Raw genomic sequence first — 57671 nt, 5'->3', positions numbered from 1 at the left:
TTTACTTTCTTTAGTAAGCCCCCATGCATGGTCTACTTTTACGGGGCCAATGGGTGTTAAATAACGAAAGCCAAAGCCTGCGCCCACTTCAAAGTCGTCCGAAAAATCATTTGTGGCGGTACCGCCATCAACAAATAAAGCGGCGCGCCAATTTTGTGCAAATTGGTAATTGTATTCAATAGTACTGGTTAGTAAGTATTTACCACCAATTAAATCACCGTCTTCATCTTCAGGTGAAATAGACTGATAAGCAAAGCCACGTACACTTTGGTCACCACCGGCATAAAAGCGCAGCGAGTAAGGGACGTTTTCAATATTATCGACCAGCATGGCGCCCACGTTTGCTTTTAAAAAAACTAAGTGTTTATCTAAATAGGTTCGCAGCCACGCATGCTGCAGCTGCACCCGCACTAAGTTTGTGGTTGAAAGTACATCATCTAAACCAAACTCGGCCGAAATTAGCCACTGCTCACCCCAATAAGGCGTTGTGCCTCCTTTTGACTTTTTGCGGGCATAGCTAATACCGGGCATAAGCATTTCGGTGCTTTCTTCTGGTTCATCACCAATGCGGTATGTTTCTTGGTCACGACGTAAAAAGGCCGTGCGTACCCATTTATCTTCAGTTAACCATTGGCGTTGCAGTTGACCGGTCAGTATTTCACTGTATATGTCATCGGCAAGTTCATCTTCTAACTTGTAACCCACTGATAAACGCCATAAATCGTCGTTAGGGTCATCTACCGGAATGGTGTATGCCATAGAAATATCTTGCTGTTTCTCAGCTACATTTAAATTGCTTTCCAGATAATGCCCATCTTCTGTGATCCAGGGTTTACTCCATTTAAAACGCACTTTCGGGCCCAGCTCGGTATTAAAGCCACCGCCTACTTCGTAGCTATTAGCAGGTTTGTGTAGCACATCAATATTTATAGGCACTTGTCCGTTGGCTCTGGCTGGTATATCGGCATAAATACGCACGCTTGCAAAATACGGTGTGCTTGAGAGCTCAAGGTTATAATCGGCAATTTGTGTGGCTTTATAAGCTTGCCCTTGGGTAAAAGGTGCAAGTGAACGAATGTATTTTTCTGCGGGGGTTTCGCTGGCAATGATTATATTGCCATACGTGTAGCGCACGCCGGTATCTATATTAAATGTAATAACGGCACTGTTTTTTTGCACTGATACCGCAAGCTTTCGGGCTGGCCATTTAGCATCAAAATAGCCTAGCTCTAATAGCATTGACTCTATTTTTTTATGAGCTGAGTCGTACCTGCCATGATTAAGAATATCGCCCTGGGTTAAATTTAAGTTTTTAATAACGTTTTGTAATTGCGAGTCGTTTTTACCCTCACCATTAAGCGTTATATTGATAGCTTCTATGCGCGTTGCAGGGCCGCGCTCTACTTTAACGATAAGCTCTTTGTCGTCTTTATCAAACTCAATGTCTACCGTTGGGTTGTAATACCCCAGCGCTTTAATACTGCTTTGCACTTGCTTTTTAGCATAGCGGCGCAAGGTTCTGGTGGGTTTTTCGCCAACCAGTTGTTTTAAATATAGCTCAACGTTACTTTCTAACTCGCCACTAATCCCTTTAATTTCGTAATCTTCAATTACCCTTTGCTCAGCGCTGGCTTGAGTGCTTATAAAAAAAGCTAAAAAAAACACAAAACGTAATAACTGTTTGAACAAGTAAATATCCTTACTTTTTATTCTTTAAAATTTAACCACCAATGAGTTACATACTACCATAGCCATAATGAGCAACACATTAACTTAATGGTAATCTTGCACCAAATTTCACTCCCCTTTAATGCCTATAAAGTCAAAATTAATACGCTTTAAAGCAATATTTTGGTTACAATAGTGGCTACGAATACAAAATTAATTTTAAATGAGTTTTTAATGCAATTCCCTGATGATGATAACGGCCAACTTTTAGCCGAAATAGCCGCTGCTGGCGTTGATTTAAGCAAAATGCACCAAATCGATTTTTTCATTTTATTTGAACAACAAGCTGATGCTGAAAAATTTGCCAAAGAAATAATCTCTGATGCATTAGTACAAAGCGCAAACGTTGAAAAATGTAAAGACACTGGCGTGTGGGAAGTGATTACTCATGTACAAATGGTGCCAGAGCACACATTGCTTGGCCAAGCAGAGCAATACCTTGAAAGTATTGCTAACAGTTACAATGGCTATGGCGATGGCTGGGGTTTAATGGACGAAGACGCCGCTTAACAAAAATCAGTTAAGCTTAACCGCTTAACTGATTAGCTTTTCTAAAGTTGCCAGTGTAATCAAATAATTTATCAGATACCTTCCAGCCATACTTTTTACTTTTACGCGCGATAACAAAATCGGGGTGCACTAAATCGAACTGTGCCTTAATTACCTGCTCAGCACTTTTAAATTCGACAGGCGCTTGCCCCTGCCCTAGACGTTTACCAAACTGTTTATTAAAAATATACTGCCCGCCTTTACTGGCAAGGTTATATACCTCATCGCAACTTGCACCATCTTCATCAAAGTAGGTTATTTTAATTAAATCATCTTTAAGTTTTACCACTGATAACCCACTACAGCGCAGTACTAACGCATCTTTCAAATTAAGGGCGTTACGTAGCTTGTCGTCGGGGTCGGCCATTACTGCGCCACAATCATGGCATTTACGAGCTGCTATATCGTTTTGAGCGCCACATTGTTCGCACTCTTTAAACCTAAACCGATAATCGCATTGCTCTTTATGGCCTTCGTCATCTTCTAATAAACCTTGGCAGCGCCTGCCAAAATGCTCAACTACTTTGCCATCAGCATCGGTTTTTCCCCAAAAAATATTTGCAAACCCACACCCAGGGCAAAGCACTTGAACGGGCTCATTATCGCTATCACCTTTTTTATCGCCCACCTCAGGGTGAAATAAATCAAAGCCGTTGCCTGCGTAATCTATAACTAAGCAGTCTGTTTTTCCTTCATTTAGCCTAAGCCCACGGCCAACAATTTGCTGGTATAAGCTAACCGATTCGGTGGGACGTAAAATAGCGATAAAATCAACATGCGGCGCATCAAATCCGGTGGTTAAAACAGAAATATTAACGAGATATTTTATGTTTTTTTGTTTAAATTGATTTATTAATTTATCGCGTTCTGCATTTGGGGTATCGCCAGTTATAAGGGCACTTTGCTCTGCGGGTAAATAAGTTAAAATTTCTTGCGCGTGCATAACCGTTGCCGCAAATATCATCACGCCTTGGCGGGTTTCACTGTATTGTATTACCTGCTTCAGTATAGCTTGCGTTGCGCGCTCACTATTTTTTAAAAGCGCATTCATGTCATCAGTCGTATATTGACCAAACGCATTAGTAGCCAAGGACGAAAAATCATAATGACTAATTGCCGCGTCCACTTCATTTGGCGGCGTTAAGTAATTATGTTTGATCATATACCTGAGCGGTAATTCAAATATACAGTTTTTAAATGGACTTTCTTTATTACCTTTTACAAAACCATGGTAATGATGATGGTATATCCACCCCATTCCTAATCTATAAGGTGTGGCCGTTAAACCCAATACTTTTAACTGAGGATTATATTCTTTGAGCGTATTTATAACCTTTCCATATTGGCTTTTTTTATCACCATTTACTCTGTGGCACTCATCAATAATAAGCAAAGAATAATGCTCATTTAATTTATTTAAATTACGCGATAAAGACTGAACACTGGCAAAAGTAACTTGGTGGCTGAGTGATTTTTCTTTTAACCCTGCTGAAAATATACTCGCTTCTAAACCAAAACTTTTATATTTTTGTGCGTTTTGCTCTACCAACTCTTTAACATGTGCAAGCACCAAAATTTTTTGCTTAGCAATTCGCGCAAGCTCTGCAATAACCAGGCTTTTACCCGCACCGGTAGGCAGTACAATCACGGCAGGATCATTTGTTTTTCGAAAATGTAAAACGGTGCGCTCTACGGCCTCTTGCTGATACGGCCTTAATTTATAGCTCATGAAAATAGTAAATAGAATAACCAGAAATGCAGTTTAACAAATACTAAGCGACTGCGGGGAGTTTAAGGTAAGTTTTGGCCAATTAAATCTAGCGTACAAAGCGTAAGCCTTAGCCTAAGTTTAGTTATTAAGTTATACGCCATTAAAAAGAGAAGCCGTAGCTTCTCTGTTACTTTATTAAGCTAGGTGCTTTTGTAAATCAACACCTTCAAACGCTTTAGGGCGACGACCACGACCGGTCCATTCAATCACTTCGCCATCTACTTCAATACGATACTTAGCTCTTACTTTAGTACGTTTATCTGCAGTACCGTCTTGTAAATCTTCTAACGTAAGTCCTTTTTCTTTTAAAAGATCCAACACTTCCTGTTTAGCTTGTAGCTGCTCAGTATATTTTGCAATCGCATCAGTGATTAATTGTTGTGCTTTTTCTAGCTCAGTTAATGATGCTGTTTTAATAAAAGATCGAACTTCTTTCATTTATATCTCTCTTGCTTGTTGGAGTTAACTTTTTAGTTTCAAAGCAAGTATAAACCCAACAATATATTTTTACCATGAGCAATTTTACTCCATAGCAAAAGGTATAAAAGAAAATACTTTAGCATGAGAAATCAGCATAGAATAAGTATAGTAATGGACTTTAATATCAAATAAAAAATATTTAACCTCTATTAATTTTTTAATAGAGGTTAATAAACTTATAAAGTTAAAGTCTATTTATCAATTTTTACACTACCACGGGTCATCTCTCTCATTGCCTCTTGGCTTAATTTTTCTTGGTAAGCAATTTGTTCAGGTGTTCTACACACTCTTGTTGCAATGTTGCTACCTGTGGTTTTTTCGAGTTTACATATTTTGCCATCGCTTTCACTGGCGTTAAGTGCTGCTGCACTAGTGCAACCTGAAGCTAAAATTACTAATAATACGGTACAAAGATGTTTCATTGTTTATCCTTAATTTAAGTGTGTTGAGGGAGTATGTCATAAGCAATTGTTACTCGTTCCATTTCACTATTTAGGGTATTAGTCCCATGCCAAAAATAGGATGGAAATTGAATAAGTTTGCCTTCCTCTGGTTTTAATGTTGTCTCAGGTAAAAGCTTAGTGTGCATATTAAATCCTGGCTCACCTAGCTTTAACCACCCTTCTTGGTTGGTTGATTCAGATATCAGCGTGGGTATAGATACATAAAATGGTGAACTCATCCAACCTTGGCAGTGATAATGATTTTTATGAAAACCTTTACCTTTCAGAATTACCGACCATGAATCAGTTACTTTAAAATCACCAACATTTCTTTTTAAAAAAGGGTGTTGATTATCTTTTGGAAGCCTTGATAAAAAGCATGACGTTAACTCGTATAGCTCCTGCTTAAGCATTTTTAGTATCGGCAGTTGATAATCAAATAACTTTTCTGCGGTTTGAGAACCATTCACTAAAGATTGCTCTAAAGGATGGTTTTGATAATAATGATACTGTTTTAACGTACCTTTAAGCTCAGTTAAAAAATCATCTATAGAAGCAAAGCCAGAAGGTGTTGCTATTTTCTCCTGCATAACAAATAAATCATAATTGCAGTAATATGAGTACAGCTCGCTTTTTAGTAATCTCAGTGCTGTATTTTTAATACACAAGTACTCTTGGTTATATTCGTCTTGATTTAATAACTTATTTATAATGTTCAATGCGTGATCTGGTTTATCTATCGCAATGTAGCTTTTGGCTAATTCTATGTATGCGTGATTATTCTTAAACCTATTACTGGCAGCTAAATGGGTCTCTAAAGATTCATCAAATAAGCTGTTTTCACGTTCGTAATCACCCACTATAGAAAACGCTTTTTGTGGGCAATTGCTTTGAGAGAGTATTTGCTTTGCTATTTTGTAAGCCTCAGTTTGCTTACCCGATGTATAAAGCTTTTGTGCAAGCTCAGCTTCCAGTGCGGTATTTTTTCCTGTTATTTTTAAAGCATGGTTATATGAGGATAAAAAACCAGAGTCTGCAGTTTCCCATAGCATTTGGTTTAGCCAATGATGACTGTCTAAATCTAGCGGGTTGATAGATGTTAGTTCTGTATATATTGCTTTGGCTTTTTTAAACTTCCCGGCTAAGTGATAGCAGCTGGCCATATTTTTCTTAGCTTCAACTAAACCTGGGCTTAATTTTAAGCTTTGCTCAAAAGTTATAATTGCTTTATCCCAAAAGCATAAAGCTTTTAAAGCCAACCCTTTACTATTGAGAATACTAGCATCAGCACCAAAATTGCGAATATAATCATCTGTGAGCCTATCGACCTCAGTAAACTTCTCAAGCTTTAAGTCTGTTTTTATTTTTGCACTGAGAATAACTGCATTTTGAGGGGATAGTGTAAATGCTTTATCAATGTATTCTTTTGCTTTAGTAAATTCATTCTTTTTAAAGTACAAAACAGAGATATTATAAAGTGTTTCTATATCGTCACTATATATAGCCAATACATTTAAATATTGTTTTATTGACTTATCAGGTTCACCCAACAAGTTATATAATTTTGCTTTATTTACATTTAAATGAAAATGACGTGGACTTAGTTTAATACCTTTTTCAATCTCGGCTAAACATAATATATAATCTTTTTTCTTTTGGTATGCTATAGATTTTAAGTGATGAAGGTGCGCTACAATACTCGATTCATTACTTTTAATCGAATTAGCAATTTTTAATGCCTTAAGGAAATTATTATTATTAATTTCCTTAAGGATTAAGTTGCTTACATCTTGAAATGACATGCCTTGGCTTTGCATATGTTCTCTTAAATAATAAAAAGGCCGATAATATACCGGCCTTAGCATTAAAGCTTATGCTTAGAATGAAATAGTTGTACCTACAAAGAAGTTACGACCGATGTACTTATACAACGTAGTATCTGTATTGGCATCATCATAATCGCTGTAATATGGAGGCTCTTCATCTGTTAGGTTATCTATACCACCACGTAACGAAACATGCTCGTTAAGTTGGTAAGTACCACTTAGTGTATGTGATACAAACGAGTCAGCTTCTGGTGAATAGTAATCCGCAGGGTCTCCATCAAATAATGCAACTGATTCTGTAACAAGCGAATCTACATACATCACTTTGTATGAAACAGTCCAATCATCACCGGCTGCACGTAAGCTTACATTATGTTTCCACTCAGGAATTGAGCCAGAACCACTTGATGCAACACCTACGTAATCTTGAATAGGCTCACCAGCAAACTCTTGTACTTCCCACTTAGAGATGTAAGAAGCTTCCCAATCAGCTCTCCACGCTAAGCCAGCAGCGTCAAAGCTATATTGAGCGTTGAAATCTACGCCCGATAGGTTCCAAGTTGAAAGGTTTTGATCAAGTGATGGAGTACCATCAAAGTTACCCGTTGCATCACGTACAACACCTTCACAAAGTGCAAAAGAACCACCTTGTCCACCTTCTTCACCCGCGCTATAACACTTATCTAGCTTAGTCGTAATACCAACAGAGCTTATTACGTTATCTACTTCAATATCGTAGTAATCAACAGTAAAGCTTAGCCCTTCAATAGGCTCAACAACAAGACCAACTGTAAATGTATCAGCAGTTTCAGGACCTAGGTCTGGGTTACCGCCAACAACAGCACGAAGTTGACCACTGTTTTGTGCAAACGTACCATCTGAAGGAATTAGGCCGGCTGCTGCGTCAGAAGCACAGGCTGTTTGGTATCTAGAATCAAAGCCAGCACCACCAAAACCAGTACAAGGGTCTGTATAATTGGTGAAGCTATCTGACTGACCACCGTAAAGCTCACTTACACTTGGTGCGCGAAATGCTGTTGATAATACAGAGCGAAGCATAACTTCATCTGTCATACGCCAAGTTAGACCTAACTTATAAGTAGTATCTGATCCAAATGTATCGTAGTCAAAGTAGCGAAGCGCAGCTTCTAAATCTAAAGACTGAACCAGTGGTAAATCATTCAATAGTGGAACAACAAGCTCTACATATGCTTCGTCAACTTTATAGCCACCAGAAGTTGGCTGTACAGCATTACCTGAACCGATACCTGATGAAGAGAATGCATCTGGTTGATTAAATGCTGATTCTTCACGGTGCTCTAGACCAAATGCAAAGCCAACAACACCAGAAGGCATTTCAAATAAATCACCCGAAATTGAAGCGCCTAAGTGGTGCATTTCTGTACCTGAAGTACCCTGATCGGTGTAACGCAAGTAATCGGCATCTGACTGTGAAAGCGCGCCTTCACCGAAGTAGTTAATACATGGAGCAGATGCATCGTTGCCTGTAACCGTGTAGTCACTAGGCGAACCTGTAACCGAGACACCTTCACAGTTTTCATTTACTGACGCTATCATTTTGTCTACGTTGATGTAGTTTTTAGAACGGTCAATAGCGCTATTTCGACCATATGTATAGAACACATTCCAAGCGTATTGATCAGCGATAAAGCCCTCTAAACCAGTTGTAAATTGTGCTGTATTTACTTCTTGCTCAAATACACGGCCACCCATTTCTGACATACGACGCAGTGGTAACATGTCTACATTGTCGCCAGGAGTTGCAAAATCATACAAGCCTGAGAATGGGTAAACTTCTGGATTTTGACTTAATACCCAACTACGACCATCAACACTGTATGTGTAGTTGATAGGTGCTGGTGCCATTTGCTGCGTTGAGGTACGGTTTGTGTAGTACGCTTCTGCAAAAAAGTTTAAGTTATCTGCTAATTCATAATTACCTAACACGCTCACATTATAACGAGTTGCAGGCGTAGATAAGTATGAAGCAGAAGAGTAGTTATAGGTATCGTTGCCTTCGCCACTACCCACATATGTGTGATAGCCAGTATCAGTTGATGAACCGTTACCGCCAGGCTCAAACTGAACTCTTCTACCATCATCTAAGATTGCATTCATACCTAAAGAGTTACCAGAACCGGCACAAAAACGCTCACCGCCACTTTCAGCGTATGGACATGCTGAATAATCTCGGTCGCTGGCACGTACAGTACCACGGTCGTAAAAGCCAACGTTTACAACAACATTACCTTTATCACTGCTCACACCAAAGGTGCTGCTTAAGCTAGCTTCTTCACCGTCACCTTCACCTGTCTCTGCATAGCTGGCATCTAGCTCAAAGCCTTCAAAGTCATCGCGCATGATAATATTAACCACACCAGCAAGAGCATCAGAGCCGTAAACAGCCGATGCACCGTCTTTTAAAACTTCTATGCGTTTTACAGCGCTAAAAGGAATGGCATTCAGATCCACGGTAGAAGATGCACCAGTACCTGAGGCAATCATACGGCGCCCATTAACAAGTACCAATGTACGTGATGAACCCATACCTCTTAAGTTAACAGTTGCATTACCATTACCGCCATTATTTACAGCAGCAGTTAATCCACCCGACTGAGCGGTAAGGTTTTGTAACGCATCGGAAATATTTGAAATACCCTGAACTTTCATATCTTCAGTAGTAATAATGCTCACTGGTGAAGCGCTTTCAAGATCTGCACGTTTAATTCGTGAACCGGTAACCTCTATACGCTCTACCTTTTCAACTCCCTCTTCAGCAGCAATTGAACTTGCTGAAAATACAGCTGTAGATGCCGTACCAAAAGCAATCGCTAAGCGCACCGCTTTTGAAACTTGGTTATTTAACATTGGATTCTCCCTGAAATAATTTTATTTATATATTTATTATTTTAGCCATTAAATAAATAGCTTAAGAAGTGAAAGTATCGCTTCTTTTGTGAATGTTAGTATCAATATATAAACATAGTCAACATATTAAAAACCAATAATTCACATCAATTTAAATATAATTAATATTAGTTTATTTCGATAAAGGGGACAAAAAATAAAATATGAATATACCAATAATCGGCACAATGCATTTTTAAAAATAAAACGCAAAATACTTCTACTTATTTACATTTTTAAAGGTGTTAACAAGGTAATTTAAAATTTATAAATGACAAGGTGACCAAGAACAATGTTTAACAAGTCGCCAAAAAGTAGAGAAATCGGGAGCTGCAGCTCGTATGGCCTTTGGAATGCCATCAAAGCTGCTAGATTATTAATGCGCAGAACAGAACAAATTTGAGTGATGGGGCTAGCTATTTGCGTCCTTTGTAAAGCGTTCCGATATATTCATTATTAGAGTCAACTAAAGCCTCTTTAAATGTTTTATCGCCTAACAATAACAACTGGCTAATATCCTGAGAGTTTAACGCCGCTTGCTTTAAGTCACTTAACCTAAAGATCAGCCCTTCGAGCTCTTGAGTAAATAATTGATAAGCGCGTTGCAAATCAATTTTTCTATTATTCAAAATAAACTGAAAAAAGTCGGGATACCGTGTTCCATTAACTGCGTGAGGGTGTACTTGCCTTTCAAGCTGGATAAGGTTATTTATTGTTTTTATCAAGTTATTGACCTGAGCATTATCATCTTTTTTCAGCTCATCAATTAGCTGCTTTAAAGGAGTTAACAAGTCACTACGTACACGTACAGCAGACTCCAATATAAGCACATTTGGTTTAACTATATCTGAATCTATTTCGTGGCAAACAATTTGATATAACCCACCCGGTTTTAATACCCTAAATAATTCAGGAATGCTCCTCGAAAGCTCACTGTATTCAATTGCAAATTGAGCCACTATCGCATCAAATTCATTATTTTCAAAAGGTAAGGACTCTGCACTTATATTTGATAAAATACTAGAGTCGGGCACGCCTGTAACGCTCTTTGCCACTGTTGCTTTATCAATACCAATAAAGCTCAGCTGATCTTTACTACTATCGTGTATAAGCTGTACCAGTGCGCCATTGCCTGTGCCTATGTCTAGTATCTTACACTGTGGACTAAGCTCACTAGCAAAACCTGTCCAGCTCTGCTTGAGCTTGCCTGTATAGTTTTTCTTAATATCCTGCCCAAATGAAGTTAAATACCCTTGAGACCAATACTCACTCCAATAATTTTCCATAAAAAATCCCCATAAAAAAAGGGCTGAATAAATTCAGCCCTATATATCAACCTGTTTCTAATTAATATTAGAAGCTAATTGAGTAGTTTACACGGTAATCACGACCAAAGTTGTTGTAAAGGTCTTGGTTATCCCATGTACCAGCTGAAGAAAGAACTGGGTCTTCGTCAGTTAAGTTACTTACTGTAAACGTTACAGCGCCGTAAGGGCCTGCATTGTAGCTGTAAGTTAAGTTATGGATTAACCAGCTGTCTAAATCACCTGATTGCTCGTAGAAACCATCGCCATCTTCATCAACTTCAGTTTCAGACGTGCTTGCTGTGTAAGTAGAGTTCCAAGATACTGTGTGATCATCAAGTGACCAAGAAATTGTTGCTACTGACTTAAGATCAGGTTGGCCAGACCAACCAGCAGTATCTTGTACAACACCACCCACTTCAGAATCGTATGAAAGTGTTACACTGTTAACATTGTTAAAGCGGAAATCACCAAAATCAGTCTCTACGTTTGCATTAATAGTGAAGTCAAAACCTTCAATTTCAAAACCAGCACCGTTAAAGTAAGAAGTACCCGCTTCAAGTAGCGTACCTGAAGCAGAACGCTTAAGGTAGAAAGTTTCGTTAGACGTATCTGTATCAGCACTTACTGCAGTGATTAGGCCAGCTGCCTCATCAGATAATAAGCCCTGTAGAGATTTAGACTGTATAACGTTATCAATAGAAAGTTGGAAATAATCTAACTTAAAACTTAAGTTGTCGTTTACATCCCACGCCACACCTAAGTTGATGTAATCTGACTCTTCCGCTTCAAGCTCTGAGTTTGCTGTGTAGTACGTATCGTACTGACGTGATGTAGTAGAGCCTGCAGAGTAATCGATTGCAGATTCAGCTGAGAATGTACGTGCTGCGTTAAGTAAATCTAGGCCTGGCGCGCGGAACGACTCAGAGTATGAACCACGAATCACTACGTTATCAGCAACCTGCCAACGAGCAGATACTGCAGGAGCAAGGTTATCACCGAAGTCAGAGTAATCATCGTAACGCGCTTTTAAGTTTACTTCTACTGTATCAGAAACTGGTAGTACTGATTCGAAGAAGATAGCAGTAACATCACGGTCACCCATTGAAGAGTTACCAGCAGAGCCACCGATTAGGCCAGCTTCAGATTGACCATCGTAAATATCTTCGTAAGTTTGTTCAAAGTACTCAACACCTACGTAGTGAGCAACAGCGCCCCCTGGTAGTTCAAATAAGTCAAAACCTAAACCAGCAAAGTATTGGTCAAAAGTAGAAGCAGAGCTTTGTAACGTAGTCGATTTCATGTTGGCAATGCCTTCATCAGAGCCTAAATCGATATCGTTAGCTTCGTTGTATGCTAAACCGCTGTAAGAAAGGTAGTACTCGCCCACAGATTTGTTATCTGCTTTATTGTGGTGGTAGTAAACTTCCCAAGAAGCGTTGTTCCAATCTAAATCACCACGTAAACCAGCTGTTAAATCTTGGTTGTAATCGTCTACGTTACCATCACGTGTACCTATACCTACCCAGCGGAATAAACCATATGCACCGTCTTCACCGTATGGGTTGTGCGGGTTATCAGCTGACATGTTTTCCCATGGTGCAGCCGGTGGAGCGTAACGACCAAATGAAGAGTTTTGTACAAACATTGTTTGAGCAAAGAACTCAATGTCGTCTGTTAGCTCGTAGTTAGCACTAACATATAATGTGTTACGGTCAATTGAAGCTGTGTTGTAAGATACGTTAGCGAACGCATACATACAGTACTCAGAGCCTGGACCCCAACTTTCGTTTGCATCAACGCGGCGGAAAGTATCTTCACCGTATTCAGAGATTAAATCATCACATAAAAGTGAAGCTGACGCTGTAGCAAAATCTGGAGAAAGTACAGTAGCGCCGTAGTAAGACCAACCTACAGTATCTGCAGTGTAAGCTTCAATGTCGCCATCACCGTCTAAATCACCAAGCTGAGCTTTAGTGTAGTCACGGTCAGCATCTGAAATACCTTTACGAGATTGGTGGTCAAAAGAGAATGTAATGTTACCTTTATCGTTTGAAACACCACCAACTACAGAAAATTCAGTTGAAGTAGTGCCTTCATCTTGGTCACGGTGACCCGCGCCAATGTTGAAAGTTAAACCTTCAAAATTCTCTTTCATAATTACGTTAACAACACCTGCCATTGCATCAGAACCATAGATAGAAGATGCACCTTCAGTCATGATATCGATACGCTCAACAGCTGCCATTGGTATAGCATTAAGGTTAGCAGAAGCGCCACCTAGTGTTGGTGAACCTGGGAAACGGCGGCCATTTAAAAGTACTAAAGTACGACGTGAGCCAGCACCACGTAAATTGATAGTTGCTTGAGATTGTGCTGAGCTACCAGAACGCTCTGAGAACGAACCGAATGAGTTTAATGAACTAGAACGTAGTGCATCTGCAACTGTGTAGTCACCTTCTAGCTTGATATCAGCAGAAGTAATAGATACTACCGGAGAAGCACCCTCTAAATCTGTACGTTTGATACGTGAACCAGTTACTTGGATGCGTTCTACTTTCTCTGCAGACTCTTCTTCTGCAGCAAATGAACTTGACGAAAATGCAGCTGTTGATACTGCACCAAATGCAATCGCTAAGCGAACTGCCTTTGAAACTTTATTATTTAACATTTGATTCTCCCTGGGTCACCACTTGTTAGAAGCGACTATTATTTAATTATTTTTTGTTGTCACAGTTTGTTAACAGCGACTAAACCAAATACTAAACAAAAAATATCTAAAAGCCAACTACTGTTAACCAAATATTAATTAAAAAAGGGTTTTTTATTGTTTTTTAGCTTAGATGAGGAATAGCTGTACAAAAATAAAGCTAAAGCGTGGATTATGTAATCAAAAATTGCATTAATAGGTACAAGCTAGAATAATTCGAACTGTTTTAGCTCGGAACTGTTTACGTTAACGTTAACAAATTGCGTAACCATTTCTAATAGAGGTACAATTTGTTTGTCTATATACAATGGGTAGTCGTAGCTATGCAGCCCTTGATACAGCTCAACACCGTGGGTTGTGTAAACAAATGTAACAAATTCACCTCTTTTTAGCGTAAATTCACTATTTTGTTTCTGAAACTTTTTTACTGCTTGCACATGTGGAGGGATATTTTTTTGATAGTCGGTTAAGTTTTGACCTAAACGTTTTTTAAAAACCAGCAAATGATCAAACTCGCCGTGTAAAAGTTTACTAATGTAATCGTTTACAAGGTCATTTATTTGCTCTGGTTTCTCAAAAAGGAGGGTAAATAAATCAAATTGAAACTGTTGAGCCAGTTTAGTCCAGTCACTTCTTACGGTTTCTAAGCCTTTAAAAACCAATTTTGATTCATCCGGCTTTATTAACTGCCCTACATAGCGTTTTTTAGACCCCACACTTTTACCTCTTATGGTGGGTAAAAAGAATGGGCTGTAAAGCGATTCAAACTCTATTTCTAAATGGCTAGTTAAATTATGTTTAGCGTGTATGTTTTGCTGCCACAATGTGTTTATGTGTTTAGCTAACTGTTTACCTATTTTATTACACGCCTCAACACTTAAATCATCCGTTAATTTTACAAAGGTCGAATCTGTATCTCCGTAAATAACACTATAACCTTGCTCTTCAATCCACTTTTTAGTTTGCAGCATTATCTCATGACCACGCAAAGTAATAGAGCTTGAGAGTCGAGGGTCATAAAAACGACAGCCTTGTGAGCCTAATACACCATATAAACTGTTCATTATTATTTTAATCGCTTGAGATAGCATTAAATCGTGATTATCCTTTGCCCGTTGGCGCTGTAGCGCTAGGCTTTTTATAAGCGCTGGTAAATGGTGCTGCTCTCTTGAAAACAATGCGTTATTAAACCCTTCAATACTGTTTTCAGGGTTTTCAATCCCTTCTATTAGTCCAAGCGGGTCTATATAAAAGGTTTGCATAATACTGGGGTACAGGCTTTTAAAATCAAGCACGATGACATTTTTATACAGCCCCGGTACCGACTCCATAACATAACCACCTGGGCTTTCAAACGTCAGCCCATGGTCGCCCATATTAGGTGCTACATAACCGCTGCGATGTAATAAAGGCAAATACATGTTTACAAAAGCCGCCACTGAGCCGCCGCGCTTTTCCAGCTCAAGGCCTGTTAATTGTGTGCGAATAACAGCAAAATCGAGAAGTTTTAGCTTATCGAATATTTTATTAACGAGAATGCAGTCTTGGCGATTGTAGTTAGCGAGCGCGAGTTTATCTTCATTAAATTGACGAATAATTTCTTGTAAGCTATTACTAGATTCAATTAATTTAGACTCGCCTAAAATTTCTTTAGCTACATTAGCAAGTGAAAAAGTTTCAAAACTATAAGTGGCATTTTTTAGAGTATCAATGCCATCAATTACACAGCGCCCGGGAATAGAAACCCGTGTAAAATGGCCTTTTCGAACATATAAAGGAAGGTTTCCTCTTCCTAGTAATAGTTTTACCCCAAGTGCCACAGAGCGCTCATAAATAACTGCAAAATCAAACTCAATAACATTCCACCCAATAATAATATCTGGGTCGCACTGCTTAATAAGTGTTACAAGTTGCTGTAATAGTGCAACCTCGTCTGCGCACCATATAATAGTATAACCAATAACTGGTTCGTGATGCTCAGGCTCTCCAATCATGATTACGCAATCTAAACCACAGCCTACCAAGCCAATAGAAAACAACACCCCACTTTCATTGCACTCTATATCAAGTGACAACTTAGAAAGCACGGGCGTATAATCGCCATTGGTTTTTAATTTAGCATCTAAAATTTCAGTGTAATGCGCATGATCCACTCGTTTACCCGTGACCCACGCCCCGCCTTTAATAAAGCGCTCCATTAAATAGCGCTCAATGGGCCTTATATCATCTTCATAAAGTGTAATACCGCGACTCTTTAACGCTTTGCTCGCGCTATAAAAGTGTTTGAGTGAGTAAAAGTAACAGCCACACATATCTTGCTGCTGAAAATTTTTAAGTGAAAGAGGTTTAATTAAAAAGTTTAGTGATTCGGCAGATAAAATAGCTTTAGCTGCTTTTTCATCTGCGTTTTTTATAAAAAATAGTGCAGTTTCATTCTCAGAAATTGTCTTTATTGGTCCATTATCGGTAGCAAACCAAATTTCATATTGTAAACCCTGAGCGCTATCGTGCGCTTGTGCAGAAAGTACAAAACCAGATGTTAAATACACTATCAATAAACCTTACTTATATTTTGTTTTTCTACTTTAGAGCCATGAACGTTAAGGATTGAAAATTGTTCAACCTCAAAATATAAACAGGCCATAATAGGGAGTAATTTATAAACTTAAAAAATTGCCGCATTAATTTACTAAATTAATTTCATCCTTGCTTGTAGTTACACGGTTATAACTCTAAAATCCATACACTGTAATTATATACATATTTTAGGTTTATCTCCCCATGCTTTCTGACCAACTAAAAAAAACAATTAGGCAAGTACACCAGCATGTGGCTAGTAACCTTAGTGATTACCGCCCCCGCAGTAGCCAAAACTACCTTGTTGCCGAAATAGCAAAAACACTGGCTGGCGAATACCATAAAAAGCAGCGAATATGTGTTATTGAGGCTGGCACAGGGACTGGTAAATCGCTTGCTTATTGTTTAGGCGCGTTACCGCTTGCCCTTGCTCAAAAAAAGAAGCTGGTTATATCTACTGCTACCGTGGCCCTACAAGAACAATTAATAGCAAAAGAGCTGCCTTTTTTTAAAAAACACTCTGGGCTCGACTTTAAGTTTGACCTAGTAAAAGGTAGGCAACGCTATATATGTGCCCATAAATTACATAACGCTGTTAATGGCGATAGCCAAACGCAAATGGAGTTTATGCCCACACTTACCTCGCCGCTAAGTGATATGGAAACTAAATGTTTAAAAGGCCTTTACGATGCCTATGTAAATAAAAAATGGCAAGGCGACAGAGATAGTTGGGCCGACACCATACCCGATAGAGTGTGGAACTTAATCGCATGCGATAAACACGCTTGCCAACGCCAAATGAAAGCCCATCAAACCTGCCCGTTTCAGCTTGCTCGTAATCAGCTTATGCAAATGGATGTGCTTGTTATTAACCATTCACTGCTACTGGCAGATTTGGATTTAGGGGGCGGTAAAATTTTACCCGAGCCCGATAACACCATTTATGTCATAGATGAAGCTCACCACCTTGCGCATATTACCCGCGACTTTTCATCGGCAGCGGCCACTATTAAAGGCACCATTGATTGGCTCGATAAGCTCACTAAATTTAGTGGCAAAATGTCTAAAGTATTAGTAGGTCAAAAGGCCATTGGTCAAAATTTCAAATTGTGCGATAGCATTAACGATGCTAATAAAGACTTAAAAGTGGTACGTGATATTCTTGATAATGCCGACTTTGAATACTCAAAAGACGATACATATCGTTTTGAGCATGGCGAAATACCAAAATCATTGCACAACAAAGCTAAAGATATAAGTGACGCCACACTAGATGCACTGCGCTGTTTAAATAAAATGCACGATACCCTCACTCAAGATGTAAGCGATGGCGATATAAAACCCTACGTTGCCGACCCTGTTTTGGCCGAAAGCGGGCACTATATAAACCGCTTAGAGCAATTAAATAAGCTGTGGTATAGCTATGCAAATAAAGGCGAAGGCACACCTCACGCAAGGTGGATCAAACGTTTAGAATATAAAAACCATCACGATCACCTATTAAGTGATTGCCCTATCGAAGTTGGCTACTACTTAAAAGACAAGCTATGGAATGAATGCGCAGGGGCGGTACTATGCTCGGCAACTTTAAGTTCCCTCGGTTCGTTTGACCACTTTGCTTATGAAAGCGGCTTAGCAAAAGAAGAAGGCGTTAAGTTTATTAAAGTGCCCTCTCCGTTTGATTACCCTAAACAAGCCACTTTGCGTATCCCGGTAAGTAAAATTGAGCCAACCGACAAAGCATTTAGTGACCATATAGCGCAAACATTGCCAGAGTACTTAAACACAAAAAAAGCTAATTTGGTGTTGTTTGCCTCGTACTGGCAAATGGACCATGTGGCTAAGTTTCTTAGAACAAAAGGTTTTAACTTATTAGTGCAAGGCGAAATGTCGCGCGAGGCATTATTAAAAAAACACACCCAAAATATTGATATCGGTAAAGGTAGTATTTTATTTGGTACGCAAAGCCTCTCAGAAGGGCTTGATTTACCTGGTAAATATTTAGAAAACTTAATAATTACAAAAATACCGTTTGCAGTACCTACATCACCAATAGAAGAAGCCCAAGCCGAATTTGTACAAAGTAAAGGCGGTAATCCATTTTTGTCTATTACGGTGCCCGATGCAGCAAAGAAATTGGTACAAAGCTGTGGTAGACTGCTGCGAAAAGAGAGCGATGAAGGCCGTATAACCATTCTCGATAGACGCTTAATTACCAAGCGCTACGGCAAAGCCATGCTCGACACCTTACCACCTTTTAAAAGACAAATAGATTATTAATGTTTGAACTTGCTTTAGATCCCACAACACTGGCAGTTTTATGTGCCGCAGCCCTTGCTGCTGGCTTTATTGACGCAATTGCCGGCGGCGGTGGCTTATTAACAGTCCCTGCACTACTCACCGCAGGCTTGCCACCGCATGTAACGCTTGGCACCAACAAGCTTGCGGCAAGCTTTGGCTCATTAACGGCCAGCTACACGTATTATAAAAAAAATCTATTTAGTCCTAAATTTTGGGCAAATTCCATTTTTGCTACAGCCATAGGCGCTGTGATTGGTACGTTAATAGTCGATCACTTAAGTATTGAATTTTTAAATAAGCTTTTGCCTATCATTATTATTATGGTGGCCTGTTATAGCTTGTTTGGTAGTTTAAGCACCACACAGGGCGATGATTTACCAAAAGTAACAGCAATACTTAAACTAAAGCAGTGGTTACAGGGCTTAGCGTTAGGTTTTTTTGATGGCGTAGCAGGCCCAGGCGCCGGTACTTTTTGGACCGCATCTAATAGTTTATTTTATAAAATGAGCTTACTGCTTAACTGTGGTTTAGCCCGTTCAATGAACTTTGTATCTAATTTTATATCGCTTATTACCTTTGTGGCACTTGGTCATGTAAACTTTTTATTAGGCCTTATCATGGGCTTTTTTATTATGTTAGGTGCTTGGATTGGCGCTCACTCAGCCATTCGCTTTGGCGGTAAGTTTATTCGCCCTGTTTTTAACACTATGGTTATACTGCTAGCATTAAAACTGATTTACGAGGCTTATTTGTAAATGCAAACCCACGCGTTAGATAAATTACGCCAACAAGTTGCTACGCTTAAACAACAAGCTGAGCAATTTGATAGCGCAAAGTTGTTTTCTAAAAACCGCTATATGCAGGCGCAGCCTAGTTTATTTGACCGCGGCGTATTTAGTACTAAAAGCATGAACCTAACTGACTACGTAACAGAAATTGAAGACGAAATTACCAGCTTACCACCAATTGATCATCGCCATGCTTATGCTTATGCACTCGAGCGCATAGGTAATCAAGTACAAGCTGTATTTAGTGTTATTAAATCGACCCCCATCTGGGCAAAAGAAAACAAAAGCCAGTACAAACCTAGACCCAAAAATACGGTTTATAAGCAAGCCGTAAAAAAAATAATGCAATCGTCGCACGAGCTATACGACGAGCTTAAACAAAACCATGAGTTTGAACGACGCTTAGTGTTAATGATTGAAGAGCGTAAACTACAAATGGAAAAAGCCAGCCCAGCGCAAGCGCAAAAACTTAATATGGAAATTTTAACCACGCATGCGCGTTTAGGCCGTTGTCGTAAAGCTATTTCGGCCACCGAAGATAAAATTCAACAAGTCGAAAAACAACAATTACGCTAATGCAGCTTTTTTACCACCCGCTTTACAGTGATTTAACGCTTCCTGAACGCCACCGTTTTCCTATTCAAAAATACCAAATGCTAAAAGCAGAAATAGAACGCTTAGGCTTTGGGGCTACACAGTTTAATACACCAACCAAAGCTACGCCCGAGCAGCTTGCACTGTGCCATAGCCCAGGCTACATAAATGATTTTTTAAACGCCACGCTCAGTAATAAAGCAATTAAAAAAATGGGTTTCCCGTATTCACGCAAATTAGTAGAGCGTACGCTACTTTCGGTTGGGGCCAGTATTCAAGGCAGCGAATACGCACTAAAACATGGTTTTTGCGCTAATTTAAGTGGTGGCTATCATCATGCATATAGCGATTACGGCAGTGGCTTTTGTATTTTTAACGATTTGGCTGTGGCTGGCGCGCATTTAATCAATACAAACCAAGCCGATACCGTATTAATATTTGATTGTGATGTACACCAAGGCGATGGCACGGCACAAATTACGCAACATAATAACGCTATAGTTACTTGCTCTATTCACTGCGAGCAAAATTTTCCGCGCTTAAAGCAACACTCCGATTACGACTTCGCCCTACCTGCAAACACATCAGATACCGAGTACTTAACAACGTTAAAACAAGCCCTCGAATTTTGCGTGCGTATTCATAACCCCGACATTATTTTATATAACGCAGGGGCTGATATTTACGAAAAAGACGAGCTAGGGTTATTTAACGTATCGCTTGAAGGGGTTTATGCGCGCGATCATTTTATTGTTAACTACTGCAAAGCCCATAACATCCCACTTATGTGCGCTTTAGGTGGCGGTTATCAACGTAATTTAAATGCGTTAATTAATGTTCATAAACAACTATTTAAAGCTGCTATCGATTTATTTTAGTGCTTAGTATACACTCAAATAAACGGACTCTATAAAAGGCGCTAGCACGATGCGACTGCACGACGACATACATAACTTTTACGAAAAAATTGTAGTTGAAGAAATCATTAAACGTAAACTAGATAAAGTTTACAGTGAAGATGTAATGGCCGATTTTTGTTGCACGGTACTTAATCAATTGCCGCCACGTTATATTAGATACGATGTAGATATGGCCTTTTATTTACCACAAAGTGAACGTATTCACATGGAAGAGCGCGTACAAACCGCTATTGATGTTGCAATTAGCCAAATTTCAAAAAAGAAAGATTTAGATGACCAGCCCACTTGATAACGCCCCTACACATGTAAAACTGGCAGTGGATTTAATTATGCTTTTGGAGCAGCACGAGGTTGCTCCAGAGGATGTACTAAAAGCGCTCGAAATTGTAAAAAGTGACTTTGAACAAAAACAAGCCACCGCTTAGCATTACTCTTTTGTTTGCACTTCGTATTTAGTCACAGTGCCCTCGTGTTTGTTACAATCAATTTTAATCTCGCCAAACGTGCGCCTTGGGGTTGTTGAGCGACGACACGTCATTTTTTGTGCTTTACTGCCATATTGGCTTATGTACAACGCAACGGTTTCGTCTATTTTAAGCTGTTGCGCCGAAGTGGCTGCGTTATAAAAGGTATTATATTGCGCCTGCCAACTTTCAACTCCAGCCTCTTTTGCAACGCCTAACCACCCCATACCCATGTTAGTGGATTGTGTTAAGTACTGCCCTTTTAAAAACATAAACGACAATGTGTATTGCGCGCTTTTATAGCCAAGTGCTGCAGGGTCTTTTAGATACATAAAGGCTTGTTTATAATCTCCTTTTTTATACGCTTTTATGCCATTGTACTCATGTTTTTTCATGGTTATGTCATCATATAAATTAATAGGCGTAGACCCACAACCACTTAATAAACCCACTCCCATAATTGCTGTGATCAGTAAATATCGGCTCATGACTATTCCTTTTTTATTATTTTTATATGCGAGTACCGAATCTGGCTTACAGTTAATGCAAAGCCTGTTACTCTGTAAATTAATTTGTATAATTAAAATACTATCATGAGCTTAGCAAGTTTACTTCGGTTATTTTTTCTGGCTGCAATTTGGGGCGCGTCATTTTTATTTATGCGAATGGCAGCAAACAGCTTAGGCCCAGCGGTGTTAATAGAGTTTAGAGTTGGCTTTGCCGCACTCACCCTCTTTATTGTGGCGCTGTACTTAAAACGCCGCTTGGCGTTTACTGCGCACACAAAGCACTTTTTTATAATTGGTGCACTTAACTCCGCCCTACCTTTTTTACTGTTTGCTTATGCCGCGCAAACGATTAGCGCCTCTACTTTATCTATTTTAAATTCTACAACGCCCATATGGGGCGCGGTGGTGGGCATTATTTGGAGCAAAACCAAACCGACTAAAAGCATGGTGTTAGGTTTGCTGTTGGGTTTAATAGGCGTGGCAATTTTAGTTGGGCAAAATCATTTTGTATTAAATAGTCAGTCACTTATTGCGATTGCAGCAGCGCTATGCGCCTCCCTGTGTTATGCCATTGCATCCCATTATACAAAAAATGCCCCTAAGCTTGCCCCGTTCGATAACGCACACGGCTCTATGTGGGCAGCCAGTTTTATAGTACTGCCCCTTATACTTTTTATGCCAATGCGCGAAATACCTAGTACCAACGTTATGCTCGGCGTATTAGCACTTGGCGTGGTGTGTACCGCACTTGCTTATATTTTATTTTTTAAACTTATTGACGATATAGGCCCAACCTCAGCTTTAACGGTTACGTTTTTAATTCCGCTATTTGGCATTTTTTGGGGGCATTTAATTTTAGATGAGCAAATAGGGCCAAATACGTTACTCGGCGCATTATTTGTTATTGTGGGTACTATGTTGGTTACTGGTTTTTTACCACGAAAAAAGCACTTAGCTAAAACAAGCTAAGTGCCTTAAATTTTATATAGCATTAAAGTTTAAACAAATTGTGGGTCTTTTGGCGCGTCGTGGCGGCGCGTTATATAAAGCACACAGTCGGCTTGGCTATTATTGCTATAGGCTCTTACGTGCTCAATAGGCACTGAAAAAGTATCACCTTGGTTAAGCGTTAATACTTCATCACCTAAGTCGATTGTTACGCTTCCTTGATGAACAAATATAACCTCTTCTTCAAAACGAATATGAGGCGCAACCTGTGCATCTGGTTGTAACTTTAACGCAGAAATATTAAAGCCATGAGGCCAGTTTAGCTGTGTTTGAATACATGTTTTGGCGTTTAAATTACCGACTAACGGCGCTTCATATACGCCATCAAACTGGCTTAGGTACGAGCGTTTATTCCAGTTAAAGTTGCTGGCTTTAACCACTGTTTGTGCCAGCTCTTCATCGGTTATTACTCTGTGCTGCGCTATTTGCTCTTCGCTGGTGACTGCCATTGGCTTTACGCCATCGGGAATGGTTTCATTTAACGTGGTATCTACTAAGCTGCCATTTTCTAGCAAAATTAGTCCGTATTCTTTTGCCATGTCAAATACTTGCGGAGCCCAAAGTACTCTACCTGGGTTATCACTTCCAAGTACCGCATATAAATAGCCTACGCCGTCACCAACATTTTCAAACCCTCTAAATATATCCATCGGGATCGAAATAATATCGCCTTCATTTAAAATTACCTTGGCATCTTTACCGTCAACACCAGTGTAAAAAGCCCACGTACCACTGTGTACTACAAAAATTTCTTCAGTTAAATGGCTATGCTGCGAATTTAAACACCCTGCAGGTTGGCGCGCACCACCAATATTAAACCCATGAGGAATAGAAATATGCACATGTTGATTTGGGTTTTCGGCAACGCCTGGGCCAATAATTGTAAAGTTTTCTTTTTGATCGCTCCCCGGCGAGCGTGTATCAATAAAGGCATTTTTACACGCAATTAAATCGTCGTATCGTACTAACCTATCTGCAAATACACTCATTACTCTCTCCTAAATTGGTTACTGTGCGGTCCAACCGCCATCAATTTTAATACTTGTACCGGTGATCATTGCCGAAAGGCCGCTTAGTAAAAACACACAAGCATTGGCAATATCATCGGTTTGGGCAATTTTTTTCAGTGGGATCATGTCGTAAACAAACTGCTTAAACGTCGCATCTTCTAGCATGGGTTTGGTCATTGGGGTTTCTACAAAGGTGGGGGCTACGGTGTTCACGCGCACATTTTTATCGGCAAGTTCAACCGCCATTGCTTTGCTCAACCCCTCTACCGCATGTTTGCTCATGCAATACAAAGTACGTTTAGGTGAACCTACAAACCCCATTTGCGACGACATATTAACCACCGCCCCAGCACCAGAATTTATTAGCGCTGGCAGTGCCGCTTGGCTAATTTTGTAAACGCTGCGAATATTCATCGCAATTACGTCATCAATATTTTCATCTGTTTGCTCAAGCATTGGCGCAACCCGATTTATACCGGCGTTATTTAACAGCCCATCAAGTGTTTTTAGCGCCTTTAAACGCTCAAAAAAAGCATCGCTATTTATATCTAGCGGCCAAATTTCTATTTGCTCAGGCGCGTATTGCTGCAGTGTTTGTAAATCACTGAGGGTACGTGCTACTGCAATAACTTGAGCCCCTGCATCTACGCATTTTTCTACGCATGCTTTACCAATACCTTTGCCTGCACCTGTCACTAAAATGGTTTTACCCACTAAAAGCGTTTTATCAAATCCCATTTGTTCACCTAAATTCTATATTGCATTCGAAGTCATTATTAATTAGAGTGCAGTTAGATGCAAGACATTATTTAACCAATACGTCTCATCAAATGTGTATATAACAACGACTCACTAAGGACACTAGCAATGATAAAGCATTTAAAAAAGGGTCAACCAATTGACTCAAAACAAAAACAAAATCAATCAGTAAGAGATATTGTAGAGAATATTTTAGCGCATGTTGAAACCGAAGGTGACGCAGCCATTCGTGAGTACTCTGAAAAGTTCGACAACTGGACTCCGGAGTCTTTCAAACTTTCAGAAGACGAAATTAAAGCCTGCTATACACAACTTGATGAGCAATTAATTAACGATATTAAGTGGGCGCAAAGCCAAGTACGTAATTTTGCACAAATACAACGTGACTCAATGAAAGACGTAGAGGTAGAAACTCTTCCGGGCGTAACCCTTGGTCATAAACATATCGCTATGGATAGCGTAGGCTGTTATGTGCCAGGTGGTAAATACCCGCTATTAGCCTCTGCGCACATGAGCGTATTAACCGCTAAAGTAGCGGGTGTTAAACGCGTAATAGCCATGGCTCCACCGTTTAATGGCAAGCCATCACCTGAAATTGTAGTCGCGATGGATATGGCCGGAGCCGATGAAATTTATTGTTTAGGCGGCGTGCAAGCGGTAGCTGCAATGGCAATTGGTACACAAACTATTGCGCCGGTAGATATGATAGTTGGCCCAGGTAACGCGTTTGTAGCCGAAGCAAAACGTCAGCTATTTGGCCGTGTTGGTATTGATTTATTTGCCGGGCCTACCGAAACCCTCGTTATTGCCGATGACAGTGTAGATGGCGAGCTATGTGCGGCAGATTTACTCGGCCAAGCTGAGCACGGCCCGACTTCACCGGCTATTTTACTCACCAACTCAGAGCAACTAGCTAAAGATACAATCGCTGAGGTGCAAAGGCAGCTTACTATTTTACCCACCGCCGATATTGCAGGCGTAGCATGGGAAGATCACGGTGAAGTAATTGTATGTGACACCTACGAAGAAATGCTGCAAGTTGCCAACGACTTAGCGTTTGAACACGTGCAAGTGATGACCAGCAATACCGATTACTTTAAAGAGAACATGCAAAACTTTGGCGCTTTATTTTTAGGTCCGCAAACTAATGTTTCGTATGGTGATAAATGTATTGGTACAAATCATACACTACCCACAGGTAAAGCTGCGCGTTATACTGGCGGCCTATGGGTAGGTAAATTCATAAAAACATGTACTTTTCAGCAAGTAACAGAGCAAGCCTCGGTGGTTGTTGGTGAGTATTGTTCACGATTATGTGCTGCAGAAGGGTTCGCAGGCCACAAAGAACAAGCAGACATTCGTGTAAGACGATATAGGAAGTAAATCTTGAAGCAAAAAAGAGTCACCTCATACGATGTTGCCCGTGTAGCGGGCGTATCGCAATCGGCGGTATCACGTGTTTTTAGACCCGGTTTTAGTGTGTCTAAAAAAACCCGTGAAAAAGTAATCGCAACGGCCAATGAAATGGGCTATCGCCCGAATGCTATTGCCCGTATGTTGATCACCAAACAATCGGGTATGGTTGCGGTTATATTGTCATCGCAAGCAAACCTGAATTACCCAGAGGTGCTTTCTGAGCTAAACAGAGAGCTGGCACTGCACAATAAACGTGTGCTGCTCTTTACACTTGATAACGCAGAAGAGCTAGATGAATTACTCGAAAACATATGGACCTTTCAGGTTGATGGTGTAATTGCCCTAGCTGCTCACTTTGATAGTAAAAGCTTAAACTTATTTGCTAAACACAGTACGCCTATTGTGCTTTATAACCGCCATGTGCCTGAGTCGAATGCAAACACCGTTTGCTGTAATCACGACAAAGGCATTAAACAGTTAATTGATTTATTACACGAAGCTAACCATAAATCGTATTTAATTATCTCCGGCCCTACCGACTCAGATGTTGCAAACGAGCGCAGAGAAATAGCCGAAAATTATTTACAAACCCTAGGCGTTAAAGACACGCCGGTTATTTATGGTGATTATGGGTATAAATCGGCACGCGACGCACTTAAAAAATGGTTAAAAAAACACCCCAAGCCCGATGCCATAATATGCAGTAATGACGCTATGGCAATTGGCGTAATTGATGAACTAAAAGAAAACTTTTGCATTAAAGTGCCCGACGACATGTCGGTTGTAGGATTTGATGGTATTAATGCCTCTTCGTGGTACAACTATCAAATAACCACAGTACAACAGCCAATGAAACAGCTTACTAAAGCCGCTGTTGATATTTTAATGGAGCGCATTGAAAACCCTCAAGCGGCTGCAGAAGTTCGGGTATTTACTGGTTCATTAATTGAAGGGAACTCTATTAAAAAACGTTAAATTAAGGAATTTTTGTGGCCAAAAATCCTGTTTATATTTTACCTGGTACACTGTGTAATCACCGCATGTTTGCAGCGCAAATTAACGCACTGCAAAATGCAGGTTATACACCGAGCGTAATACCCTTCACCGAGCAATCTAGCATTTTGCAAATGGTAGAACTTTGCAAAAAAATTGTACAAGAGCCGGGCCCATTTATAGGTTTTTCCATGGGCGGAATTGTTGCGCTTGCCCTGTTAAAATCAAACCCTGAGCTTGTTACCTCCTTGTGTTTAATGTCGAGCAATTATTTAGCCGATAAACCTGAGCGCCCTGCAATTAGGCTCAAACAAATTGAACACGCCAAAAGCAGCAGTTTAGAAGCCCTGCTTAAACGTGACTTTTTACCGCACTACTTTTACCAACCAAATAAAGCCCATGAAGAGACCGTACTTAGCATGGCAGACGATCTGGGTATTAACGCCTTTAGCGCCCAGCTGAGTGCACTTGCCACCCGCGAAGATACGTTAAGCGTAATAAAGCAAAGTACAAAAAAACTACTCATTATTGGGGGCGAGCATGACCCGTTATGCCCGGCAAGTGTTCAGCAAAGTATGCATGAAGCAGCGCCTAATAGTGACCTCGTACTGCTTGGTCATTGCGCTCACTTTGCCCCGCTTGAGCGAAGTAATACGGTAAACACAATTTTATTAGACTGGTTGGAGTCTTTATCATGAATTTAAAGCAAAAGTTAAATGCAAAACAGCTACTGCTAGGTACCTTTATTAAAAGCACGCATTATCATAATACAGAAGTATTGGCTCACACTAACCTTGATGTTCTGTGCCTTGATGCAGAGCATGCGCCCTTTGATAGAGGCGATTTAGATAGCTGCATAATGGCAGCACGTACTAAAAATATGCCCACGCTTATACGTGTTAGTAATACAGACCACGCCACTTTATTAAGTAGCTTAGATATAGGCGCAGATGGCCTTGTGCTGCCGCATATAAAAACCCCCGAACAAGCAAAAGCAATTATTAAAAACTGCTTTTATGGCAATAACGGCCGAGGCTATGCCGGTTCAAGCCGCTTTGCTGGTTACACAACCCATGCCTTAACCGATAACCTAGCAAGCAATAAGTCATCAACCTGTATTATTGCGCAAATAGAAGATGCCGATGCACTGGATAATATCGAGCAACTGTGCCAAATAGATGAAATAGACTGCATTTTTATAGGCCGTATGGATTTAACCATTTCCCTTGGCGAAACCAACCCAAGCGCCCCTATTGTACTTGAGGCAGTCACTAAAATAGCCAAGGCAGCGGCTAAATATAATAAATGCTGTGGCATGTTTGTAGGTAATTTGAGCGAGCTGAGCCATTGGCAATCATTAGGCGTGAGCTTTTATTTATTAGGCTCAGATCACAGCTTTTTATTAAGTGGCGCTAAGCAATTGCGAGAGCAATTTGAAACAGCAACAGGAGCCCAAAACAATGAACATTCATAATAAAAATAAAGCGTTAATACACGACTTTAGACAGGCTCTGTATAACTTTGATATAAACGCCTTGCATACACAAATTAATACCGTGTTTAGCGATGACGCGCTCATTCAGCTGTGTTACCCGTTTGAAACACTTGCCAACCCTAATGCACTTATTGAGCAAGTTTATTTACCGCTTAGCGAGGCATTTGTAGGCTTAGAGCGCCGCGATACAATCGTTATGGCAGGTAGCTCAATTAACGACTCAGACTGGGTAGGTTGTTGCGGTTATTATACCGGTTCGTTTGAAAAGCCATGGCTTGATATCCCCCCTACTGGGCACCAAGTTAGCATGCGTTTTCATGAGTTTTACCGTATTAAAAATAACAAAGTGGTAGAAGTACAAGCTATTTGGGATATTCCCGAAGTAATGATGCAAGCTAAAGTATGGCCGCTTTCGGTAAGCTTAGGGAAAGAGTGGCATGTACCAGGCCCTGCAACGCAAGATGGATTAATCACAAACGCATACAATGAAGAGCACGCAGCACAAAGCTTAAAACTTGTGGGCGACATGTGTGAGCACCTTGGTTTTTATGCCAAAGGCGGTATAGAGGCCATGAAGCTTGAGCAATTTTGGCACCCGCACTGTAGCTGGTATGGGCCAAGTACCATAGGCACTGCACGAGGTATAAAAGGGTTTAGAAACTGGCATCAAATTCCGTTTTTAAATGCCCTCCCAAACCGAGTAGGTGATGCAAGTAAAGGCTATTTATTTGCCGATGAAAACTATGTTGGCTTTACCGCATGGCCGGGTATGAGCATGACTATTAGTAATGATGGTTGGTTAGGTATTGCGCCTGCAAATCAGCAAATAACCATGCGTAGTCTCGACTTTTGGCGCGCCGAGAATAACTTAATTCGCGAAAACTGGGTGCTGATAGATATTCTTGATGTGTACCATCAAATTGGGGTAGATGTATTCGCACGCATGAAAGAGCTTACCAAAGCGCGCTATTTAAACTTTGCGCCCTAGGGCGTATAAACAAAAAAAGCTCTGTAAAACAGAGCTTTTTTATTACTTAAATAGACTATGCGCCAGGGTTCGCAATACTTTGCGTGCGCTTTAAAATATCTAGGCCTTGTTGTTTTAACCAATAAGGAATATCAATAATGACCCAGTTTTCTACCAGTTTATCGCCCTCGCGGTGATACACATCCACCACGCGCATATCTGCTGGGGTATTAGCACCCGGTAGGCCTAAAAAGCCCCCAATGGCCGTGTTAGTTAAGTTAGGCCAACCAAAAAAGCAGGCAAACTCATCTTCAGCAAAACGGCAAATATGGCCGTTAAATACTTTACCCGTTAGCCCTTCTCTAAACGGATACATGTGCTGCTGCTGATAACGCTTAATTGTGTAAGTAGCGCCAATGCCTGCTGGGCCATACCACACCATGTTTTCATCCCAGGTTTTACCAAGCACTTCGGGCGGGCACGTATCAACGCCACTTTTATTAAGCGCGGTTAGGTTATCAATCATTTGATTTACCAGCGCCATTGTTTTTTCGCTTTGCTCATCGCTACTTTTACCTAAACGAATACCATCGTGCGTACGTGGCCCAGGATACGTAAAATATTGCCCGGTTGAGAGCGGCAGCGGGTTTAAACCTACTTGCATCATAAGGCCAATAATATCGACAAAAAAACCGGTCTGAATTATTTTTCCGTCTTTAACACAGTTAAATTCGGCATAGCGCAAAGTGGCAAGCTTATGGGTTGGCGCAATACCTAGCCAATCTTTATCAAATAAGCCCATAAAATGACCCATGCTCATCACCCACTGGCCGCCGTCGGCTTCGCTTTGCCCTGCAATAAAAATATCTTCACGGCGCTGCAGCGCACTAAACGAGCTAAATAATGGCTGCCAAACTTGGGCAATTACATCATTAGCGCACTCAAGCTCATTAAACGGATGCACCCCTTTAAAGCTGTATTCACTGGCCATAAACTCATTAAATACGGCTTGTAAATCATTACCTTGTGCTTTTTCTAGTGCAGTATGAAATTGACGAACTAGTTGTTTATCTTTAAGTATATCTGCCATGATTATTCCTCATTGTTTGCGCAGTCAAATTAATGTCTTCAAACCGCCGTTAAACACACTTTAACAAAATGTATTGCATTTAAAGAGTAATTAAAAGCCTGTGAATAGTAAGTTATAAATTGCTTTAAAATAATACTAATGAGAATTGACTTCGAAGTCAAAGTGATTCATGATGATTCAAAATAAAAAATACAAATAGGCTCTCAAGCCCGTAAAACCTAATCTAACAGGATTAATTATGAATGATTTTGGATTGTTGAATTGGAGCATTCTCATCGGGTACATAATTGCCAACCTAATACTTGGGTTTGTAATTAGTAAAAAGATCAGTAGTGCTAACGACTTTTACATAGGTCGAAAAACAACACCTTGGTGGGCTATTGGTATATCGGTTGTTGCTACTTACGTAAGTGCGCTCACCTTTTTAGGTGCGCCAGCGTGGTCTTACAAAGAGGGACTCTCGGTTATTGCCATACACCTTAACTACCCACTGGTTATTGTGGCGGTGGTGTGTTTGTTTTTTCCGTTTTTTTACAACGCGGGTGTGGCCTCTATTTACGAATACCAAGAGCGCCGCTTTGGTAAAAAGGCCCGCTTACTTATCTCTACTATTTGGTTAATATCGCAAACTATGGGTTCAGCCGCAGTGCTGTATGCAACCTCCTTAGTGTTGGCCTTTATTATCGATATAAATGTTATAACTGCGATATTTTTAGTTACCATAATCGCCCTTATTTATACCATGCTAGGTGGCATAACCGCCGTTATATGGACCGATGTAATTCAGTCAGCCATCTTATTTATAGGGGCTGGTATTATTATGTATGCCCTTATCACCTCAATGGATGGTTCATTTAGCTCAACTCTGAGCGAGCTAAAAAGCCAAGGTAAATTAGACCCACTTAATTTCTCGCTCGACTTTACCCAAGTAACTACCGTGTGGTCTGGCGTGCTGGCTATGTCGCTGTATCACATTACGGTGTATGGCACTAACCAAATGATGGTGCAACGCACCCTTGCCGCTAAAAATATTGGCGATGCTAAAAAATCCTACTTACTAATGGGCTTTATCGCGTTCTTTATTTACTTGTTTTTTATATTTATGGGCGTGCTGTTTTATAGCTACTACGGCGGGCGCACTTTTGAAAACGACAACTTAATTATTTTACAGTTTGCAGCTGATTATGGCTTACCAGGGTTAATGGGCATTATTGCCGCTGCGGTAATGGCAGCATCTATGTCGAGCCTCGACTCAGCACTTAACTCACTTTCAACCATAAGTACTATCGATTTTTATAAAAAGTACTTTGCGCCTGAAAAAAACGACGCTCACTATTTAAATGTTACTCGCTTATTTACGCTAGGTTGGGCGGTGATCATTATTATTCCGGCCATTATGTATCACCTATACAGCGAAGGCTCAATTTTAGAAATACTCACTAAAGTAGGCTCGTACTTTGTAGGTGCTCAGCTTGGCATGTTTGCCCTTGGGTTTTTCTCTAAGCACACCACCGAAAAAGGCTTATTAATAGGCACCTTAGTGTCGTTTATTACCGTTGCTGTGTGCGCACTGTTTACCGACATTGCATGGCCATGGTACTGCGCCATAGGGGCAATAACCTGCCTTGTATTTAGCATTGCGTTAAGTATTGCATTTGATGGCTATCAAGAGGATTACAACGAATACACCATTAAAGGTCAGTTAAAAGCATTTAAAGATGAAAAACGTCCAGAAAAAGAAAACGGCTGGTACTTAATTCCGGGTAAGTTTGACTCAATCAATTACTGGTTACTTGGCTTTTTTGTACTGAGCTTTGCCTCTCTCATGTTATTTGAATATTTTGTGTAAGGTGAAATAAATGAATATTTTAGAACAGCTTTTCGAAAACTTCAGCGCTGCAGAATTGCCAAATCAAGCATTGCTTGCAGACTCCGTTCAATGGCAGGTAAGCCACCCTTTTGAGCCTATTAGCACAAAGCAAAATGTGATTAATGACTACTTTGGCGTACTTAAACATTCGTTACCTGACATAGAGCGCAAACCGTTTATCTCTATCCAGGGCGACTACAAAGGTGAGCAATGGGTGTGTGCAACAGGGTATTTTACCGGCACATTTACACAGCCTTTATTGGGTATTCCTGCCAGCGGCAAAAGTGTGTTTATTCGCTACAGCGAAATGGCGCAAATAGAAAACAACCAAGTGGTTAATGTTTACACATTTTTAGATTTAATTGATGTAATGAACCAAGTAGGCGTAAACCCATTACGCCCAAGCTTAGGTTACCCAGGTTTAGTTATGCCCCCCACCACACTTGATGGCGTACCAACAGGTGATAAAAACGAAACGCTTAGCAAAACCAACGAGCAACTTGTAGTTGATATGCTCACAGAGCTTGGCCGCTATGACGGTAAAGACTTATACAGCATTAATTTAGAAAAATACTGGCACCCAGACTTTATTTGGTATGGCCCAGCAGGCATTGGTACAACCCGCGGAATTAGCGGCTTTAGAGAGCACCATCAAGGGCCGTTTTTAAAAGGCTTTCCTGATCGCGGTATTAATAAAACACTGTGTTTAGTAAGTCACGATAACTTTGTTGCTACCGGCGGCTGGCCTCACATGTATGGCACCCATACCGGTGAAGACTGGTTAGGTTTACCGCCTTCTGGCAATAAGCTGTTCCCGCGTGTCATGGACTTTTGGCGCTGCGAAAACGGCATATTAAAAGAAAACTGGGTCGCTATTGATATCCCTCATTTATTAGATGGAATGGGCATTGATATTTTTGAGCAAATGCAACGCAAAATAGCCGCAGCTAATTAAGAGGTGAGCATGAACAAGCACAATAATATGACCCAACCTTACTGGTTGCCGTTATCGAGCGTGTTAAACCCGCAAGGTAACAAACAACAGCCTTTAATCGGTTTTGATGACGAATTTGTTGATATCGTTGATTACATTTTACGCATAACGCACCGTATTTGGGAACAAAAAAACATTGGCTTATGCTATCGCTATTACGCCGATGTATGCCCTGTTTTTACCCTTGGCGCCTATGGCGAAAACATAGAAGATGTTATTCAAGGCACCCTTAAAACTATTGCGGCCTTCCCCGACAGAAGCCTAATTGGCGAAAATGTGGTGTTTTCAGAAGAAGCCAACGAGCACTATTACTCATCACATTTAATTAGTAGTGTAATGACTAACACAGGTAACTCTGAGTTTGGCCCAGCAACACATAAAACAGGGCGTGTTACAACCATTGCCGACTGCGTATGCTTTGAAAACAAAATAGTTAAAGAGTGGCTAGTGCGCGACAACGGTTTTTTAGTTAAGCAGCTTGGCTTAAACATTATTAATGTAGCCAAACACATGGCAAACATTCCGAGTAAAGAAAAACACACGCAGTGGCTAAACGATGAATTTAACCGTGTAATTGCAATAGATCACCGCGTTGCAAGTACGCCCATTGTAGAGGGTGAGCTTGCGGCATTTGCCCACACTTGGTTAGACACGCTATTTAATCAAAAACAGTTTGCTAAAGTGCACGAATTTTACAGTTTAACGGCCACACAGCAATGGCCTAGCGGCAGAATGGCCACCGGACTTGCACAAATTAACGGCGTATTTATACAATTTTTTGCAACCTGCCCCGACGCCAAATTAACGATTGATCATATAGCTATTACCCCATTTGACGAAACCACAACAGATGTAGCGATACGCTGGTCGCTAGCCGGCCACTTTAATCCGCAAAATAGCGAGCTAAGTGAGCTTAAACAGCAGCCTTACTTTATTTTAGGCGCATCGCATTTGCGTATTAAAAACAAAAAAATCATCGAAGAGATCACCGTTTTTGATGAAGTAGCACTTTATGCAAACTTATTTAAAGCACATGCATTAGTCAACAAATCACAGTGGGAGGAAAATGCATGATCAACGCTATTATCGATTTATACACTAAAGCCGACATTGAAGGCCTAAGCAGCAAGTTGCTTCGCAGTAGCCGTTGGCAGCAGCACCACTTTACCGCCATGGGTGCTTTGCAGGCGCAGCCTTTGTGGCTTAGCTTTTTAGCTCAATATGGTGTGTCTGAGTGTGTATCGCACACTCATAGTGTAGGCGCAGAACGTGAAACCCTACAGCTGGTTTTACAGCCTAAAAAGCTTAAAAACCCAGTGCGTTTAACGTTTGTAATAAAACACAACGGGACTTTTATTAAGTCAGTAAAATGTGTGGTTGATACGTTGTCGCTTGCCAATAACGAGTATGTAAATACAACGGTAAATAACAGCTCGGTTATTCCTAAACTACCAAAAAGTGACCCGATTATTGTTAGCGATTTAGATAACCAGCTGCACCCTACTACTTTTCATGCAACCCCCAGCGCTATTTGCGAGCTGCCCTCTCACACTGCTCGTACTTTAGATAACTGGTGGCAAATTTGGCAAACTAACAACCTGGCTCAGTTTGAAACCCTTTATACTCCAAGCGCTACGGCTGTACTTGCAGGTAACACACAGCCACAACCTATTAGCGCGCTGCTTGATTGCCACTTAGATTTTACGCAATCGCTAAGCAGACGCTATGCCCAGCTAGAAACCGTTGAGTATGACAGTACGCAAAACCAAGCCACCCTATGCTGGACTCTCGATGGCAGCTTTAATGCTAAAAACGTACGTGTACGTCAGCAAATAATTAGCGTTATTAGCATCAGCGATAATCAAATAACCCACGAAGTAATGCAATTCGACACGCTGGCACTTAACCAGCAGTTTGCATTATAAGGTCACCTTTTCCACTTCCCTTCAAGCGCTCACTGAGCGCTTTTTTTATAGATGGCCTTTGTAGCAACCTGTAATCATACTTAAGCAATTTTTACCTTGTTAATGACTCGCTTTTATAACTCAAAATAGCTCACTTAATTAAGCGAGTGGGTATTACTTATTTAAAAAATAACGCTTTAAAATAGTTAAAGGCAGTAAATAAAGTATCAGCCTCGCCTTACTAAAGCCCGAGTATCCAACCAACAGCCAAGCCCCCCATTGTAAGTTACGCACTTATGGCTTAAATACACGTATGCATTTAGCAAACTTAAATGAAGGGCTGGTTAGAGGGGTTAAGCTTACAATCTAAAGCCAATAAAAGCGCACTTAATAAATGCCAGCTAAGGTGGGGGAAATACAATAGTAAAGTTAAATAGTAGCTAACTGAAGCTAACTGAAGCTAACTAACAAGCTTAAAATAAAAAAAGCCAGCTAATAAATAGCTGGCTGAAAGTAATGACCGTAGCGGCCATTTTAGGAAATTCTAAAACTGATATTTTAAGCTTGCGCCCCACGTACGTGGGTTGTTCCAGTTAGCTTGTACTGAGTTTGCAGGTAAGCCATCAACGATTTGTGAGTGCACTACACCACGGGTTAAAATCGCTTTATCACCAATGTTTTTAACGTACGCTTCTACTTGCACACTGTCGTTTATGTACCAAGTTAAACGTGCATCAGCCATTAAGTGCGCATCTACTTGCACCTCTGGGATGTTCGTATCAAACGCGTAGTAATCGTCTAAGTAATTTAGTTGAATGTACGGTACTAAGTACGAATCCCCCCCTAAGCTAAACTCATAACGAGCTGAAAAACCTACGCTGTATTCAGGTGCCATAGCCGGGCTCCAGCCTTCAAAACTAAACTGACTAGAGCTGTCGTTTATATCTTGGCGACCTTCTAAGTTACCTAATGCTAATAATGGGCGTAGTTGCTCATTACCTACTGCATAACCATCAGCAAATTCGCTATCAAGCAGAGATAAAGTACCTGTTAGTGTTAGGTTATCAATTGGCACCCATTGAATATCAGCTTCTAGGCCCACAGTTTCTACATCACCGCCGTTTTCGTAGTATTCAAAGGTGGTAGCAGTACCTGCTGCAACACACTCTAAAACAGTATCGCCAGTGGTCGTATCGTTACATGAGGTTGCAAATAACTGTGCTTTTACATCTTCGTATTCGTTCATAAATACCGAAAGATTTAAACGCATTGCGCCATCAAGCAAATAGCTTTTCATACCCATTTCGTAAGAGATAACATCTTCGTTATCATATAGTGGGTCAGCACCGCGAGCTACAACGCGCGAGTCGTTTGCGCCACCGGTTCTGTAGCCTGTCGCTACACTTGCATACACCATAATATCGTTATTAATGTCGTACTCGGCAGCCGCTTTATAAAGTAGCGCAGAGTCATCCCAATCTGGTATTGTATCGCCGGTAAATGTTTTGTCGTCTTGGTTTACACGCAATCCACCTACCACGCGCAAATCTTCTGTTACTTGGTAGCGTAATTGCCCATACGCCGCAATAGATTTAGCCGTATGCGGGTCGTAATCTGGGTTCCCCCATGAAGGCACTACAACAGAGTCTGATACACCATCGCCTGTGGTATCTGCATGCGATAACCAGCTCCAATCTGCTTCTTGGTCAAAGTAGTAAAGGCCACCAATCCACGAAAAATCACCCTCATCGTTAGATGAAAATTGTAGCTCAGATGAAAGTGTTTTTTGGTCATCCTCACGACCAAAACCACCTACAAAATCAATGCCACCGTCGCTGTAGTCGTTATCGTAATATTGCTTACCACTAAGCGTTGAGTAGTTGGTGGTCCATTTAATATCAGCAAAGTCGGTATACCATTCAAGTGCTAATGTGGTCGAAAAGCTTTCTTGCTTATCAAGTGAAAAACCATTGCGGTATACATCATACGGGCCAAGGTCTTCGTGCTGTGCATCACTTGGCTGATAAATATGCCCCTCGGTTATTGTAGGCGTGGTGTTAAATACACCCGACCCCGGCGAGGTTTCTTCAATTTGGTAGCCAGCTATTTGTTGGTAACCCCAAATAGCTTCTGAGTTTGAGTCTTTACGAGAGTAATCAAAGCGCACTGTGGCATTAAACTTTTCGTTTGGCTCCCACTTAGTAACGTTACGCATATAAAACTGGTTTTTCTCGCGCAAGTCATCTGAAGGGCCTGGAACAACTAAATTATTGATATAACCATCGTGACGATCAGAGGCCACTACAAAACGGGTTGCCACGGTGTCGCTTACTGGAATATTTATAATTCCTTCGTAAGCGCTGCGGTTATAACTGCCTGTTTCAACTTTTATACTCCCCAGTAAATCGTCAAAAACAGGTTGATTAGTAATAATATTAATACTGCCCGCAAACGTGTTTCGGCCATATAACGTACCTTGCGGCCCGCGTAATACCTCAATGCGTTGAACATCCACCAGCGCGCCTAAGCCCGATGAGGTAGTCGGCACATAAATACCATCTTGAAATATACCTACAATTTGCTCAGCAATACCGGTGCCTGCTACACCTACTTCGTTGGTGCGAGCGCCACGCATAGCGGGTCTAACTTCACCACCCGACGAACCCATGCGTAAGCCTGGTACCACTTGCTCAAGACCCGTAACATCAATAATACCAGCACGGGCAATGTCCCCTTCCCCTAATGCTGTTATTGATGATGATACTTCCTGTAGGTCTTGTGAGCGACGGTTTGCCGTTACCGCTATACGCTCTATCGCGGGCTCTGCGGTTTGTTCTTGCGCTTGTGCTTGTTCTGGCTCTTGCGCAGCGTGTGCGTTCATTGTGGTTGCTGCAATAGCGGTGGTTACAGCAAAGTGAACGAGAGTCCGTGTAAATTTAGCTTTCATTATAGTTATTCTCCCCAGTATAAAACGTATTTAGTTCTCCCCAAACCTACATTTTCAATTATTACAGTAAACAAGTTGTATCAATTGAAAATGCATGGATCTAAAATAGACTTCGAAGTCAAAAAGATCAACAACTTTTTGCTCGAATAATAACCTTGTCGAAATTAACCTAAATAAAACAATATATTAAAATGAAAATAAAGTGATTTCGAAACACAAAAAAGCCAGTAATAATTTATTACTGGCTCTATGTAAGCGATTGTTTAATTTAAAATTTCAATGCTATATTTTAGCAAAATGCACAAACTTACACTTTTACTTAACCCTTAAAATACATTATTGAAAAATGCCTAAAAGTTATAGCCTACCCTTACACCATAAGTGCGAGGATTAGCATAATCGGCCGCAGCCACATTACCACCAAAGCGGACTGTCCTAAGTAGTATAAGCTCATCTCCTGCGTTTTGAACATACGCACGTACAGACCACTCATTATCTGCCGAATACCATGCAAGGCTAGCATCGTACTTTTGGTAACTTTCTTGAGTACCAAATGAAAAAGGCAAATCGTTGGTTGTATACGAATCCGATAATTGAATACTGGTAGCAGGCACAACGCGGCCTTTATCACCTAAATCAAACTCATAACTGGCCAATAGTGTAATATTGTATTTAGGGCTTAGCTGCACGTCATTACCATCTAGTTGCAGTAAGTTATCTACGCCATTAATGGTCTCTCCACCCTCTTCAAATACATTTGGCGTAACAAAGTCGCCATACGTTGAGTCTGTAAACGCGGCGCGTGCCCCTAGGCGCAATGCATCACTTGCCTGCCAATCAATTTCTAACTCAAGACCTGCAGCATCAATTTCCCCGGCATTACCAAAAAACGACACCGCCGTACCACCCACGTTTTGAAAACGAGTAGAAAGTAGGTCCTCGTACTGGTTGTAATATAAAGAAGCGTTAAATCTTAATGAATTATCAAGCAGCATACTTTTAAAGCCAAGCTCGTAAGCCGTTACTGTTTGCTCATCGTAGCTATCTTCACCATTAAAAGCGCCCTGTGCGTTACCCGCTAAAAAGCCCGTAGAAACTGTAGCATAAAGCAGTTGAGAACTTGCTAAATCGTGCTCAAGACCTAGCTTCCAGGTTACTTTACTCCAATCATCGTCTGCGTTATCAACCTCAAGTACAGAAAAATCGAGCGTGCTTAAGTTATCTGGGTTTTGGCCGTAAATATCCCACTCACGGCTGTCATTTGTATACCTAATGCCGGCTATACCGCGTGTATCATCATTAAATGTGTAATTACCTTGAAAGTAGGCCGCAGCTGATCTTGTTTCTAACTGAATTTGATTTAACCACGACGCGTACTGAAATTCTTGGGGTTGCGTTGTATCTGGCACATTATCAACCACAGCGCCATAGCTGCCATTTAAAAATGCGTTGTCTAAATCTTCTGAAAGCAAATAAATACCCGCTACCCATTCAAAGTCACTTTCATACGTTGAGCTAACCTGCACTTCTAACGAGTTTGTTTTTGATTCAATCGCATTGCCATCAACCGTGGTTGCATAAGTCGAAAAATCACCATCAGTAAGACGCGTTTCTTCGTAATCCATTGAGGCTGCAATCACTTTCAAATCTACCGACTCTAATGACCAGTTAAGCTCTGCACTAATGCTTACATCACTTACATCACGCGATGGTTTATAGTCAAACTGCTGAGTAAATGGGTCTGACGATACCGCCTGTGCGGTATCAAGCCCAGGTGTTGCAGCGTTATCTAAACCTGCGCCAAAGCGGCCACAATTACTGCCACACACATCGTCACGACCAATTCGCTCAGTTAATGGTGCCGACAAACTTGTTTTACCCGTTGCAGGATTTATAGGAACGCCTAAAATATGGTAGCCAAAAGCACCGCCGCCATTTGATTCATCCTGCCACGTTTCTACTTTTACATTTAAATTTATATCGTCGTTAATTTCAGTAAAAACTTGGCCACGTAAAAAATACATATCAGCATCTTTTAAGCCTGCATCTTCATTAAATGTATTTTCAACGTAGGGATCTCTTATTTCTCGAACGCCAGTAAATCGCACCGCGGTATCATCAGTAAGCGCTGCATTAAAAAAGCCCTCACCACGTAAATGACCATAATTACCAAATGTAACGGCCATACCGCCTTCGGTAATATCTAGCTCTGGTTTTTTAGCTATAACATCAATCGCACCACCAAATGAGTTACGACCAAACAATGTACCTTGTGGCCCGCGCAATACTTCAACACGCTCTAAATCAACAAACCCAGCAAGCGCCTGCCCGTGACGAGGACGATAAACACCGTTAGAATAAAACGCGATGGCAACATCGTTAGCCTCTACTTGCTCTGTTCTAGCACCGCGCATAGCTGGGCGAGCATCACTGCCCGACACACCCGACTTTAACCCTGGCGCTAAGCTATCAAGGTTTAAGATATCAGTAACGCCATTTTCTAGTAAATCTTTAGCAGATACAGCGGTCACAGCCAACGGCACTGATTGAATACTTTTAACACGCTTAGTAGAGGTAACCGAAATAACCTCCAACTCTTTGTTAGGGTTTAACTTTGCCTCTTGCGAGTATACCGAGGCTGAGCCCAATATCGCCGTGTTTACTGCAGCAAAAATAAGTGTTTTACGTAAAATATGTGCGGCCATGAGATTAATTCTCCACCTGTTGATATAAGTTATTTTATTAAGCATTTAAGGGCTAAATAACCCGCAACCGAATTTTAAGTATTTATAATGATTAAAAGCGCGATTTAAATGCCTATTTTTTCGACTTATAAAAACTATCGCTTTTTGCATTCGAATGCAATAAAGATTATGTAAAAGTTTTACATGTTCATAACACTAAAAACGAAGCGGCGTATTTAAATAAAAATAATCCCTTTAAAATTATAAAGTTATTTTACAAGTTTATTCTTTAAAGCACTGGTTTGATCTGTTTAATTTAACAATAACAACCAAAGAAAGAAGTATAGTAGAGGAAACACAGACTAAAAGACTTCGAAGTCCAAGGAGGGTGATCACATTTAAAGTAGGCACCTAACCGACTTATAATTAAGTGCCCACTGTCACTAAAAGTTAAAGCGTATGGCTGAAATATAATCACATGTAGAATAACAACAGCTAATAACTATTCTCATAATTAGTTTTGTGTCTTTTTGCTTAAGTTTTCAATTAAGTCTTGTGCGCTATAGCTGTTGTCGCTGGGTTTAATACCTTTGCCCATTTTAATGTCAATCAGGGTGTGTACTTCTTTTCGTTTATCATTGTTGCTCACTTGTACGCCTACGCTATTGCTCGGGCGTACGCGTGTTTCGCAGGTTAATAAACCGCAGTTTCGCTCATATTGCTGGCTGTGTGATGCACTAATAGATGACGCGGGCGCTTGCGATTTAGACTCAACAAAGGTTTCTTTATTTGTTACAACAAACCAGTCGTAGCCTTGCGCTTGGGTAAGTTCAGCCGCGCGTAACAATGCATAGTCACCGGCATCGGCTACGTTGTTTGACACACTTTTAAACTCGACGCGGTATTGATCGTCACTAATTTTTTGCTCGCTATAACCTTGTGAGCCATTATTAGCTGGGCGGTAGTCGGGTTTAGATGCGCAACCCGCCATAAGTAAAATACTGATAATTAAAATAAATGTTTTCATTATTCACCTCGTTTTATAAAAACTATTATTGGTTTAACTGCCACTTTGCACTAATTGCTTGCTGCTCTTGTGCTCTATCTAGTGGTGCGCCGCTGATCATGCTATCTATAACAGCATCTAACTCACTGTTATTAGACGCCGTTTGATATTGCGCGCCATTATCACTTTGCTGCGCGGCTGTTTGCGCTTTTATTTGCCAACCGCTTTGCGTTTTACAAGCAATGCTTGTTTGCATGGTATTGTTTGAGCTTAGCGCATACTGCCTACAAAGCTCACCTTGCTGATTTTTAAAGCTAAGCTGCGCGCTAAATACTGAGCCATCACTTTGCTTATACTCACCACTACTTAGCTGTGTATTAAGTGCTGATGCTATGTTACTAGCTACTAAATTTTGCGACTCATTGGGTTGTAAATAACTAGTCATTGCAATACCAAATACCACGGCAACGCTTGCAGCGATTGCTAAGCTTTTATTAGCCGACTGCTTAACCCTTTGCCAAGGCGTTAACGTTACTACATTGCTATTTAACGTGTTTTTTGTCGTTGCTGTATCAAGCTTTGCAACCGTTTTAGCTAATGATTCACTAAGGGGTGCATCATCAATACTTGTTGCGTGCTCTTTTACTCGCATGTCTACTTCGCTTAGCTCTGCAAGTCGCATTACTAGTTCATCATCGGTTTCAAGGGCTTTGCGCACTTGCTCCATTTCGTGCTCGCTTAGCTCTGAGTCTAAAAAGGCGCTAAGTGTTTCGTCGTTAATGTTCATACTTGCTCCTTTTTAAAGTCGGGTTTTATTAAATTATAAAGTGTACTGCGTGCTCGCGATAATTTACTCATTACACTGCCTATAGGTATATCGAGTGTATGTGCTACTTCTTTATAGGCCATGCCCTGCACTGCCACCAGCGATACAATGGCGCGTTGCTCTTCGGGTAATTGCCCAAGTGCAATATTTACATTTTTAAGCATTTGATTGTTTTCGAGTGTTTGGTGCTCATTACTTGTAATTGGCTCTGGTAAAACATCGGCCTGAGCCGTATTTTGTCTTACCTTGCGCGAGCGGTATTCGTCTATCCACACATTGCGGCAAATTTTAAACGCCCATTTAGCAGGCTCAACGTCATCCGGAATGCCTTTTACTAATAGTTTTTCAATTGTTATTTGCACTACATCGTCTGCATCTGCTTTACTACCCGTTAGCGAATAGGCAAAACGCCTAAGCATGGGCAATAAGGTTTTTAGAGTTTCGTTCATTGATTTTTACCCCTTTTGTAAAGAAGACGATTCAAAAAAACATTTATTCCCAAAGAATCAAAATAATTTGAATAATGAAATATTTCTATGTGTTAAACGTTAACTAAGCAGCATGATAAATTTAATAGAAGTAACCCACTATGAATATTAAAAACACACGCGTTAAACACATAATAGCCACTTCGCTTTGCATATTTAGCGCAACGAGCTCTGCCAATATAGTGAGAGTCGATCAAGTGCTTGAGCAGTTAAACCCAATAGAGCAGCGTATTGAGCAAACAATAGAGCGGGCACAACGCCTGCCACTTCCGGTGCCTGTACCACAAGTTTCGATTGATGAACTAAAAGCGAAAATTAATGAGCCAATTAGCAGCTTACCCAATGTGCTTAACATTAATATAAATAGCCAAAACACCGCATTTGTTGAAGTAGAGCTAGAAAACGGCTTTAGAGCAATAGAGCGCCAATGGTTATTAATGGCAAATAGTCAACAACTTAATACCCTAAAACAGCAAAATGTAACCATTGTATCGGTAAAAAATTACAACGCACTTAACATGAGCTTAGTACGCTTTAACGCCCCACAAGGTGTTAATTCTAAAAGTGAGTTATTAAAAGCGCTTAACTTAGATGAGTCTGCAATACTTGACCGAAACCACATATACCAAGCGCAAACTGGCGAGCCTACCGAAAAAGTAACACCAAATAACTCTATTGCCCCCTACTGCACACAAAGCGTAAAAATAGGCATGATCGACAGCGCCATTAATACCAAACACAGTGCTTTTAAAAGCGCAAATATCACTACGCAAAGCTTTTTACCACAAGGGTTAAGCTCGCCAAATTTACACGGCACCGCCATTGCAGGGCTAATTACAGGTAAAGGCGCAAAACTTAACCCGCTTTTAGGCAGTGCCATGCTTTACAGTGCCGAGGTGTTTTATAGGCAATCTGAATATGCTCAAGGGGCTACATTATTTGCCATAGTAGAAGCACTTAACTGGTTAGTCAGTAATAAAATACCCGTAATTAATATGAGCCTAACGGGGCCAAATAACGCAATTTTAGAAGCAAGTATTACTGCAGCAATAAAACAAAAGGTATTAATTGTAGCTGCTGCAGGTAACCAAGGGCCGGCGTCGCAGCCGTTATACCCAGCTGCGTATAAAAGCGTGATAGCGGTAAGTGCTATTGATGCAAATAACCAAATTTATAGATGGTCAAATAAAGGCGATTACATAGACTTTGCAGCCCTTGGTGTAAATGTTGTTACAAGCCAAGGCAATGGAAAATTTGGAAGGGAGTCGGGTACGTCAATGGCGGCGCCGCATGTAAGCGCGGCATTAAGTTGTTTATTGTTAAAACATGGTAATAATAAAACCAAAGCACTTAACGAGCTTACATCGCTTGCCGTCGACTTAGGCGAGCAAGGCAAAGACACCACCTTTGGTTATGGCGCCATTTACCCACCTAAAAGTGCACTTTAGCTGACGCCGATAAAACAGATTGCGTATAGGTATTGCTACTAAGCTTTGATTGATAATCGCCATATTCAGCCTCGGCTATGAGTGTTACGTGCTCAAATAAAGCTAGGTTATAAAACGCATTAACGACATTTCTGTGCTCATCTCGCGACGGTATTTGCTCAAAAAAATCATCCGTTGTTTGCTCATCGTAATCTTTATTTTGATAACGCCAACCTGCCCCCGCTTTGTTAGCCATATTAAAGGCCGTAAATTTGTGCGTAACTTTAGTAGTAAAACCGTAGCCGTTAAAGTCGTATTGGTTGTCGTCGGCGTTTTCTTTATCGGCACTTAGCGCTGCCATTAGCATGGTTTGGCCGTTATTTATAAAATGATAAAGCGCTACATCCCCACCTACGCCGTCGGCATTACGTGCTTTTGCAGTAGCAAAACGTTTAGCTTTGGTTTTTACACTCATACGCAAATACGTATGCGGGTTTAAAAAATGGCCATAGTAGGCGCTGGCTTGATTAAAATGTAAAAATGTATCGCCATCTACATTTGCTTTTGCACCATCGTAACGAACCCCTACCTCATGGCTATTAAAGCTGTAGCTAACATCTAAACCATATTGATGCAGGTCTAAATCGTATTGATCAAATTCATCGTAGTCTTGTTGTTCAAACTTATAGCTTGAGGCTAATTTAGCGCTTTTGGTTACTTGCCATTTTGCATTAACACCGGCTGCGGTTTTTATGCCGCTGTCGCTTTGCGAGGAAATATCGTCAAGCTCTTGAACAGAGAGCGCCGAGTTACTTAATACCCCAACTTCAGCATCAGCATTTAGCTCAAAGCTACTTTTAAAGGGCTTATTTTGCTCAGCTGTTTTAACGTGGTTGGTTTGTGCAAGCACCGCTTGGGCACTAAAAACACACAAAGTGGCGGTTATAACTGCTTTCATATTTATTCTCCAACAGGCCGAATAGGTTTCCCCATTCGGCATTTGTGCAAGCACTTGGCGTATTAAAGCCCTAGGTCTAAATCGTTAGTAATGTTGGTTACTACTTCACTTGCGGTGCTAAGTGCTACATCGTTACTAATTTGATCAGTGACCGCTGCACTCACCTGCCCGCTAACACTTTGCTGTACCGTGCTTTGTAAACTACTAACCGTACTGTCTTGCACACTGGCAATTAAAGATTGCTGAACACTGCTTACTACTTCATTACTGGTATTAATTGCATCACCCATTTGCAGTGCAGAGCTTACTGAGTTTGCAGCCGTATTAGTAATTGCTAATTGGTTTGTAAGCTCACCCGCATTAAGCGCATTAGTTGCATCAGCTTGTGTAACTGAATCGGTAGCGCTGCCCACATTTGAAAGTAAAGAGGCATCGGCTGGTGTATCGGTAGAGTCTGGCTGAGTGCCTTGCTCAGAGGCAACGGAAAGTAATGACGACTGGCTCACAGCAGTTGTTAAATTACCCGCCGATGAGGTTAACTGCGCTGTTGCATCGAGCGCTGTATTGGCTGTGGTATTGCCCGTGGCATTCAAAGATGAGGCCGATGCATTTAATGAATTATTTAAAGATCCGCTTGCAGATGCAACTAATGTATTTGCAGGCTCTGAGGCCTCACTGCTTTCTTGCGCTGGAGTTTGCGTGTTATTCGCCGTTGAATCTGTGTTTTGCGAATCATCAGCCGTTACTTGTGTATCGTTAGATACGTTTGACTCGTTGCTACCACTGGCTGTTAAACCATTTTGTGAAAGCGCAATAGATGTAGATGTTTGTTGCTGCGCCGACGTTGACTGAGATAGTTCAATATCAGCGGCGTGCACTGCACCTGTAAAAGTACACACACCGCTTAACATCATTACGCTTACAATTTTATTTAATTTAGTCATTGTTTTGTCCTCTAGTTTGTCGGATTGACATAAAGAAGACGATTTACAAAAACACTTTATTCCAAAATAAATTAAAAATTTATAATAAAGCTACTTATTATTTAAATTTCAAACACTTAAAAATAAGATAATAAGCTACTGCGTTAGCGTTTCACTTTTTTGTATCAGCAATAACAGCTCAGCAGTGGCAGTTGCATCAGCCAATGCGCGGTGATGGCTGGTTAAATTTAAATTAAAATGCGCGCTAAGGTTACCAAGCGAATACGACTTTAACCCTTTAAACGCTCTGCGCGATTCAACCACGGTGCACATTTTTGGCATTTTAAAAAAGTGCCCTGCAATCTCGCATTCTTTTTTAATAAAACCGTAATCAAAGTTCACGTTATGGGCTACAAAAATACTGCCTGCAAGTTTATCTAGTAGTAGCTTGGCTATATCGGCAAATACAGGCGCGTTGTAAACCATGCCATCGCTTATGCCGGTTAGCTTAGTAATAAAGCTTGGGATATGGCGCTGCGGATTAATAAGTGTCGTCCAGGTATCAATTACTTTACCGTGCTGCACTTTAACAATGCCAATTTCGGTAATGCGGTTACCGCCTTTTAAGCCGCCCGTGGTTTCTATATCAACCACGCTGTAAATACGGTTAGGGTCTACAAACCACTTAACTGCAGCAATATGTACTGTAAAACCCACATTTTTTAAATTATCAATGGTGGTTAATTGGTTGCGCCTAAGCTTATCGCCTGGGGCTTTTACCTCTTCAAAATGTACTTGGCCATTATTAATAACCATTAAGTCGGGGTAGCCGTCTTTTAGCTGTAAATAGTGTTTACTCATTGCCGTTAAGTGCGCAATTAACGCTTCAAGCGGGCTGTTTAAAATAAGTGCCTCTAGTGGCTCTAATAAATTGCTGCGCCATCTAAATAAACCATTGGGCTGCTCAAAATACTGCGCGGCATGTTTACATACCAAATTAAGCAGCGCCTGATTAGTGCTACAGCTTTTTAAACGTGCGTCAATTTGCGTGCTTTGTGCTTCATAAAAATTACCAAGCTGTAAAACTTGCGGGTAAATATCAAATTCATTACACGGCGGGTAAGGCGACTCAATAAATAACTCGTGCCAAAATACTAAGCCAAACAAGCTTTGCCATAAGGTGTTTTCGGTATTAAAAACCGTTAACCCTTTTGCACTGTAATGCTCATTTACGCCTTGCTCTACATCGCCTCGGTAAATTTCGTCAATTTCAAGTATACACTGGGTATCGGCTAGCATAGTGCTTAAGCGCGAACGCGTTTGTTTATTAAACTTACGCATTAAAAAGTCATCAGCAAAGTACAGTAAATCGTCGGTGAGCGGGTTTTCTATAATTTGCTCTAGCTGCGCTTTAACCCACGCTTTATTACCTAGGCGGTATTGCTCTCTTATTTGAATTTCTTGTGCTTCGGCGTAATCGGTGCAGCCTTCAAGTAGGCTAAAGGCAAGTTCGCTATCGGTATTTTTAAGTTGTTTGTACAGCCTAACCAGCAATTTATTTTTAATATCGTGCGCTTGTGCACCGTGCGCCGGTTGCACTAATACTAAATGCGCAAGCTCGGTGTAAGGGGTTTTGTCATCAAAGGTTTCATCTTTTGTATTACCGGCTGTTTTGCCGATGTTTTTAAACGCTAAACGGTAACGATTTAAAACGTAATTAGATTGCGCCTCAGCGAGTGTATTAAAGCGTGACAAGCTCTCGCTGTGCCCTTCGCGGGTAGCGGTTAACCCTAAATCGCGCATAACAAAGCGGTTTTGGTGGTTTACATCGCCACTACTTAAGCGCCCTGCAAATAAAAACTCAAAATACTCGTAATAATCTTCACGGTTATTTATCACATATTGGCTATATAAAGGGGCTAAATCATCTGCGCGCTCACTAAAAAATTGGCACGCAATAGTGACCAACTCCCCTTTAGCTGCGCTTTTCTTAAAGCTTACTTGCTCACTGTAATTACTGAGTAACTCCACCAGCATGGGCTTAGTTAAATGCGCTATAAGCTGCTTGTAATGCTGTGCGTTTGGCTCATATAAAATACCCGCTGTTTTTAGCGTATAAATAGCCTGATGCGGCGAAGTTATTTCTTCATAATTGAGCGATTGCGCCTGCACTAAATAAGGCTTGCGCGAATACACACGCGCCAACATGCATTGGCTTTGCTCATCTAGTTGGTTAATTTTACTAATAAATTCACTATGTTTAGGCTCAAGTAAATGCATACATTTACTTGTTACAAACTCAATAAGCTCTCTAAAATGCGCTAAATAGTATTTTGCTGGTAATTCTTTTTTCATAACATCGCCACAACTGTATATAAAAACAGTATCTAGCATTTGTGCTTATTATTCAATCTTAAACTTGTAACTAAAACACGCTATAGTGAGCGTATAAAAGTAAATTTATTAAAAATAAAGGACTTACCATGAGCGCGCACCCATACGATGTTTTATCACTTAATAACGGCGCAAATATTATTTTTACGCCTTGCCCTGGTACAAAAACGCAAAACCTAGCGGATTCAATCGCTACATTAAAAGCCGCTGGCACTCACATGCTACTATCGCTTATGCCACAAAAGGAGCTTGAAAAAAACAACGTACAAACAATTAATAGTGAGTGCAATAAGCACGATATAACTTGGTTTCATTTACCTATAAATGACGACGAAGCACCCAAACAGCCTTTTACATCAAGCTGGAACACCCACAAAACAGACATACTACAAGCCATACAGCAAAAACAAACCATTGCCATACATTGCAAAGGCGGCACTGGCCGCACAGGGTTGGTTGCTGCGCTTATTTTAAATTCGGCAGGTTACACAAAAGATGAGGTATATAGCTTAGTACAAGGTATTCGCCCTAAAGCACTGACTATAGAGCTGCAAAAAGAATACTTTAATAACTTTGAGGTGTGAGGGGAAAACAGGGGAATATGTTAAAGCTCATTCTTAGTTACCCTTGGTAAGCTTAGCCACTTATTAACGGTAACTAATCGTAATTATGTAAACCAAAAAACCTCCAAATAGGAATGAGCCAAAACCTGCAGGCCTAAATGTACTTTTAAATTTTTGAGCAGACCACACAGCAATTAAATACACCTAACTCTCCTAAAAACTAATGCCTGCATAGGGTAATACAGTCGGACTTGACTAAAGTTAGTTAAAGAGTAGTGAAACCAGGTACTTTACGCCTCTTAATACTGTTGCTATTAGACTCGCAAGCTCATGTAGTAGAAACGATCATCTTTTCTATCGACTGCAAATCCAATACGGCTATATAACTTAAATGCTGGGCTACGCTGAAATACTTTGAGGTCTATGAATTTGACGCTGTGTTGTCGAGCTATATCAACTACTTTAGCAATAACAAGAGCACCATAACCTTTGTTTTGAAAAATAGCTGCAATCTGAATATCGCGAAGTTGGCAACGCCCTTCATCAAACGATAAGCGCACGACACCTATGTGTTGCTCCTTACACAAAATATCAAAATTTTTAAGGTTTTTGGTAGCTTGATAAACGTCTTCTACATCCCAATCTACCGCATACATTTCGTAATAGGGTTTCATATTGTTAAACGTAAACTGTGCGGCAGCCTTTAAGTCTTCAGTAGCAACAATCTCTAGCATCCATCTAGCCTCAAAAAAGAATTAATACTCAATAAACTAATTAGCCACTTTAATTGAATAAGCTAAACTGCGCTATAAATTACGCGTGCTAATTGGTTAATTAGTTTTAACCAGCTTTCAGGGGATATATTCAACTTTTAATGTAAAAGAAAAAAGGTAATATCAATATGACCGCACAGCGTTGGTCGCTGCGCTTATTTTAAATTCGGCAGGTTACACAAAAGATGAGGTATACAGCTTAGTACAAGGTATTCGCCCTAAAGCACTGACTATAGCATTGCAAAAAGAGTACTTTGCAAGTTTTAGCAGGTAATAAAAAGCTAACGTAAAACAGCAAAGCTACTAATAGTTAAACGCCCATTAATTGGATCGCATACATAATCGTTAGCCGCATTTATATTACCAGAGTGCAATAAGTTGCTTGGGTATATAACAACCCGATTTAACTTTGCCTCTACACTGTAAACTTGCTCAAACAAAGCTGTACTGCCATTTATATAATGTGGGTTTTTGTGAAGCTTTTGCGCCATGGCTTGCTGCTTAATAGTTTGCCTATATGGCATAAGTCGCTCTTTTGTTATGCGTTCATACCCTAGGGCTCTATGCTTATAAAATGAAGTGCCACCATGCGTTTCATCACATAAAAAGTGCACCATAGCAAGTTGATTCATATTAGGTGTATCAAAATGAGGGAGCATTTGTATTGGCCTTAGCTCATCAGGTTCAGTGCATGCAATTGAAAAAGCAGAAAGTATTACATCAAACTCGCTTTTATCTGTCATATCAAAGTGTGAATTAATAATTGGCGCAAGGTCTTTTAACCGCTCGATATAACTAAGCGGTGCTGCTTTTCTTACTCCTGGATAAAAATCACTTTCTTGTGCGCAAAATGTTTCTCTGGCGTTTTGAGAAAACACAGCAAAATTAATAAGTTCATCTACATTATTTACAAAATCATCAATAACAATAATTGGGGTTTGCTCCTCCCCAACACTGTGTATCTGTAACACCATATTTTTGTTAAGTGTAAAATCAATCATCGGCTAAATTAAGCACCGCATTTTTACGCTCAATCAATGGGTATATTTGGCCAAGTGAGGTTATAACAGTATAAATAGCGGGTAATAAAGCGCGTTGATGTAAAAGCGTAATTTGATCACTATCAAGTTGTGCGAGTCTTTCTTGATTAATAGTGTATAAGCCGTTTAACTTTGTTTTTTGACTGTTCTGAAACGTTACCTCAAGCGATAATGGCTGCAGTAGCTCATGCTGTAACAAGGTATCTATTAACTTTTTATTGTCTATTTCGCCTTGTAGTAAATGCCCTAAACACTGCTTTATTTTTTTAAAATAACCACTTTCTTCTGCGTTTTGGGTATAAATTGGTTCTAAATCATTCTGGCTTTGCGCTTGGTTATTAATGACTGCTGGGCTATTTAAATTAATACACACAGGGTATTGAGTTTGCTTTGCATGAGTATCACCAACAAAAAATGGCTGACGCTGTAACTGAAGCGGTAAATATACTCCCTGCCACTGCGAGTGCTGATAAAACAAGTTCTCATGTTGCTCAAAGCCTAATAAAGCATTGAGTGTAAACTCCCCTGTTTCTGAGTTTTTTGCAAAAACTATAGGCTGCTGAACGGCAATTTGATTAAGTTCTGCCATAACAACAGGGATCATATTAATGTTTTCAGCGTGTGATTGTGCTTTTTGTGTGTCTATTTTTATATGCTGATGAGAACTTTGCTCTAATGCGACTAAATTTTCCATGCGTGTCTCTTTATTGTTTTTATGTGTAAATTTTTAAGCTAAATAGTGCTAAAGCCATGACTCTTAATTTTATTTAACAATACTCGGTTACTAGGTAAGTTAGTGACTGCTTGGTTTATCATGCTTTTATTTTTATCAAACTGACTTTTAGCAAAATCAGTGTCTTTAAGCATATAGGAAGTTGTGCTGTAGTCACTTTTAAAGCCCATACCATATAAAACATATTGATAACTCGCCGCTGGAAACACCTCATTGTTACTTGTAAAGTCGTGGTCAGCAGGGGCTCGGTATTGCCATAATTTCATTAGATCTTGTAGGCTTTGAGGAATCGTTTTTGGGTCTCTGTTATCACGCCAAAATGCGTTATCGTCACGGGTTGATAAAATATAGTGTAACTTTAAAAAGTCGATTATTTTTTCCCACCTGTAGCTAAACGTCTCATTAAAGTGCTTGGCGGTAATATCCATAATATCGCGGGTGTGGGGGAGTTGTTCGCTTATCATTTGCGCTGACATTTCTACTAATACCAATGCAGAAGCTTCAAGCGGTTCCAAAAAGCCAGCCGAAAGCCCTACCGCAACACAGTTGTTCTGCCAAAAGTGTGAGCGATGGCCACTTTTAATAGGGATTTTTCTAATTGTTAACGACTCTATTTTATCGCCAACATACTCTTTAAGCTTTTCTCGTGCTTGTGCTTCGCTACTGTATTTACTCGAATACACATAACCTACCCCACGGCGGTGTTGTAACCCTATATCCCATATCCAGCCTGCTTCTTGCGCTGTTGAAATTGTGTGAGACGCAATGCTCTCATCTTCATTCTCATAGGGGACTTGCACTGCTAAGGCGGTATCGATAAACAGCACATCATCGCAAGGCATAAAAGGAACCTTATAATGCTCGCCTAATAACAATGATGAAAAACCGGTACAATCGACAAATAAATCACCGCTAATTTCACCTTGTTGCTTTGTGGTAACACTTGCAATATCGCCATTTTTAGCACTATTGACCTGTGTTACATCAGCTAAAAAATGTTTAACGCCAAGCTCCTGCGTACAATGTTTTTGTAAAAAAACGGCAAATTTTGCCGAGTCTAAGTGGTAGGCATAATTGGCTAAGGCAGCATATTCTGGGGTGCGAATTGTTTTAGGAGCAAGCCCTTGCTCACAAATAGCTTCTTGGTAACACACTGCATTTGAAAAAGACGTTGACTCAGCGGTGTTATTTAACCAATGCCCTGCCATATCTGTTTTTGAAAAGCCCTGTGGCAAAACTAATGGGTGATAATAAAAATCATCATTGCTGCCATCCACCCATTTGGCAAATTTTGCACCTTGCTTAAAGCTTGCTTCGCACTCACGTATAAAGTCGGTTTCGCTAATACCAAGTGCTATTAATGTACTACGCATGGTAGGCCAAGTGCCTTCACCAACACCTATAATTGGTACATTTGGAGATTCAACTAGCACAACATTAAGACCATTGGGGGTATTACTTTTATGGTGCGCCGCTAATCGTCCGGCTGTTAGCCAGCCCGCTATGCCACCACCAACGACAACCACTGTTTTTATTTTTTTATTTTGCTGGTTCATACTTGTTACCTATAAAGGCATATTTAAAAAGTGGCTATTACTAAATGTAAAAGCCACTTTATTAATTAAAGTTAAAAACTACCGCGAATACCTAACGCAAAACGTCGTCCGCTATCTTCAACCAATAATAATTGATTAGAAAAACGACCACGCTTGTGCACATATTCTTCGGTTAAGTTAATACCTTCAAAAAATACCGATACATTTTCGGTAATGTCATAGCTGCCGCTAGCATCAAGTTGTGCGTAATCTTCCACAATTGTCACACCATCACCATTTAGCTGTGTAAGTGACTGTACGAAGCTATCGCGCCAGTTATAGGCTAAACGCGCTTGAAATGGTCCATTCTCATAAAAGCCAACCACATTATAAGAGTCGCTTAAGCCTGTTAATGCAAATACTTGAGTTATATCTGCAGGGTCTAGCTCTGCATCACTGTCTACAAATGTTGCATTAACCATAAAGCCAAAGCCACTGTCAAAACTATGCTGTAAGGCTATTTCCCAGCCATCAACAATCGCCGATTCGCTATTATTTGGTAAGGTGTTTGTAAATACAGCCGTTGAGTCGGCTGCATCAGGGTTATCTACATCGTTACCTGTTGAAGGGTCAGTCAACAATCCGCCACCAGACAATTCAAAGGTTAAATCTTCAGTGGTATTGATAATGAAGTTAGCAACATTCTTTCTAAAGTAACCAGCGGATAAATAACTGGCATCAGCGTAATACCACTCTAATGATAAATCTAAGTTATCAGAGGTAAACGGTTCAAGTTCAGGGTTACCAGAGCTTGATGTTAAATTGCCCCCCTGCCGAGTTGTTTCGATTACAGTTACAGGCGACATACTATCGAGTGTTGGTCGTGTAATTGTTTGTGATACAGCAGCACGTGCTATTAGCTCATCACTTATTTCAAGCTTTACACTAAAGTTAGGTAAAATCGCTTCGTAATCTGAACTTGCTGAAATATTTTCTACGGCGCCAAAGTTAGCAAGCATTTCCGTTTTATCTAAGATCGTTAATGCACTAACTGGCTCGTCTGTGCCTTTTACTTCTACATCGGTGCTTTCGTATCTAAAGCCGGCTGTTGCGTATAAAGGCATGCCTGCAAGTTCAGCTTCAAAATCAAATTCTGTATAAAACGAGAAAGTATCTTCAGTTATCTCAAACGACTTATTACGCTTAACTGCATCAAAACTAATAGGCTGACCATTCGCTGCAGCTATTTGCTCAAGGTACGCAAAGTTTGCCTCACCATCATGTGCAAGCCATGACGTTGGCATACGACCGCTGCCGCTCACATCAGATAAAAAGTCATCTCCTGCGTCAAATACAAATTGCGCTAAGCCATCCATACTTGGGTCATCTGGGTAACCACAAAAAGTACAGTGAATACCAACACCTTCGTTATCCCAACGATCAAGGTTTTTAGTTTCAGTTGAATACATAGCACCAAATTTGACCGAGACTAGGCCTGATGTACCATCGTTATGCCAAATGCTATCCCAACGAAACTGATCCACGGTATCTTCTACAGCCCAACCACGGCGTAGCATTACATGTGCTCGGCTATTGGCTGTATCTAAATGGTTTGATACGCCATCAGGTGTAACTGCAGGGTTATAAGCAACACCGTCCAGCTCTTGCTGGCCGCTATAAATGTTAGGGTTAGCAGAGGCAAACTCACTCGCATAAGGTAAAATACCGCCATCCACTTCAAATCGAACTCGGTTAGCATAGCCAATCAACGATAACTGATCCCCGCCACCATTATTAGCCTCACGCTCAGCTTTTGAGTGGCTTAAATCAAACTTTATATTTAAGTTATCGTTTACATGCCAATCAAAGTTTAAACCTAATGCGCTAGAGTTGGTTAAACGATCAAACTTTTTAGCGTGCATATCGGTGGCAAGGCCTACCTCTTGATATAAATCAACCACAGTGCCATTTTCATCAACAGTTGGCCCTGCAGCGCCGCCAAAGCCTTCTAAGTTTGGCGCTGTAAACCAATGCCCATAAGACGTTGTGTCTGCTTCTACATCAAAATCAGAATAGAGCGCATCAGCAGTGATAACTAAATCATCTGAAGGTGCGTACTGTATTACTAAGTTTGCATTGGTACGTGTACGTGTTTCTGTTGTTACTTTATGATCGTAATTACGCGGCGAAAAAATATTACCGGTGTATGCTTGCCCGCTTTGAGTTTGCGGGTTTGGGACGCCCACGTTTTCTAACCAGCCGTCTACCTGCGCCTGGTTTAAGCGTGTTTCGCGCTCTTGGCGAGAAACAGCGAACAAAACACCCAATGTGTCATCATTAAATGTATTACTAATTAATCCAGAAATTTCAGGTGTGGTTTCTTCGCTATTTTCATCGTAAATACCCTTAACGCTACCTGCCACTTTAAAACCGCTAATCGCAAATGGTCGCGCTGTATTTACATTTACTGTTGAGCCAATACCACCTGATTGCATAGTGGCTGTTGAGGTTTTAAATACATCTAAGCTTTTAACTAGCTCTGATGCAATAGTATCAAAGCTAAACGCACGGCTTTGATTTTCAGAGGCCATTTGGCGACCATTTACAAGCACAGTATTAAACTGCGGGCCAAAACCACGCACCGTAATAAGCTGCCCTTCACCGCCTGAACGGTCTATTGAAACCCCCGTAATTCGCTGTAAAGACTCAGCTAAATTTGTGTCAGGGAATTTACCAATATCTTCTGCTGAAATGGAGTCGACCACGCCGCCCGCTTCTCTTTTGGCATCCATAGCTCGGCCAAGCGAGCCTCTGATCCCGCGTACTTCAATTATTTCTGGTTCTTGTGCTGCTGTCTCTGCCACTGCAGGGTGCGTTGCCATTGTGCTTAGTACAGCTAGTACAGCACTGGACACGCCATTTTTTTTATAGTTAGCCATGTTGTCAGTTCTCTCGAAACTTGGGTCTATTAAAATAGATATTTGCCCATCTTCGCTAACATGCGGTTGCAACCCTGTGCCATCGAGTAAAATCTGTAATGCGTTTATTATTGAATACTCGCCAGCAATAGTATTTGTTTGTAACTGCTGAATTTTATCCAGCGGAAAAAGCAAAGTAATATCGGCTTGCTCTGCAAAATTTATTAGCGATAAATCGGCCCTTTGTCTTGGAATATTAAACACAGCTTTATCGTTTACAGCGCTCGCTTTTACCTCGGTGGTGAGTAAGCTAAAAACCAGCGCATAAAGCGGTAAACATAGCGGCAAATGTAAATATTCCTTGTGTATAGTTTTTGGCCATACACAGAACAAAGACGAGTGACTTTTTATTTTCCTCCATAAATTTTTTTTATTTTTTTTTAATAAATTATTTTTTTGACTAGCCATGCTAATTTTTTTTATGCCTTTATTATTTTTATTGTTTGCGCTTTTAACTGTATTTTTAAACAATTAAAAATACAGTCCACATTGCAATTTTTTACTTATTAATTAAAAAGTTAAAGTTTCTAAAGTACAGAGCCAGTACTTAATAAGGTATTTATAATGGCAAAAACTGTAGTACACTTCGCCTTTACATTACAAGCTTTATGCCCTTTGCGGTTAGTGAACATTAAATTTAAAAATAAAAAAACTTATTTATTTTTTAAATTTAATGGCGGATTTTTTCTTACCATTCGTCTTAGTTTGTATTGGCAAAACAATAACAATAATTGCCGTAAACACACACACGAGACACACACTAAATGACGAAAGACACACTTTTTTATAAGGTCTATTTGGCCTCGCGCAAAAGTCTCTCAAATGTAGTTGCACGTATAGTGCCGCCACATGAAATTGAAGATATAGTGCAAGAAACTTATGTGCGAATTTGTCAGATTAAAAACACTGAAAACATAAGCTCACCAAAATCTTTTATTTATAAAACGGCGCGAAATTTAGCGCTCGATTACCAAAAGCAAGCCAATATACGCCTAGTC

At 40.5% G+C, this 57671-nt stretch carries 46 protein-coding genes and 1 pseudogene (2 of these 47 running past the window's edge); 21 read left to right on the top strand and 26 right to left on the bottom strand.

The window, feature by feature from the left end; genetic code table 11:
- Nucleotides 1-1665, bottom strand: the 5' portion of a protein-coding gene (locus CWC04_RS03305) for an autotransporter assembly complex protein TamA (RefSeq protein ID WP_425607976.1). 39 nt of this gene lie to the left of the window's left edge; only the first 1665 of its 1704 coding nucleotides appear in the window; it begins with the start codon at nt 1663-1665; the stop codon falls past the left edge of the window.
- Nucleotides 1666-1902: 237 nt separating this feature from the next.
- Here CWC04_RS03305 and CWC04_RS03300 point away from each other — a divergent pair, with 237 nt between their 5' ends.
- Entirely contained in the window at nt 1903-2238 is a 336-nt protein-coding gene (locus CWC04_RS03300; protein ID WP_024033700.1) for a ribonuclease E inhibitor RraB, read from the top strand.
- A gap of 16 nt (nt 2239-2254) precedes the next feature.
- On the opposite strand, the gene radD is transcribed toward CWC04_RS03300, so the two are convergent.
- The 8 genes from radD to CWC04_RS03260 form a co-directional block, all read right to left on the bottom strand.
- Entirely contained in the window at nt 2255-4006 is a 1752-nt protein-coding gene (gene radD / locus CWC04_RS03295) for a DNA repair helicase RadD (protein WP_138684597.1), read from the bottom strand.
- Between the two features lie 177 nt (nt 4007-4183).
- Complete coding sequence (locus CWC04_RS03290) at nt 4184-4486, bottom strand: H-NS histone family protein (RefSeq protein ID WP_138684596.1); 303 nt, start codon at nt 4484-4486, stop codon at nt 4184-4186.
- 233 nt (nt 4487-4719) lie between these two features.
- On the bottom strand, nt 4720-4950 hold the full coding sequence (locus tag CWC04_RS03285; RefSeq protein WP_138684595.1) for a hypothetical protein: 231 nt from the start codon (nt 4948-4950) through the stop codon (nt 4720-4722).
- Between the two features lie 14 nt (nt 4951-4964).
- Nucleotides 4965-6788 (bottom strand): putative 2OG-Fe(II) oxygenase, encoded by a 1824-nt coding sequence (locus CWC04_RS03280; RefSeq protein WP_171038554.1) that lies wholly within the window; start codon nt 6786-6788, stop codon nt 4965-4967.
- A gap of 60 nt (nt 6789-6848) precedes the next feature.
- Nucleotides 6849-9686, bottom strand: coding sequence for a TonB-dependent receptor (locus CWC04_RS03275; protein WP_138684593.1), 2838 nt, complete (start codon nt 9684-9686; stop codon nt 6849-6851).
- A 455-nt stretch (nt 9687-10141) separates the two neighbouring features.
- On the bottom strand, nt 10142-11011 hold the full coding sequence (locus tag CWC04_RS03270) for a class I SAM-dependent methyltransferase (protein WP_138684592.1): 870 nt from the start codon (nt 11009-11011) through the stop codon (nt 10142-10144).
- A 67-nt stretch (nt 11012-11078) separates the two neighbouring features.
- The gene (locus CWC04_RS03265; RefSeq protein ID WP_138684591.1) at nt 11079-13700 is read right to left on the bottom strand and encodes a TonB-dependent receptor domain-containing protein; all 2622 of its coding nucleotides are present in this window, start codon (nt 13698-13700) and stop codon (nt 11079-11081) included.
- Between the two features lie 245 nt (nt 13701-13945).
- On the bottom strand, nt 13946-16288 hold the full coding sequence (locus CWC04_RS03260; protein WP_138684590.1) for a DNA polymerase II: 2343 nt from the start codon (nt 16286-16288) through the stop codon (nt 13946-13948).
- A gap of 232 nt (nt 16289-16520) precedes the next feature.
- On the opposite strand from CWC04_RS03260, the gene dinG reads away from it, so the two are divergent.
- The 6 genes from dinG to rsmS are packed head-to-tail and all read left to right on the top strand — an operon-like array spanning nt 16521 to nt 21344.
- Complete coding sequence (gene dinG, locus CWC04_RS03255; RefSeq protein WP_138684589.1) at nt 16521-18596, top strand: ATP-dependent DNA helicase DinG; 2076 nt, start codon at nt 16521-16523, stop codon at nt 18594-18596.
- Nucleotides 18596-19372: a TSUP family transporter gene (locus CWC04_RS03250; RefSeq protein WP_138684588.1), complete on the top strand. Its 777-nt coding sequence runs from the start codon at nt 18596-18598 to the stop codon at nt 19370-19372. The genes dinG and CWC04_RS03250 overlap by 1 nt, the downstream gene beginning before the upstream one ends.
- A complete protein-coding gene (locus tag CWC04_RS03245; RefSeq protein WP_138684587.1) occupies nt 19373-19981 on the top strand; it encodes a primosomal replication protein in 609 nt (202 codons plus the stop codon). It begins immediately after the preceding gene.
- The gene (locus CWC04_RS03240) at nt 19981-20877 is read left to right on the top strand and encodes a histone deacetylase family protein (RefSeq protein WP_138684586.1); all 897 of its coding nucleotides are present in this window, start codon (nt 19981-19983) and stop codon (nt 20875-20877) included. Before CWC04_RS03245 ends, CWC04_RS03240 begins: the two co-directional genes overlap by 1 nt.
- A gap of 49 nt (nt 20878-20926) precedes the next feature.
- Nucleotides 20927-21208, top strand: coding sequence for a late competence development ComFB family protein (locus CWC04_RS03235; protein WP_004585951.1), 282 nt, complete (start codon nt 20927-20929; stop codon nt 21206-21208).
- A complete protein-coding gene (gene rsmS, locus CWC04_RS03230; RefSeq protein ID WP_024033713.1) occupies nt 21192-21344 on the top strand; it encodes a pleiotropic regulatory protein RsmS in 153 nt (50 codons plus the stop codon). The genes CWC04_RS03235 and rsmS overlap by 17 nt, the downstream gene beginning before the upstream one ends.
- A 2-nt stretch (nt 21345-21346) precedes the next feature.
- Here rsmS and CWC04_RS03225 read toward each other — a convergent pair whose 3' ends face one another.
- Nucleotides 21347-21871: a sel1 repeat family protein gene (locus tag CWC04_RS03225; protein WP_121637237.1), complete on the bottom strand. Its 525-nt coding sequence runs from the start codon at nt 21869-21871 to the stop codon at nt 21347-21349.
- Between the two features lie 105 nt (nt 21872-21976).
- Here CWC04_RS03225 and CWC04_RS03220 point away from each other — a divergent pair, with 105 nt between their 5' ends.
- Nucleotides 21977-22861 (top strand): DMT family transporter, encoded by an 885-nt coding sequence (locus CWC04_RS03220; protein WP_138684585.1) that lies wholly within the window; start codon nt 21977-21979, stop codon nt 22859-22861.
- A 29-nt stretch (nt 22862-22890) separates the two neighbouring features.
- On the opposite strand, the gene CWC04_RS03215 is transcribed toward CWC04_RS03220, so the two are convergent.
- Complete coding sequence (locus CWC04_RS03215) at nt 22891-23889, bottom strand: cupin domain-containing protein (protein ID WP_138684584.1); 999 nt, start codon at nt 23887-23889, stop codon at nt 22891-22893.
- 18 nt (nt 23890-23907) lie between these two features.
- Nucleotides 23908-24648, bottom strand: coding sequence for an SDR family NAD(P)-dependent oxidoreductase (locus CWC04_RS03210; RefSeq protein ID WP_054982250.1), 741 nt, complete (start codon nt 24646-24648; stop codon nt 23908-23910).
- A 129-nt stretch (nt 24649-24777) separates the two neighbouring features.
- On the opposite strand from CWC04_RS03210, the gene hisD reads away from it, so the two are divergent.
- Genes hisD through CWC04_RS03185 form a run of 5 tightly spaced genes read left to right on the top strand, consistent with a single transcriptional unit; the run spans nt 24778 to nt 29561 of the window.
- On the top strand, nt 24778-26052 hold the full coding sequence (gene hisD / locus CWC04_RS03205; protein ID WP_024033719.1) for a histidinol dehydrogenase: 1275 nt from the start codon (nt 24778-24780) through the stop codon (nt 26050-26052).
- Entirely contained in the window at nt 26053-27060 is a 1008-nt protein-coding gene (locus CWC04_RS03200) for a LacI family DNA-binding transcriptional regulator (RefSeq protein WP_029772146.1), read from the top strand.
- 14 nt (nt 27061-27074) lie between these two features.
- On the top strand, nt 27075-27776 hold the full coding sequence (locus tag CWC04_RS03195; protein ID WP_138684583.1) for an alpha/beta fold hydrolase: 702 nt from the start codon (nt 27075-27077) through the stop codon (nt 27774-27776).
- A complete protein-coding gene (locus tag CWC04_RS03190) occupies nt 27773-28552 on the top strand; it encodes an HpcH/HpaI aldolase family protein (RefSeq protein WP_029772148.1) in 780 nt (259 codons plus the stop codon). Before CWC04_RS03195 ends, CWC04_RS03190 begins: the two co-directional genes overlap by 4 nt.
- Nucleotides 28539-29561, top strand: a complete 1023-nt coding sequence (locus tag CWC04_RS03185) for an ester cyclase (RefSeq protein WP_138684582.1) — start codon at nt 28539-28541, stop codon at nt 29559-29561. Before CWC04_RS03190 ends, CWC04_RS03185 begins: the two co-directional genes overlap by 14 nt.
- A gap of 55 nt (nt 29562-29616) precedes the next feature.
- Here CWC04_RS03185 and CWC04_RS03180 read toward each other — a convergent pair whose 3' ends face one another.
- The gene (locus tag CWC04_RS03180; RefSeq protein ID WP_055255210.1) at nt 29617-30630 is read right to left on the bottom strand and encodes a nuclear transport factor 2 family protein; all 1014 of its coding nucleotides are present in this window, start codon (nt 30628-30630) and stop codon (nt 29617-29619) included.
- A gap of 238 nt (nt 30631-30868) precedes the next feature.
- On the opposite strand from CWC04_RS03180, the gene CWC04_RS03175 reads away from it, so the two are divergent.
- Genes CWC04_RS03175 through CWC04_RS03160 form a run of 4 tightly spaced genes read left to right on the top strand, consistent with a single transcriptional unit; the run spans nt 30869 to nt 35419 of the window.
- Nucleotides 30869-32479 carry a sodium:solute symporter family transporter gene (locus CWC04_RS03175; protein ID WP_024033725.1) on the top strand — a complete coding sequence of 537 codons (1611 nt, stop codon included), beginning with the start codon at nt 30869-30871 and terminating at the stop codon, nt 32477-32479.
- A gap of 10 nt (nt 32480-32489) precedes the next feature.
- On the top strand, nt 32490-33455 hold the full coding sequence (locus tag CWC04_RS03170) for a nuclear transport factor 2 family protein (protein ID WP_054982244.1): 966 nt from the start codon (nt 32490-32492) through the stop codon (nt 33453-33455).
- A gap of 9 nt (nt 33456-33464) precedes the next feature.
- Nucleotides 33465-34568 (top strand): ester cyclase, encoded by a 1104-nt coding sequence (locus CWC04_RS03165; RefSeq protein WP_064386752.1) that lies wholly within the window; start codon nt 33465-33467, stop codon nt 34566-34568.
- Nucleotides 34565-35419, top strand: coding sequence for a nuclear transport factor 2 family protein (locus tag CWC04_RS03160; protein ID WP_096739884.1), 855 nt, complete (start codon nt 34565-34567; stop codon nt 35417-35419). Before CWC04_RS03165 ends, CWC04_RS03160 begins: the two co-directional genes overlap by 4 nt.
- A 523-nt stretch (nt 35420-35942) precedes the next feature.
- On the opposite strand, the gene CWC04_RS03155 is transcribed toward CWC04_RS03160, so the two are convergent.
- From CWC04_RS03155 to CWC04_RS03135, 5 genes are all read right to left on the bottom strand, one after another.
- On the bottom strand, nt 35943-38345 hold the full coding sequence (locus CWC04_RS03155) for a TonB-dependent receptor (protein ID WP_096041992.1): 2403 nt from the start codon (nt 38343-38345) through the stop codon (nt 35943-35945).
- A gap of 350 nt (nt 38346-38695) precedes the next feature.
- The gene (locus CWC04_RS03150) at nt 38696-41050 is read right to left on the bottom strand and encodes a TonB-dependent receptor (RefSeq protein ID WP_164521611.1); all 2355 of its coding nucleotides are present in this window, start codon (nt 41048-41050) and stop codon (nt 38696-38698) included.
- A gap of 493 nt (nt 41051-41543) precedes the next feature.
- Nucleotides 41544-42056, bottom strand: coding sequence for a CC0125/CC1285 family lipoprotein (locus CWC04_RS03145; protein WP_138684581.1), 513 nt, complete (start codon nt 42054-42056; stop codon nt 41544-41546).
- A 25-nt stretch (nt 42057-42081) separates the two neighbouring features.
- A complete protein-coding gene (locus tag CWC04_RS03140; protein WP_126006470.1) occupies nt 42082-42822 on the bottom strand; it encodes an anti-sigma factor family protein in 741 nt (246 codons plus the stop codon).
- Nucleotides 42819-43310, bottom strand: a complete 492-nt coding sequence (locus tag CWC04_RS03135) for an RNA polymerase sigma factor (protein ID WP_126006468.1) — start codon at nt 43308-43310, stop codon at nt 42819-42821. Before CWC04_RS03135 ends, CWC04_RS03140 begins: the two co-directional genes overlap by 4 nt.
- Before the next feature lie 140 nt (nt 43311-43450).
- On the opposite strand from CWC04_RS03135, the gene CWC04_RS03130 reads away from it, so the two are divergent.
- Nucleotides 43451-44797, top strand: a complete 1347-nt coding sequence (locus CWC04_RS03130) for a S8 family serine peptidase (RefSeq protein WP_138684580.1) — start codon at nt 43451-43453, stop codon at nt 44795-44797.
- Here the strand turns inward: CWC04_RS03130 and CWC04_RS03125 are convergent.
- From CWC04_RS03125 to CWC04_RS03115, 3 genes are all read right to left on the bottom strand, one after another.
- Nucleotides 44781-45734, bottom strand: coding sequence for a hypothetical protein (locus tag CWC04_RS03125; protein ID WP_138684579.1), 954 nt, complete (start codon nt 45732-45734; stop codon nt 44781-44783). The genes CWC04_RS03130 and CWC04_RS03125 overlap by 17 nt on opposite strands.
- A 62-nt stretch (nt 45735-45796) precedes the next feature.
- Nucleotides 45797-46678, bottom strand: coding sequence for a RodZ family helix-turn-helix domain-containing protein (locus CWC04_RS03120; RefSeq protein WP_138684578.1), 882 nt, complete (start codon nt 46676-46678; stop codon nt 45797-45799).
- A 135-nt stretch (nt 46679-46813) separates the two neighbouring features.
- The gene (locus CWC04_RS03115) at nt 46814-49051 is read right to left on the bottom strand and encodes an exonuclease domain-containing protein (protein WP_138684577.1); all 2238 of its coding nucleotides are present in this window, start codon (nt 49049-49051) and stop codon (nt 46814-46816) included.
- An 89-nt stretch (nt 49052-49140) separates the two neighbouring features.
- On the opposite strand from CWC04_RS03115, the gene CWC04_RS03110 reads away from it, so the two are divergent.
- The gene (locus CWC04_RS03110) at nt 49141-49635 is read left to right on the top strand and encodes a phosphatase domain-containing protein (protein ID WP_138684576.1); all 495 of its coding nucleotides are present in this window, start codon (nt 49141-49143) and stop codon (nt 49633-49635) included.
- A gap of 293 nt (nt 49636-49928) precedes the next feature.
- Here the strand turns inward: CWC04_RS03110 and CWC04_RS03105 are convergent, their stop codons facing one another.
- Nucleotides 49929-50348, bottom strand: a complete 420-nt coding sequence (locus tag CWC04_RS03105; RefSeq protein ID WP_138684575.1) for a GNAT family N-acetyltransferase — start codon at nt 50346-50348, stop codon at nt 49929-49931.
- A 172-nt stretch (nt 50349-50520) separates the two neighbouring features.
- On the opposite strand from CWC04_RS03105, the pseudogene CWC04_RS19815 reads away from it, so the two are divergent.
- Nucleotides 50521-50661 (top strand): annotated as a pseudogene (locus tag CWC04_RS19815) (protein phosphatase); the annotation flags it as partial.
- A 7-nt stretch (nt 50662-50668) separates the two neighbouring features.
- Here the strand turns inward: CWC04_RS19815 and CWC04_RS03095 are convergent.
- The 4 genes from CWC04_RS03095 to CWC04_RS03080 form a co-directional block, all read right to left on the bottom strand.
- Nucleotides 50669-51388 (bottom strand): DUF6445 family protein, encoded by a 720-nt coding sequence (locus CWC04_RS03095; RefSeq protein WP_138684574.1) that lies wholly within the window; start codon nt 51386-51388, stop codon nt 50669-50671.
- The gene (locus tag CWC04_RS03090) at nt 51381-52121 is read right to left on the bottom strand and encodes a SapC family protein (protein ID WP_138684573.1); all 741 of its coding nucleotides are present in this window, start codon (nt 52119-52121) and stop codon (nt 51381-51383) included. The genes CWC04_RS03095 and CWC04_RS03090 overlap by 8 nt, the downstream gene beginning before the upstream one ends.
- 38 nt (nt 52122-52159) lie before the next feature.
- Entirely contained in the window at nt 52160-53716 is a 1557-nt protein-coding gene (locus tag CWC04_RS03085; RefSeq protein ID WP_138684572.1) for a tryptophan halogenase family protein, read from the bottom strand.
- 71 nt (nt 53717-53787) lie between these two features.
- Nucleotides 53788-57081, bottom strand: coding sequence for a TonB-dependent receptor (locus CWC04_RS03080; RefSeq protein WP_171038553.1), 3294 nt, complete (start codon nt 57079-57081; stop codon nt 53788-53790).
- A gap of 356 nt (nt 57082-57437) precedes the next feature.
- Between CWC04_RS03080 and CWC04_RS03075 the strand changes: the two genes are divergently transcribed.
- On the top strand, nt 57438-57671 hold the beginning of the coding sequence (locus CWC04_RS03075) for an RNA polymerase sigma factor (RefSeq protein ID WP_004585933.1). The gene runs 339 nt beyond the window's last position; only the first 234 of its 573 coding nucleotides appear in the window; it begins with the start codon at nt 57438-57440; its stop codon lies off the right edge, out of view.

Origin of the sequence: Pseudoalteromonas sp. S2893, from assembly GCF_005887105.1 — a bacterium.
Lineage (GTDB): Bacteria > Pseudomonadota > Gammaproteobacteria > Enterobacterales > Alteromonadaceae > Pseudoalteromonas > Pseudoalteromonas atlantica.
This window is presented reverse-complemented; position numbering and strand designations above follow the sequence as displayed.

Coding starts and splice junctions, on each gene's coding strand:
- CWC04_RS03300 (WP_024033700.1), top strand. CDS start 1,903: ATGCAATTCCCTGATGATGATAACGGCCAACTTTTAGCCGAAATAGCC.
- radD (WP_138684597.1), bottom strand. CDS start 4,006: ATGAGCTATAAATTAAGGCCGTATCAGCAAGAGGCCGTAGAGCGCACC.
- CWC04_RS03290 (WP_138684596.1), bottom strand. CDS start 4,486: ATGAAAGAAGTTCGATCTTTTATTAAAACAGCATCATTAACTGAGCTA.
- CWC04_RS03285 (WP_138684595.1), bottom strand. CDS start 4,950: ATGAAACATCTTTGTACCGTATTATTAGTAATTTTAGCTTCAGGTTGC.
- CWC04_RS03280 (WP_171038554.1), bottom strand. CDS start 6,788: ATGCAAAGCCAAGGCATGTCATTTCAAGATGTAAGCAACTTAATCCTT.
- CWC04_RS03275 (WP_138684593.1), bottom strand. CDS start 9,686: ATGTTAAATAACCAAGTTTCAAAAGCGGTGCGCTTAGCGATTGCTTTT.
- CWC04_RS03270 (WP_138684592.1), bottom strand. CDS start 11,011: ATGGAAAATTATTGGAGTGAGTATTGGTCTCAAGGGTATTTAACTTCA.
- CWC04_RS03265 (WP_138684591.1), bottom strand. CDS start 13,700: ATGTTAAATAATAAAGTTTCAAAGGCAGTTCGCTTAGCGATTGCATTT.
- dinG (WP_138684589.1), top strand. CDS start 16,521: ATGCTTTCTGACCAACTAAAAAAAACAATTAGGCAAGTACACCAGCAT.
- CWC04_RS03250 (WP_138684588.1), top strand. CDS start 18,596: ATGTTTGAACTTGCTTTAGATCCCACAACACTGGCAGTTTTATGTGCC.
- CWC04_RS03245 (WP_138684587.1), top strand. CDS start 19,373: ATGCAAACCCACGCGTTAGATAAATTACGCCAACAAGTTGCTACGCTT.
- CWC04_RS03240 (WP_138684586.1), top strand. CDS start 19,981: ATGCAGCTTTTTTACCACCCGCTTTACAGTGATTTAACGCTTCCTGAA.
- CWC04_RS03235 (WP_004585951.1), top strand. CDS start 20,927: ATGCGACTGCACGACGACATACATAACTTTTACGAAAAAATTGTAGTT.
- rsmS (WP_024033713.1), top strand. CDS start 21,192: ATGACCAGCCCACTTGATAACGCCCCTACACATGTAAAACTGGCAGTG.
- CWC04_RS03225 (WP_121637237.1), bottom strand. CDS start 21,871: ATGAGCCGATATTTACTGATCACAGCAATTATGGGAGTGGGTTTATTA.
- CWC04_RS03220 (WP_138684585.1), top strand. CDS start 21,977: ATGAGCTTAGCAAGTTTACTTCGGTTATTTTTTCTGGCTGCAATTTGG.
- CWC04_RS03215 (WP_138684584.1), bottom strand. CDS start 23,889: ATGAGTGTATTTGCAGATAGGTTAGTACGATACGACGATTTAATTGCG.
- CWC04_RS03210 (WP_054982250.1), bottom strand. CDS start 24,648: ATGGGATTTGATAAAACGCTTTTAGTGGGTAAAACCATTTTAGTGACA.
- hisD (WP_024033719.1), top strand. CDS start 24,778: ATGATAAAGCATTTAAAAAAGGGTCAACCAATTGACTCAAAACAAAAA.
- CWC04_RS03190 (WP_029772148.1), top strand. CDS start 27,773: ATGAATTTAAAGCAAAAGTTAAATGCAAAACAGCTACTGCTAGGTACC.
- CWC04_RS03185 (WP_138684582.1), top strand. CDS start 28,539: ATGAACATTCATAATAAAAATAAAGCGTTAATACACGACTTTAGACAG.
- CWC04_RS03180 (WP_055255210.1), bottom strand. CDS start 30,630: ATGGCAGATATACTTAAAGATAAACAACTAGTTCGTCAATTTCATACT.
- CWC04_RS03175 (WP_024033725.1), top strand. CDS start 30,869: ATGAATGATTTTGGATTGTTGAATTGGAGCATTCTCATCGGGTACATA.
- CWC04_RS03170 (WP_054982244.1), top strand. CDS start 32,490: ATGAATATTTTAGAACAGCTTTTCGAAAACTTCAGCGCTGCAGAATTG.
- CWC04_RS03165 (WP_064386752.1), top strand. CDS start 33,465: ATGAACAAGCACAATAATATGACCCAACCTTACTGGTTGCCGTTATCG.
- CWC04_RS03160 (WP_096739884.1), top strand. CDS start 34,565: ATGATCAACGCTATTATCGATTTATACACTAAAGCCGACATTGAAGGC.
- CWC04_RS03155 (WP_096041992.1), bottom strand. CDS start 38,345: ATGAAAGCTAAATTTACACGGACTCTCGTTCACTTTGCTGTAACCACC.
- CWC04_RS03150 (WP_164521611.1), bottom strand. CDS start 41,050: ATGGCCGCACATATTTTACGTAAAACACTTATTTTTGCTGCAGTAAAC.
- CWC04_RS03145 (WP_138684581.1), bottom strand. CDS start 42,056: ATGAAAACATTTATTTTAATTATCAGTATTTTACTTATGGCGGGTTGC.
- CWC04_RS03140 (WP_126006470.1), bottom strand. CDS start 42,822: ATGAACATTAACGACGAAACACTTAGCGCCTTTTTAGACTCAGAGCTA.
- CWC04_RS03135 (WP_126006468.1), bottom strand. CDS start 43,310: ATGAACGAAACTCTAAAAACCTTATTGCCCATGCTTAGGCGTTTTGCC.
- CWC04_RS03130 (WP_138684580.1), top strand. CDS start 43,451: ATGAATATTAAAAACACACGCGTTAAACACATAATAGCCACTTCGCTT.
- CWC04_RS03125 (WP_138684579.1), bottom strand. CDS start 45,734: ATGAAAGCAGTTATAACCGCCACTTTGTGTGTTTTTAGTGCCCAAGCG.
- CWC04_RS03120 (WP_138684578.1), bottom strand. CDS start 46,678: ATGACTAAATTAAATAAAATTGTAAGCGTAATGATGTTAAGCGGTGTG.
- CWC04_RS03115 (WP_138684577.1), bottom strand. CDS start 49,051: ATGCTAGATACTGTTTTTATATACAGTTGTGGCGATGTTATGAAAAAA.
- CWC04_RS03110 (WP_138684576.1), top strand. CDS start 49,141: ATGAGCGCGCACCCATACGATGTTTTATCACTTAATAACGGCGCAAAT.
- CWC04_RS03105 (WP_138684575.1), bottom strand. CDS start 50,348: ATGCTAGAGATTGTTGCTACTGAAGACTTAAAGGCTGCCGCACAGTTT.
- CWC04_RS03095 (WP_138684574.1), bottom strand. CDS start 51,388: ATGATTGATTTTACACTTAACAAAAATATGGTGTTACAGATACACAGT.
- CWC04_RS03090 (WP_138684573.1), bottom strand. CDS start 52,121: ATGGAAAATTTAGTCGCATTAGAGCAAAGTTCTCATCAGCATATAAAA.
- CWC04_RS03085 (WP_138684572.1), bottom strand. CDS start 53,716: ATGAACCAGCAAAATAAAAAAATAAAAACAGTGGTTGTCGTTGGTGGT.
- CWC04_RS03080 (WP_171038553.1), bottom strand. CDS start 57,081: ATGGCTAGTCAAAAAAATAATTTATTAAAAAAAAATAAAAAAAATTTA.